Origin of the sequence: Pseudoalteromonas luteoviolacea CPMOR-1 (assembly GCF_001625685.1) — a bacterium.
Taxonomy (GTDB): Bacteria; Pseudomonadota; Gammaproteobacteria; order Enterobacterales; family Alteromonadaceae; genus Pseudoalteromonas; species Pseudoalteromonas luteoviolacea_K.
Genome location: NZ_AUYC01000020.1, coordinates 1 through 57,671, shown reverse-complemented (window position 1 = coordinate 57,671; position 57,671 = coordinate 1). Strand labels below are relative to the sequence as shown.

The window sequence follows — 57,671 nt, the reverse complement described above, 5'->3', positions numbered from 1 at the left end:
GTATTTTGTTGTAAAGTCGGTCGCGTAAAAAAGACTATGTGAACTTATATTTAAATTGCAAAACGCATTGGTCAGACATACCTTTTTTTGAGTTTCTTCATTAAAGACGCTGAAACTCATAGACTTTTTTTCATCCACAGTATGAAATGTAACACTCCAATCATCACCACCAAAGTAACATCCGTTTTGCCCCAGTAGGTCTGGCACCAAAACATCAACAGATTGTCCAAAGATATCTCTTATATTGTTTATCAATTGCTCGCTTTGGTCTGTGTCTTCAATGATAAAGCATGTTATCTTTTTCAAACTTTCGTTTTCTAACATGCGCTTTATCTTAGGCAACAAAGCTTGGATCGGGTTAACAACAATGGCTTCTTGATTTTTGGAGACAAACAACCAGCATTGCTTATTTTGATAACATAGGTGTGTCAAACCACATATATTCGAAGATTGATCATTTACTATTGAAGGTTTGATTGCACGGATCGCGTTGCAGGCTTTTTCAATAAAGGCAGTGCTGTCCGCAGGTCCAAAAGACAAACGAATTGCATTTGAACAACACCAATCGCTCAGTCCCATAGCGTCTAAAACAAAGCTATTATGTGCACCAGAACTGCAAGCAGAGCCCCCGCTTACCCTGATCCCCGCAGCATCCATTAAATCAATCACTTCTTTACCCGTGAAATCATCCACAGAAAAATTAAGTGTCGTCGGTACCGAGTTTTCAAAATGACCATGAAAAGTTACTTTTGAAAACGTCTCACGTAATGCATCAACCAGCATAGTACGGTGCTGCCGGAGCTTATAAATCGAATTGAAGACTTCATTTTGGTTCACAAGTAAAGAAAATAGACTATGCAGGCCAGCAATACCTGGTAAATTCTCTGTGCCAGATCGCATCCCAGACTCTTGGCCACCACCCGCGACAAATGGAGTATAAGGCTTTCCAGGCCTAATATACAAAAAGCCAATTCCCTTAGGAGCATACAACTTGTGACCTGAAAATGGTGCATAATCAATGGAAATCGTATCCATGCTTATCTCCATTTTCCCCAATGCTTGTACACAATCCACGAGCCAAGCGATATCAGGGTTATGAGTACGAATCACTTTTTCTAGTCCATATAGATCTTGTATGACTCCGGTTTCATTGTTCACTGCCATCGTGCATATCATCACAGCACTGGATATATTACGTGCAATGAAATCATGATCTAACATGCCTCGCTGGTCTACAGGGATCTCTACTAGCCTTGCATTGAAACCTAATAGGCTATTCCAATGTTTAATCGTGTTTGGAACTGCTTTATGCTCCGTTGCCCCATACAATATAATAGGCTCATGCAGATCTCTTGGTGCATATCTCAAATAATGACTGATAACTGACACTATAGCCGTTTGGATCCCTTCGGTTGCACCAGACGTAAAAAGCAACTCACCACCATGGGCGCCTATCGCCTTTTTCCCAAGTTGTCGAGTTTCTTCTAGCAAATCTTTAGCTTTAATCCCAGCCAAGTGAGCACTGGATGGATTGCCAAAATTAACAGCCATGGTTTCCATAACTTTTTCTAAGATAGGGCTGATTACTGGCGTAGTCGCATTTGCGTCAAGATAAATCTGTTCAGGGCTTTTGGGGTTCACGTACACAACTTATAACTATATGAACTAAGTTATTCCATTTTACACATAAACACTCTTTCAGTTAAAGATAATTAATTTCTCAAATACAAAAAAAGGAGCATAATTGCTCCTTTTTATCGCATTACCCTGTACCCTGTGCGCTAAATTGGGTTTGCCTCGCGTTGGCTAGTAGACCAAGCATTCCCTAACGCTTTGACTAAAGATGCGAGCGGGATTGCAAAGAATACTCCCCAAAACCCCCACAAACCGCCAAAAAATAAAACGGCAACAATAATATAGACAGGGTTTAAATCGACAGCTTCTGAAAATAACAGGGGTACTAATAAGTTACCATCCAACGCTTGAATTATCCCATAGACAATGAGTATGGTCCAAAACTCTGGTGCTAACCCAAACTGAAACAACGCCACTGCTGCAACAGGGATTGTCACCAGTGCCGCTCCGATAAACGGAATTAACACAGACAAGCCAACTAACGTGCCAAGTAGTGCTGCATAACGTAAATCTAGTACAGCAAAGGCAATAAAACTTGTACCACCAACAATGACTATCTCAATGACTTTGCCACGAATATAGTTCATAATTTGATGATCCATTTCTTCCCATACTTGCGTGATAAGTTTTCTGTCTTTAGGTATAAGCTGCTTAATACCAGTTGTTAGATTCGTCTTATCTTTGAGCATGAAAAATACCAGCAATGGGACGAGTATCAAATAAATTAACCATGCAACTAAGTCTTTAATTGATGTTAACGACACCGAAACAATCACTTCTCCCAATGCCAACACTTTACTCTCAACACCCGTTACGATGTTCTGTACTTGTTGCACCGAAATCAAATTGGGATAGTCATCAGGCAAGTGAAGTAAATAATCACGACCTTTTTCTATCATGCTCGGGGCTTCTTGTACTAGGTTACTCGCCTGCGACCATAGCACGGGCACAATCACAAGAAGTAGTGCCAAAACTACGCCAACGAAACCTAACATTACTATGCTAGTGGCCATTAATCGACTGGGTATGGCCTTTTGTAAGCGTGTCACAGGCCAGTCAAGTAGATAAGCTATCACTAAGGCAACTAAAACTGGAATGACAAATGAGCCAAAAAAGTACAGCATGGTCGCCATAAAAACGAGCATCAGTAACAGTGTGACCGAATCAGGATCCGTAAATTTCTCTTGGTACCAGGATTTTATTAACTCAAACATCCGTGACGTGAACCTCAATATAGTTAAAAGTGCCTTCATTTAAAAAGGCATGGTGATACGAATGACCACACAAATAGCGCTTTACATCTGACATATCTTGCGCATCCGAATACACAAACCTTATCCTGCCAACACACAAGCTTTTAAGCTGCCATTTAAATTGTACAAATAACTGCGGACATTGATAGTCTCGCAAGTCAATCACCTTTGGTTCTTCATTTTCAGTTTTCAACAAACTCACAAGCCTCCCCTTGTTAATTTTAGGTTAGGTGTAGGTAATGATAAAACACATACAATACAATTTAAAAACAATAGAAACCAATTATATACCCCATTCGCGTTCGCAATATCCACAACCCCGTTTATAAAGTACCCGCCTAGCAAATAGCAAGCGAAAAATCATCTATTTTGACAGCAAAGCGGTGTCTTTCAGTAGCTTGAACATTGCCAATGGTTTATTCTTATAAGAACAATAAGTTTTACGGGAAACCACATGCCAAAAGCAAATAACAAGGCACGTTTGCCGGCAAACCCCACACTAAAAGAAATCAATTGGTACAAAAAACAAATCAATTGGGGTGAGCTCCCGCCGTTTTACCACCTAGTCGCGTCTTCGGTCAGTGAAAGCGAGGGTATTTTTCAGCACGGCTTCGATAATGCGATCAAAAGATTATTGGACAAGCGCAATTGGAATTTACAGCTTTTGGACGGATATGAAGATGATAATGGTATCGTGCATTGTGACAGTGCGCCAAAAGTCTCTCTCCATCAAGCTTTTACAGAGCGAGGTTATGAACTCTGGGCATTTCCAATTGCCCGTAATGTCAAAGTGGATACATACCTTAAAGATAATAAATATTTAGAATTTAATGTATGGGACCCCCACACTATGAAAACGCTGATTAGATTCAGCCAAATGCATAAGTTTATTCGTTTTTACTTTGAGCGAGGAGACATTGCAGACAAAGCGTTAATCCTGCATGCACACAAGGTTGTTCATCAAACCATTTCTCTTTTGAAAAGAGAATTGAACGTTATCAATGTCGACGGGGTCTCAATAAAGGATTTTTATTTATTATGTGAAAAAGACGCCCGAGCTTGTGAAGATGAAATAAATCTAGCTAAAATCATGCTCGGTGACGATTATAAGAAGGACTAGAATGCGATTAAAACAAGCACTTGCTGCGACTTTATGCGCCCTAACAATGAGTTATTCTACCGCAAGTATCGCCTCAGATTTTAAACTTCCTGACCTCGGTACGTCTGCTGTTCAAGTTTTACCTATTGAGAAAGAGCAAGCCATAGGTGAAGTGATGATGATGCAGATCCGCGCAAGCTCTCCACTTGTTCAAGATCCGGTGCTCAATGAGTACCTGTCATCACTAGGCAACAAGTTGGTAGCCAGTGCGAACGACGTTAGGTTTCCTTTTAAGTTTTTCTGGCTCAACAACAAAGCGATTAACGCATTTGCATTTTATGGTGGCCATGTTGGGGTGCACACAGGGCTAATTGCACAATCAGACAATGAAAGCCAACTCGCATCTGTACTTGGTCACGAGATTGCTCACGTCACACAACGGCACTTGGCCCGAAGGATCCAGCAAGCAAAAGACAATAGCGCATTGACTATTGCGGGCTTAATCACCGGCATTCTTGCCACAGTTGTCGCCCCTGATGCCGGTATGGCAATTCTTGCAGCGAATAGTACCCAAGCGACTTTGAGTCAACTTACTCACAGTAGAAAGGCTGAACAAGAAGCTGATAGATTTGGCATGCAAACTCTACAAAAAGCGGGTTACGACCCATATGCTGCAAGTGAATTTTTGACTAAACTGGCAGCCCAAGTTCGTTTTAAAAATAAGCCCCCTGCTTTCTTACTTACGCACCCTTTACCTGATTCTCGAGTGTCAGACGTCAGGCTCAGGGCACAACAGTACCCTAAAAAGTATGTCCCAAGCAGTGCAGACTTTAATTACGCAAAAAGCCGTGTCATGGCCCGCTACCAGTTGGACAAAAAAGATGCTCAGGCCTACTTTGAGAATATTTTAAGAACCAGCTCTGACCTTGATAAAAGCCAGTATGAATACGGTCTCGCTATTTCTTTACTCGACCAAAAGAAGTACGACCAAGCGGATAAAATCATCGAGAAATTACTTAAGCAAAACCCTAACAACTTGTTTTATTTAGACGTATTTACCGATATCAAATTAGGACAAAAGCAATACGACAAAGCGATTTCCCTTCTAGAGCAAAAGCATCAGCTTCGTCCGAACAATCAAGTTATCACATTAAATTTGGCTAATACCGCCATTAAGGCGAAAAAGTACGACAAAGCTGAGCAACTCCTGAAAGTTTTCTTGTTAGAAAAACCTAATCATGTACTTGCTAAGCAATTGCTCACTGAAGCATATGAACTCAGTGAGAATAAAGCGGCTTACCATGAATCAAGAGCGAGTTTACTGTCTCACTATGGTGCTTTTATGAAAGCAGCTGACGAAGTTCAAAAAGCGCTCAACTTCATCGAAAAAGAAGATGAAATCAAAAAACTGCGTCTAAAAGCGCTCCTGGCTAAGTATCGAAATATGCAAAAAGAACTTGCCAAATTGTAAATTTATCAATGGCCTATCAAATCATTAATAACTAAACATTAAGTTAATGCAAAAGATAGGCACACTTACTTTGATAAGTTACAATCAACAAAAGTATAAGTTACCGTTTATAAGGTTCATTATGTCAGTCACTATTTATCATAACCCTCGCTGCTCAAAATCAAGACAAACTCTTGCTTTATTGGAAGAAAATGCCGTTCAACCCGATATCGTAGAGTATCTGAAAAACCCCATTGATGCTGCGACCCTTGATACGCTAATTACTCAGCTTGGTTTTGAGTCAGCCCATCAATTAGTAAGAAACAAAGAAGCTGTCTATAAAGAATTGGGCCTGAGTAAAGACAGTGATGAGCAAACATTGAGAAAAGCAATGATTGAAAACCCAAAATTGATTGAACGCCCAATTGTCGTCAATGGTACTAAAGCAGCACTAGGCCGCCCACCTGAGTCGGTTTTAGACATCATTTAAGATTATGCCAACTATTTTAGTTTTATACCATTCAAGTCATGGCTCAGTAGAGTCAATGGCCAATGAAATAGCCGAAACACTCAATGCGCACGGTGCAACTGTGCGGTTACGCACCTTTGTTCAAAAACACGCACATGACATTGTTGTAAGCAAACAAGACCTCATTGAGTGCGATGGCTTAGCATTTGGCACACCAACGCGTTTTGGCATGATGGCAGCTCAAGCAAAATCATTTTGGGAAACAACCAGTGATATTTGGCTCAAAGGGCAATTAATTGATAAGCCGGCATGTGTTTTTTCCTCCTCTAGCAGTATGCACGGAGGTAATGAAGCCACGTTACTCAATTTGTCCCTTCCATTATTACATCATGGCATGATGCTGATGGGCGTGCCTTATGATGTCCCCGAACTCTTATCGACTGAAAGCGGTGGCACACCTTATGGCGCCAGTCATGTTGCTGGGATGGATAACAACTCACAATTAACCGACACTGAAACTAAAATTTGTCGAGCAGTAGCAACTCGACTTTATACAGTTGCAAAGAAACTATTATGAGTGAGACCCCAAAACAACCGAAAACGAAGAAATTCCATCGATTAGCGCTCTTTGGCTACTTTGGTTTATTAATCTTAATGCCCGTGTGGCTTTTTCTTCTCTCTCCAAGAGAAGGACACAGTATAGGCTTTATGTTTGCAGTCTATATTCTTCCTCTGCTGTTGCCACTCAAGGGTATAATTCAAGACAAACCATATACCTTTGCATGGGCCAATTTCATTGTCTTAATCTACTTTATACATGGCTTTACGCTGCTTTGGATAGCGACAGATGAGCTACTTTGGGTTAGCTTAGAATTGATTTTTGCCACATCTATGTTCATTGGTTGTACTTATTATGCAAAACATAGAGGGCAAGAATTGGGGTTAAAAATTCGCAAACTCAAACATGACTTAGCCGATGAAAAGGAAGCTCATCAAGACAGTATTAAATAATTAAGCGTGTTTAAGTCACCATAAAAGCCACGCCGTATCGTGGCTTTTTTAATGTTAGAAGTTAAGCTCGACCCCCCGTGATCTTATTTGCTCTTCCCTCTTCTTTTGCCTTGTCAGCTCTTCGTCGCCTTGCTTCTTTAGGATCAGCAATCAATGGGCGATAGACCTCTATACGGTCACCCTCTTTAACAACTTGATGTAATTTTACTGTCCGATTCCAAATCCCTAAACTCAAATTTGTGGGATCAATCTCTGGACATTGCTCTAAGATCCCCGACTGCATCACAACATGTTCAGCAGATGTACCTTCAGCAACATCAACCGTTAAACATGTCGCTTTGTCTGGCAGAGCAAATACAACTTCAACCTTAATCATTTACCTAACCCCATATACCGATTTAGCGCGCTTGGTAAATGCCGTAACCATATTTTTTGCAACTTCGTTAAACACTTTACCAAAAGCAAGCTCAATGAGTTTACTAGCAAACTCGAACTCTAATTTTAAGTGTACTTTACAAGCCTGTTCATCCAGTTCAACAAACTCCCAATAGCCTTGTAATGATTTGAATGGACCATCAACGAGCTGCATTTTAACTCGATTGCCTTCAAATTGATTTTTAGTAGTAAACCACTTGGTCAAACCTGCTTTGGAAATTTCTAAACTAGCAGTCATTTCTTCCGTTGAACTACTCAACACCTTTGCACCAGAACAGTTCGGTAAAAAATCTGGGTAAGCATTTACATCATTGACCAAATCAAACATTTCTTGTGTGCTGTACATCACCAATGCACTTTTTTCTACTTGTGGCATACGATCTCCAAACTTGACTGTCCCAATTTTACCAAGCTTTTAAAGATTTATCTTGTTTGCAGCGCCACTGTGAGCGAAAATATGGCATAAAAATTAAATAACTCTGTTTTCCAATTCGATTTGTAGGTAGACTAAGCCATTATGGCAAAGAAAAAATCAAATAAATCAACAAGCAATACCATAGCGCTCAATAAAAAGGCGCGCCATGAGTATTTTTTACACGATAAGTTCGAAGCAGGTATGGAACTACAAGGTTGGGAAGTCAAAAGCATCCGAGCTGGTAAGGTTAATATCTCAGAAACTTATATCCATCTAAAAGACGGTGAAGCATTTTTACTTGGCAGTCAGATACAGCCTTTAAACAGTGCCTCAACTCACGTTATCTGTGATCCGCTTCGCTATCGCAAGTTACTGCTCAACAAACGAGAAATAGACAGGTTAATCGGTGCCACTGAGCGTGATGGCTTTTCTTTGGTTGCGACAGCAATGTACTGGAAGAAGTGCTGGGTCAAACTAGAGTTCCACCTTGCTAAAGGTAAAAAGATGCATGACAAGCGTGCTGATATTAAAGACAGAGATTGGTCTCGCGATAAAGAAAGACTTATGAAACACAAAGTTTAATGCTTTGAATATACAGCCTAATTATTTAGGCTGTATCAAGTCGGCAGTTTCATCTACATTAATACAAAATAGCACCAGTCTTCACATCCATAGTGAATATCGCTGTCGTTTCTGGAGCTTTAATCTTAGCTATATCTTTATCAACAAGCGTACTGCTTGGAACCTTAATTTTGCTACCCGTATCAGGGTTGACCACAATTAAAAAGCGCGATGCCTTCTTTGCAAACTCTTTTTCACCTTGGTTTTTAACAAAGTGGATGTCTCATGTCATACCGTCTTTGACACCCGCTGTTGCTGATACCCTAAAGTTATTAATTTCGTATTAAGAGTTACTTGCTAACAGCTCGTTATCTATGTCTTCGACCGTTTTGACAGACACTTTAATGAACTTTTTACTTTATTCATGGCAGTTATATCTTTGATATTATCTTATGCACCTGTCACTTTTTGCAGAATAGAAGCAGTTAGCCTTCGCTCTTTTATTTTAAATTTACACCCAACTGGCTATTCACTTCCTCGTCAGTAAAGTTTTTGAATGCTGTCTCTTTTATTTTATTAAACATAGTAAAATCCTTTTTATTAATAATCGTCAAATCAATCATCACGCTATCCGCTTCACCATCCAAGTCAGTGTCAGCGATTACGGCATCAATATCGCCGTCTACGTCAGCAACAACACCATCACTGATGCCATCTCCATTCACTTCGTAAATATATTTATTATGAAAGGCGAGATTAAGATAAGAGGAAAGAATTAAAAAACAAGTTATAACAAACAAAAAAAGCCCCGTAGGGCTTTTCATAATCGTCTAATTTAAAAATTAGCCTTTATACTTTTGAACAACCAATGTGGCGTTTGTGCCGCCGAAGCCAAAGCTGTTTGACATGACTGTGTTTAGTTCAACATCACGACGTTCTGTTACGATGTCTAAGCCTTTTGCTTCTTCATCCAGCTCATCAATGTTGATTGATGGCGTGATAAAGTTATTTTCAAGCATCAGTACTGAGTAAATAGCTTCGTGAACACCTGCTGCACCTAACGCGTGACCAGTCATTGCTTTAGTCGCACTGATTGCAGGTGAGTTATCGCCAAACAGTTCCTGAATTGCGCCCAGCTCTTTTACATCACCAACTGGTGTTGATGTGCCGTGCGTATTCAAATAATCAATGTCGCCCTCAACGGTTGCCATTGCTTGCTTCATACAACGAACTGCGCCTTCACCTGATGGCGCAACCATGTCGTAGCCATCTGAAGTCGCACCATAACCTACGATTTCACCATAAATATGTGCGCCACGAGCTAGAGCATGCTCAAGCTCTTCAATAACCATGATGCCGCCACCACCAGAAATAACAAAACCATCGCGATTTGCATCGTAAGTACGTGATGCTTTTTCTGGCTCTTCGTTATATTTGGTTGATAGTGCGCCCATCGCGTCGAATTCCATTGCAAGTGTCCAGTGAAGCTCTTCACCACCACCTGCAAAGATAACATCTTGCTTGCCAAGTTGGATTTGCTCAACTGCATGACCAACACAGTGTGCAGAAGTCGCACATGCTGAGCTGATTGAATAGTTCACACCTTTAATTTTGAAAGGTGTAGCAAGACACGCTGATGTTGTGCTTGCCATAGTACGCGGTACCATGTAAGGACCAACACGCTTCACGCCACGCTCACGTAAAATATCTGCGGCTTCTACTTGGTACTTTGAAGAACCACCACCAGAACCAACTACAAGGCCAGTACGTTCATTCGAAACTTGATCTTCTGATAAGCCTGAGTCTTCGATAGCTTGTGCCATCGCAATATATGAGTATGCTGCAGCATCACCCATAAAGCGGTGTGCTTTACGGTCTACTAACGCTTTTACGTCAATATCAATTTTACCTGACACATTACTGCGTAGATTCATGTCAGCAAATTCTTGGTTAAAAGCAATACCACTTTTACCCGCTTTCAAAGATTCTAATACTTCTTGCTTGTTGTTACCGATGCTTGAAACAACACCGATCCCCGTAATTACGGCTCTTCTCATGGGTAATTCCCTTAGAACTTAAAAAATTTAGGTGTATTCTACGCATAAAATACTGATCAAGTGGTCAGCTTTCCAGCGTACACACGTACTCTGAACTGATATTTGTAAAATTGCAACGGACTAATGCAAATAAAACCAGTAAAATACCTGTAATTTATGAGCATTATACCAACGTATTCCTATGATAAGTAACGCACAGATTCACTTTAATGATTCAGGCACGCCTGTAGCTGATAATTTTGACGATGTTTATTTCTCTAATGATGACGGCCTAGCCGAATCAAATTATGTGTTTTTCGAACAAAATGAGTTACCTGCACGATTTTCAAGCCACCCAAGAAAACACTTTGTCATTGCAGAAACTGGATTTGGTACAGGTCTAAATTTTCTAAATACTTGGTCGCAATTTAAACACTCTGAAAACTTAGCCATTGAACGACTTTATTTTATGTCATTCGAAAAGTATCCGATTAAGTTAAGTGATTTAAAACAAGCGCTCAAAGCATGGCCTGGGCTCAGTGAACTTTCTGAGCAACTATGCCAGCAATACCCTTTAGCACTTCAAGGCTGCCATAGATTAGAGTTTGATCAGGGGCGAGTTATTTTGGATTTGTGGTTTGGTGATGTACAAGACTCGATGCCGCAGATTGCATACCAAAGTAAAGGCGTGGTAGATGCCTGGTACCTAGATGGATTTGCTCCGAGTAAAAATCCAGATATGTGGCAGCAAACACTGTTTGATAGCATGGCGCACCTAAGTCAAGAGAATGCGACTTTCGCCACCTTCACAGCTGCGGGGTTTGTTAGAAGAGGCTTACAAGACGCTGGGTTTGAGTGTAAAAAAGTCAAAGGCTATGGCCGTAAACGTGAAATGGTTGTTGGCAAATTAAAAACAGTTACTGAACAGGCAACAACCCCTTTATATTATCAGCAACAAAAAGCTGAATTATCTAATGTTGCAATTATTGGTGGTGGTATCGCCAGCAGTTGCCTGCAATACCATTTGGCCAAGCGAGGTGTACAGAGTAGCTTATTTTGCGAGGACGATATGCTCGCACAAGGTGCATCCCACAATCTTCAAGGGGCGGTGTATCCCAACTTACAAAGTGAATATGGGATCCCATCAGAGTTTTATGCGCACAGCTTTTTGTACGCAAGGCGATTTTATGACCATCTTAGTCATTTAGGTTTTCAATTTTCCCATCAGTGGTGCGGCGTTTTACTTCAAAGCATTAATGACAACAAACAAATACAGCACAATAAAGTAGCGAGTAGTGAAATCTACCCAAAACAACTCATCAAAGCAGTAGACCAAGTTGAAGCGCAGTCTATTTCAAATATAGATACACCCTATGGTGGCCTGTTTATCGAGTTAGGCGGTTGGGTAAGCCCTCCTGAGCTAACCCAGGCTGTGTTTGATGCCGCTCAAACCGAGCAATCCAGTGATTGTCATTTTAACACACAGATAAAAGCCTTAAACAAACATGACGATGGCTGGTATTTAGACGCTGGCGAACAAACATTCGGGCCCTTTTCTGATGTATTTATTTGTGCAGGAGAGCATACCGATAGGTTTGAGCAAACCCAAGAGGTTGGGATCCACGGTGTACGAGGGCAAGTTTCTCATATTCGCGAAGGTGAAGCATCCTCCAAACTCTCGACTGTGCTTTGCCACAAAGGCTACTTTACCCCCAGTCAAAACGGTTTACATTGTATGGGGGCAACCTTTGAGAAACACAGCAAATCCAGAGCCGTTACCGTGCAAGATGACATTACTAATCGCCAGCAGCTTACAGGGTTTTATCAAGGTACTGACTTTGATAACAGTTTAGGGCAAGTGGAAAGTGCTAAAGCAGCGGTCAGATGTTGCTTTAACGATCACACCCCGATGATTGGGCAAGTACAAGATAAAGGCGACCTACTTCACGCATTTGATAATATCAAAAGAGGTAAGTTTTATGATTTTAAAGAACCGAACTTGCCTCATAAAGGCCTGCATATTGTGACGGGATTTGGCGCCAGAGGGCTCTGTACAGCACCGCTTGTTACAGAGCATTTAGTGGCAAGCCTATTTCAAGAACCTTTGCCATTTAGTGAGCGAGTGCATGAAGCGCTGCACCCAGCTCGTTTGATCATCAGAGACATGATCCGCAACAAAATATAAACCATCGATGGTGTAAGTTTCCAAGCCCTTTTTAGGGCTTGGAAATCTGAATTATCACTCGACGGTTAGCTTCACGTCCAATTGGCGTTGTATTAATGGCAACGTGACGCTTCTCACCAAATCCATCTGTCATAATTTTGTCAGCAGGCACACCTTTACTCGCCATATACTCTTTTATAGCCATCGCACGTTTCTTCGATAAATTTAAATTAACGTTTTTACCGCCATAACTGTCTGAATAGGCAGAGATATAAATAGAATCAATGTCAGGGTCATTATTTAGGTACTCCCCGATCATATCTAAGCGTTTTCGAGACGACTTGGTCAACTCACTTGAATTCTTACGATAGTTCATCACCACAAATGCAATATCTTCGAAACTGTATGGCAGCAGGTTATCTCGGCACTGTAAAAAGTCCCAATAAGATTTTTTAAAATTAACAGAGGATAAAGACACCGCAATTTGGTCGTGTTTATTATTCCAGTCTTGATAGTAAAAAGTAGGTTGATATCCTTTTTCAAGCTCTGTAAGCATTTCCCACGCCACGGGATTGGACAGCTCTCCGTCAAACTTTTTAAGCAAAGCCATCTTCCCCATTGAGCGAGCTGGGAGCCCCGCTCGCCAACTTGGCGGAACAGATTCTAGCCCAGCAAAGTCATAATCTTCAGGTCGAATAACCATATCGAGATTAAAGGTGAGATCTTTATTTTTACTCGCCGTCGCGCTAAAAACCGCTTCACCGTAGTACGGTACATCATGGGAAAGTGTGCAAGATAACCGTGTAGTTCTGTCCACCATCCACTTAGAGTTATCAACCGAGGCACTATATTGCCGCATCGCACTGTGTGCACTTGTCGCAAACACACATGTGATAACAGTCGCTAAGATATTGAAATGTAAGCTCACTTTGCTTCTCCAAGCCATTGCACAACTAAACAGGCTAATCTGTCAGTGCCTAAATCATATTTCAAAATACTAAGAAGCAATAAACATACCGCATTTCGAGACAATAAATCGACAGAAACTAAAAATATCTGCTTGTTCACCGGATCCTAATTAGCATCTTGCCTTATGATCAGTATAATAGGCGGCTAATTTTAGAAATCCAAGTTTATCATGGCAGAACAAGAGCAAACCCTATTCGCAAAACGCTTCAGAGGCTTTTTCCCCGTAGTAATTGATGTTGAAACAGCAGGCTTCAATAAAGAAACTGATGCCCTTTTAGAAATTGCCGTCAGTCTATTAAAAATGGACGACCAAGGTGAGCTCAGCATTGAAAAGACAATTCATTTCCATGTTGCACCATTTGAAGGCGCTAACATTGAACAATCTGCCATCGAGTTTAACGGCATAGATCCTTTTTCTGAACTGCGTGGAGCAGTAGAAGAAAGTGAAGCAATTAAAGAGATCTGTAAGGCAGTTAGAAAAGCGCAAAAAGATGCAGGATGTCAGCGTTCTGTCATCGTTGCCCACAATGCGGCCTTTGACCATGGTTTTTTAAATGCCGCCATTGAGCGTAATAATATAAAACGTACGCCGTTCCATCCATTCGTGAGTTTTGATACCACGTCATTATCGGGGCTTGCTTTAGGTCAGACTGTGCTTGCGAAGGCATGCCGCGCAGCTGGCATTGAGTTTGATAACGCGCAGGCACATTCCGCGCTGTACGATACCGAGCGCACTGCTGAGCTATTTTGCTATATTGTTAACAAGTGGCAAGCCCTTGGCGGATGGCCACTTCCTCAGTGCGAAGAACAAGAGAACACTGAAAAAGACTAAATTCAGGGTTGCATCAGGCATTAAAAAAGCAGCCTTAGCTGCTTTTTTAATTTACAAATTCCTGAGTAATTTTCCCAGCGTCTAATTTGACAGAATGAGGTGGGTAAATTCTGGAAAAAGAACGACTATCTTTTGCAATAGTCAATTCGATACCCGGATGCATTAACTCATTCACTTTAACTCGACTTAACTTAACCAATCGCATCAATTTTTGGGCGACCAGCTTGCAGTTGCGAATATTTCGTTTGTAATGCGCATCTAAGCGCTGTTCTGTGGTTGCAAGCTTTTTCAAATAGTTGTCCCGCTTATCTGATGCAGGTGTCTTCTTAGCTTTAATCTGCGCTCGCTTCACAGCTAAAATTTTGTCCGATAACAACTTATCGAGCTCTTTAAACTCCTTTTCTTTTTTCTTCAAATCATACCAATCTTGCGCCAATACAATGCGCGTGCGAGTGCCTGATGGCGCGCCGACTTCACCAGCTTCAATGCGCATAGCATTATAGACATTGCCGCCGATCAGCTTTCCTCTTGGTGTATCGCCCTTGCCTACGCGTATTAAACGCTTTGATTTTAAATCGCAATGTAAGGCTTGACGCTCAATAAATAAATCTTGTTCTGATTCAATGTGGCAATATTGACCGTAACCAACAGAGATCGTTCTTTTTGCTTTTATAACACAAGAAAAATCCTCTCCCTCTAGACGCTTTCTACCTATTGCGCCTAGCATCACGGTAACCGCACTTTCACTTTCTAAATGGGCTGATTCCACAAAGCCAATCACAGTTATATCTCCAGTGGCTTTGATCTTCATACCATCTTTGACATCTCCACTGACCACAACACTGCCATCAAACTCAATATGCCCAGTTGTGACGTCAACATTGTCATAACACAAAACATCATCCACGCGCATGCCGCGAGGGACTGCGACAGGTACACCTTTTGCGTCGGCTATCAATAAATTTGGGTCATCTGGGCTGATTTTAGTGCCTTCTGATACCTGTAAAGTAAAGTCTTTACCCGGCTTAGGCTCTAAAATATCACCAAACACTGAGAACCCTTTCTCTCCAGGCGTCGGAGGTACCCGTTTCATCAAAGGGCTACCAGGTTTGACAGTGATGATTGCGCCTAAGTCACGCATATCAACTTTTCCACCTGACTTTTGCTGTGGACTGAGCACACGATCTTGTGCAGTCATACATAGCCTCACAAACCGCGCATCTGTGCCATCTTTTGCTCTGACACCATGAGCGACGATACCGGAATACACACTACCAGGCGATTGCTCAAACTGCTGCCCTAAGAATGTATCTAGTGCCCTTTCGTTGATCCCCTTAACCACACCAGCATTGGTCAATGCGTCTCTGGCTTCATCTATCGTGATGAGCTTACCGCCCCTTGCAGTCGTCAAACGCGCTTCTGCTAGCATGTTATTTTCTTCTACATGCACGACGATAGAAGCATCGACAGCTCTTGCAACGATAAGAACATCTTTCTCTCTGTCATCTGAGGGAGCAAACAACTGACCTATATTGGCGTGAATGACATCAAAGTCGGCATACGAGGATTGTTCTAGCAGCTCAACTAGCTGTGCAGCACTCGCGGGAAACCCCGAATGCGCAGGATGTTCCTTCATAGAAACATACCCAGACTCCTCATCAAAACTAAACAACGACATCACTTCCTTCCTAAATACTCTTGCATATTTTACTTTTTTTTATGCAACTTCCACCATTTCAGCATATCGCCCTAACAATGTTAAGTTAAAATTGGCCACTTTTAAGGCAAATTATGAATGATTGTAAACGCACTAAATGCTGAAATAGCACAAGTTGCTATTATTACTAAATTTATCGGAAAAATGCGTGATTTCTTTAGTAAAATTCACAATATGAGACTTTATTATTAGCTTATTTCTATCTTATATCTTATATATAGAGCTGACGTTTTAATGCCTTTATCGTTCCTCACTCTTGAAAACACCGTAAATTAATTTTGTAACATTTTCCGATTAGCAAAATCTATCTTGAAATTTTATGCATGTATTAAGCCATGAATAAATTGCAATGAACTGTTCAGAACACTGACCTGTTTATTGCCTTATATGCAACCTGTTCAAAAAGACTAAGCAAAAGTTACCAACAAATTATGGAGGAAGTAAGAAGTTATTTGTACATAACATCTTCTTATCAGGACTTGTTCGTAATCTGCTATCAGTTTTTAGTTGATGTCATATTTGCTCAACACAGTATGGCTAATGTTATCGTTGAGGCGTTCGTCTTAATAAGATTAGTTAGAGAGAGTGCCATACAGATGATGTTGAATCACTGTGGGTAAGAAAATATGATCAAACAACACCTGAAACTGATAACGCAAGGTCAAGATTTTGGCTATATTACCATTAGCAAAGAAACTTCCGGCTTATTTTATGGTAATAGTCCGATCGAACATGCGACAGAATTTGAGCTTATCCCCTGTCGCAAAGATTGTAGCGCTTTTTATTACAAAATTGCTAACAGCCAAAAAAGCTACATGGATTTATCCTTTGCATCAAATGTCGTCAAGATCACACAAGCCAATAATCCTGAAAGTGAGAAGGTTTGTGCGTGGAAAATACATAAAGACAACTTATATGCACTTAGCCATGATCAAAGCCCGTACAATATTTTGAGCCGTTCAGCTTTCAAACTTAACTCGAGGATTCTGTACGCAGCGCCATCTAGTAGCCGAGATTTTAGTCAATTGGAAGTGGCACTATGCAAAGTGCCTTATCACTCTTACATTCAATGATGTGACAGCTTCGAAAAATAATTTTGAGTCGTTAACATGAGTTTATAATAAACTTTATATCGTAAAGTTAGCCATGTGCTCATTGATGTTTTCTAGCGAGCACATACCCATTATTCGATTGCTAGGCGTTTTATTAAACATAACAAATACACCTCATACTTAAACTTCAATAAGCCACATAACGATGCAATAGCGTCACTCAAAAAGCCCTGAACAACTTCTTTGTGCTTTTATTTGTGATAACTTTGCAATCAACTGCTCACTCATTGCTAGCTGCGCGAAATTACCTGTACTTACTCGTTTAACGCCAAGTTGTGTCAACACGTCTATGTCCGGCAAAGATGGGATGGCCATCACGTTAATCGGTAACGATGTCACTTCAACAATTTTAGTTATATCTTGTTCATGTGAGATACATGGGAAAAATAGCCCATCCGCACCGGCGGCTTGATAACTACTCGCTCTGATAAGCGCTTCATCTATCGCATTTTCTAGGCCCAGTAAAAAAGCATCGCACCGAACATTAATAAAGATAGATACATCACGGGAGGAAAGTTCAGCACGTACCTCCCGTAGCAAGGTGACAAACTCATCTTTATTACACAATATTCGTGATTCTCTTACTCGGCTATCTTCTATATTAATCCCAACTACCCCCAACTCAGCCAACTGCTGAATATGATGAGCAATAATATGTGGATCTGTACTATAGCCAGACTCAATATCGACACTTAAAGGTAAGTTACTAGATGCTGCAATCCTTTTAACAACAAATAATAACTCTTCAAAAGGTATTTGTTCACCATCCTCGTAACCAAGTACCGCAGCCAATGCTGCACTAGAGGTGCCAATAGCTTGATAGCCAGCTTGCTCAGCACATTTTGCGCTTGTTACATCCCAAACGTTTGCCAATAAAAGAGGCATCTTCTGTTGATGAAGCTGCTTAAATTCAATCATCATTTTATCCTTGTCTTCAATTTATTAATTTTATTGATGTGTGTTCAATGACTGTATTTTTGCAATCTCGTTTTAAAAAGGCCAACGATGAAAATCGACTTTTATTATAAGCACAGCTTATAATACAGTAATAAATTCAATAACTATCAACATCACGTGTTTAAAAATATCAACCTGCTAGTCACACTTGAATGTGCATCACGACACAATAGCTACAGCCTAGCTGCACAAGAGTTGTGTATTTCTCAGGCTGCTGTAAGCCAACAAATTCGTCAACTTGAAGCCATGCTCAATACCCGCTTGTTTGTTCGCAAAGGAAAAAAGATGCTACTGACCCAGCAAGGAGCTGTCCTGTTCGAACACGCTCAAAAAGGATTGTTGATATTAAATAAAGGCATAAATCATGTACAAAGAGAGGGTATTGATGGGGAACTAACTATCACCTCTACACAGGCTTTTATTTCCCTTTGGCTAATGCCAAGGTTGCAGGATTTTACAAATCGTTACCCGAATATTCAAATCAACGTCTCTTCATCAGCAAATTTTGTGGATTTGAAACAGGCGCATATAGACTTAGCAATTCGATTTGGTACCACAGTTGAACAACACACACCAGATAATTTTATTTGTGAATATTTTGGCGAGTCACCTGTTTACCCCATCTGTTCGAGTAGCTTGGCAAAACAACTAAATTTAAACGACCCTGCCAATTTATTATCTCATCACATAGTGACTTTAACTCATAAAGGTCCCTACGATTGGCCTAGTTGGTTTAACGCAGCCGGAGTAAAAGGGGTTGAAAGTCATACGCTTTGGACAAAAGTAATCTCGACTGATATGGCAATTAGTGCCGTTTCTAGTGGTCACGGTGTTACGCTGGCAGCCCCATACTTATGTCAACAACAGCTCAACAATGGCGCGCTTGTGATCCCCTATAAACTGCCACACCCAAACAAAGTTAAGAGATATTTTGTTTTCGAGGCAAACTCTCCAAGACTGGCAAGGCTTAAAATATTTACCGACTGGCTTAATAATGAAATGAAGCACAGCTAAATCAATGTGCTATCTGCTCGTTACTTATGACAGGTGACTCACAAGCACAATTAAAACTATAAACATGTGCCGCTTTTCGCGCCCTTTAAGTCAATTGCAATGCTTGGGTTTTCTATTTGGTAATAAAGTGAGAGGATTTGCCATTTATTCTCCACTTTATAGAGTTGAATGCTATTCACCCCCGTAAAGTCGGGCTCTTTTTGGCCCTTAATAAAGCGAGTCTCTGCCAAACTATATACATGAGCAAATCGGTCATACACCTGTACTTTACGCAGCACTTCACATTCGTAAAACCCCTTTTCAGGCACTTTATCTAACAAAGTAATAAACTCAGCGCCCGAAACCGCCGTCAACTTAGGCTCTGAATTAGTTTGATGAACCCCAAATATTTTGGCTTGTGTATGAAATAGCTCTTTTAATTTAGCAATATCGGGCTTTTCTTGTGGCGCATGCGAAAGCGCTTTAAATAATGATCCAACGGCTTCTTCTGGCGTGCTATGTGCGAATGCACCGCATGATAGCGCTGATAGAAGTAACAGAAAGTTAAATCGCATATTATTTCCTATTTTATTATTATTGGACTTTAATATTTACCACCTTTTGTGCGTATTGTTCAACATATTGAGCGCTACTTAATCGGTGACTTATCATAACAGTTATAACAACCTCTATTGCTAACAATAAAAAATTGCACTCATCATGGGTTAACACAACAGGAGTAAGTCCATCCAATGTCTGATTTCAAATAATAAGTCGGTTAAGGTCAATAAAAGGCTATCAAATTAAAAGTCTGATAGCCTAAAAAGGAGCTAACTAATTATGCTCACACCAGATATAGATATAAGACTGCACAAGCTACTTTTTATATTTTAAGTGCTCATCAAAAAAGGCCAGCATCGCTTTTAAAGTCTGAATACGATGAGGTTGATAACTCAAATGATGATCGCCATCTTCTAGCTCAATATACGTAACATCTTTATCTCGTAATTTTTTAACCAGTTTTTTGCTGTGACTTACAGGGACAGTGACATCTTCTGTGCCGTGAATAAGCAAAATCGGTTTGGAAATAAATTCTGACAAACTGACAGGCGACACCTTTTCCAATAGGGACCGGTCTCCTCCTAATTGCTTTCTTACTACGTCTTTATTGGTAAAGTAACGAGCTCTGGAGTACATTGACTCCAAATCAGTCACTCCAGCAAAACTCGCGGCACATTTAAAGGTTTCTGGATGTTTAATAACAGCCATTATTGCCGCATACCCACCGTAGCTACTACCAGCGATACACATTTTATTTTTCTCTGTATACCCCTGCGCCACTAACCATTTCGCAGCATCATCTAAATCGTCCTGCATAGCCTTGCCCCAACCGCCTATTGCAGCTTGAGCAAATTCGAACCCATAGCCATACGAGCCTCGAAAGTTTGGTTGGAACACGATGTAACCGTTATGTGCGAAAAACTCTGACCAGTAGTCAAAACCCTGATAATCTCGAGCATAGGGACCGCCATGCGGCAACACAATTGCAGGGTATTTTAGGCCCGGTTCATACCCTTGAGGTAATGTAATATAACCCTCGATTTTTACCTTATCCCTAGCAGAATACTCAACCCACTGCTTACCAAGATAATTACTCTCATCAATTTTCGGATACCTTTTCGCAAGATACTGAATCGAATTTTTTTTCGTGTCTCCTAACAAATAACTTCCCGGGTCCTTATCAGATTCACTATACACAATATACCGGCCACCCGTTTTATCCATATCGGTAATAATATTAGTTGCGTCAGGTAAAACTTGTGAAATAGAGCTTTGCAATGTCTTTAAGTCACTATCCCAATATTGAATGGAGTTGTCAGCATGAGCATGAGAAAAACCGGCAACAGCTCCCGTTATAGGTGAATAAACAAGCGTTCCATCAACATCATAATTTGGATCATGAAATACAAGTTCTCTAGTCAACTCAGGATCCTTAAGGTCGACTTTAAAAATAGAGTCTTTATCATTATGAACTGCTTTAACATATAAAATGGAAGGATCACTATCAAAGCCAAGCACTGATACTTTATTTTTAGAAAAAACTTCGTAATCAAAAATGGTTTTCCATTTTGAGGTTTTGTTATCTAACAAACGATAAAAAATACGTGTCTCGTCCCTGTGATAAGATATTCGAACATTACCCTGTCTATCAGCTATCCAACCATCTACATGCGCTTTGTATCTAACAATGCGTTTAAGTTTGCGCTTTTTAACATTCAGCTTATATACACCAGGTCGATTCGGCTGCTTTAAATCGATGGACAGCAAAACATGTTCCGGATCGTCGGGCAGCATATCGATAACATGGTCTTTAAATTGAGCGTTATGTTGACCTCTTTTCGGACGCACAACCAACTTTGCGCCTTTACTTATATTGTTTAAATCAAAACTGAGTAGCTCTGTACGTGTATACCTGACGACACTCTCTCTTTTTGTATATGATATCCCAAACAACAAAGTGTCGTTATTTAACCAGTCAAACCAGTTTAGCTTAGCATTTAAATTATCAGTTCTTGTTATTGCTGTGACTTTACCGGTAGTGATATCACGAACAGCTAAAATTAACTCCCCTTTATTATTTATAACATAAGCGTACTTGGAACCATTTGGAGAGAGATTAAATTGACTGACATTCGGGAGACTTGCATAGGCCTCTACAGGCAATTTTTCTTGTGTACTTCCATGAACATAAAATTGAAAAGTTGACAGCCATAACGCCGTCAATAACCATAATGCTGAAGGCATTATAAACCCTATAATTGTAAATTTTAGAAATGGTATCAAATATTGTATCAATAATATCCATTATTTTCCTTCAGTAGAGTATTAAATTGTCTGAATTAAAATCTAACGCACCTATCTCATTTATACACGGAATAAACATTGTTAAATTTAGACTGTACTGTATACACCTAGCTCTGAATATAAACTCTCAACATTAACCATTCAAAAAAAGACAAGCCTGTTAATTTTTCGATACTAAAAACTAAAATAGTGTATATTAAGGCAATAATCCCAATCGCTTTAATGACATATTACCAATCAAATCAAAATCGACCCAAAAAACCCAAGCTACTGTTTTATAAAAAAAAACAAAAAAAACCACATAAAAAAGGTACAAAAACCATACTTATTGATGATATTTTGCTGTTATGATTGACTTTCAACCACACATCACAATAATTCGATTCCCTGAAATAATCACACTTAGAGTTTTGAACATCAATGTTTAGTTTTGGCAAAGAAAGAAAAGCACTGCAGCAATCGCTTGAGCATGTCACGAACGAAAAAAAAGCGTTGGAGCAAACGCTAGCATCTGTAGGCCGCTCTACTGCCATTATTGAGTTCACCCCTGAAGGAAAAATCATTACCGCAAATGATAATTTCCTCAAAGTAATGGAATACGAATTAGATGAATTAATTGGTAAACATCACCGTATTTTTTGTGATAAGCAATATACTGGTTCCTCAGATTACCAACGTCTTTGGCAAAACCTGAATCAGGGCGAGTTTTTCTCAGGCACTATTGAGCGTTTTACTCGCTCTGGTAAACAGCTTTGGCTAGAGGCAAGCTATAACCCAGTTTTTAGCATCGATGGCAACCTTGTCAAAATCATCAAATTTGCCTCTGATGTCACTAAACGCGAACATACCGCAGTATCTCAACAAAACCTGATTGACGCACTATACCGTTCCATGGCGGTTATTGAATTTGATGTATCAGGCAACGTCCTGACGGCTAATAATAATTTTTTAGCAGCAACGGGTTATCGTTTAGAGGAGATACAAGGCCAACACCATCGTCTATTTTGTCCTGAACATATTGTCCAGTCTCACGACTATAGTGCACTTTGGAACCAGTTAGCTGCTGGACATTATTTTAGTGGTCAAGTAGAGAGAAAAAGCAAATTGGGTAGCGAATTATGGCTTGAAGCCAGCTACAACCCGGTTATAGATAAAAACGGAAAAGTCATTAAAGTGACTAAATTTGCCTCTGATATCACAGAGCGTATTGTGGCTACTCGTCAAACTCAAGAAGATGTCGGTCATGCATCTAGCCTTGCTGATAAAGCGGCCCAAAATGGCTCTGAGTCTGTTACAGGCGCCATTGACCTCATGCACATCCTGAGCAACGACATGAACACTGCTTTAACGAAAATAGAAGCGCTGAATAAGCAATCAGATCAAATCGATAATATCGTCTCTACTATCAGCGCAATTGCAGAACAAACTAATTTACTGGCACTCAATGCAGCCATTGAAGCAGCGCGTGCAGGGGAACAAGGGCGAGGATTTGCGGTCGTTGCCGACGAAGTTCGCCAGCTTGCAGCCAGAACAAGTAGCTCTACAACTGAAATCGCAGATGTAGTTAAAACAAACCTTACACATTCAGCAGAGGCATCCGAATCTATGAGACAAAGTGCTGAACAGGTAGCCTCAGGTGTAGCCCTCATTGAAGACCTTAATACCACTATTAATGAAATTAACCAACAAGTAGATAGTATTGTGAATACTGTCGCTAGGCTTAATTAGGTATACGTATTTTAATTACAGCGAACAAACTAATTTATCTAATATCTTAGATATAACACAGCGTTATTAATGCTTGTTAGAGTAATAACCAAAGCCTTGCTACTTTTCTGCTGCTTTATTAGTGAAGGTAAAGAGCAAAAAAAGTAGCAAGTGCGCTCTTACAAAAGCAATCTATGATACGCAGTAAGCACTATTTTTGTGACAACCTAAATCACTAACTAAGCTTACACCCATTATCATACAGATAGTTCAATTAACTTTTCTACGCTAAAAAATTCTTTACTATCAGAATAAGCTCTTGCTTGGCATCAAAATTTTCGTTACACAAAACCCAACCATCAGTTCCCATAACCTCTAACTTCGTTATTTGTATACTTTCATTATAATCATAAAATCCAGATACTTTAAAAATGCCATAAGGAGTGTTAAGCCTGCTTATTGTAAAAGTCTTCATATTTACACCGCTTTATAGCAATTAATGTAAATCTTGATATTTAATTTTAGTTAAAAATAACGAAATTAATTCTAAACCCTAAGTATCTTACATCTTAGTGCGGGCAATAGAAGGTCGACTATATCCATACTCAAAGCCACTCGTTCCACAGTGATTTGCATCGACCGCAACACTAACAGATTGATCCGCTGCTTTTGCGGCTAGTAGCATTGAGTAGATATAATCTACATTAGCGTTATTAGGATCAACAATAAAACTACTCCCACTTGTTCTAGTACAAGATTTGGGGTTTGTGAAAACAGTCGTCCCAGACGCTGTTTTAAACGATACTAATAAATAACCTTCTTTATAACCAGCATTTAACTCAGCAACTTTAACATCTACGAGCCATTTATCAGCGCTGTGTGCTTGAGAAATAGAAAAAAATATGAAAAAACAAATATAAAAGAGAAAAAACGAGTCATTATAAAATCCAAAATTTGAAATCACATCACATCGATTACAATACTAAAAACCCAACTTGTTGCTAAAATAAAAGTACAAGATCAAAAAACATAACAGTGCAATAATATAAATTATTTCAGGTTAATAAAAATAAATTGGTAAGGGGCAATAAGGCCAGCACATACTGACCTATAAATCACGGATAATAATTATGCACAAGTATTCGTTGTACAGTTTGTGTCGTTAGGATCATTTGACAAACAGCCTGTTGATGTTGGTCGATCGCATTCATTATAGTATGAAATCCATCTTCCACCGCCTGCAATACCGCGTGTTGCTTGAGTCGGTAAAGCAGTTTTGTCGTTTTAAAGGGTCTTTAGCTTTGATTTTTTAAAATTAAGTTTCATTATAATTCCTTTAACTCTTACTTTTTTAATATTTTAGTTTTAATTAGCAATAAAACCGCCTCTACAACATTGAATTAAGTTACAAATAAATACATATAATTTGAAATACTAAATTCAACAAAACAACTCTGTCACAACCAAAAACACATGTAAAGCCCAACCTAATAAAAAATTAATATATTATAGGAATTAATTTATTCTCTCTGCTTATAAAATCAGAGAGAATAAATATAAGTACTGTACTTTTAAATTCTTGCTTTAGCTCTTATCTCTACTTCTTCTGGCACTAAAAACACCCCTGAAATCGCTTTTAAGTTCGCCTTTTTTCCCTCAGGTATTGAAAAGGTAAACTTATGGGCCAACTGCGCAAACAAAGTATGGATAATATACTTTCCAAAATGCTCCCCTAAACAACGTCGCTGGCCTAACCCAAATGGAAATGCCTTACCTTGCTGCTTTTTACTCAACTCACCGTTATCATCTAAAAAGCGTTCAGGTACAAACTCATCTGGGTTTTCCCACAATGTTTCATCACGCGTAATACTGTAGTTATTAATCACTAACGGTGTACCTTCAGGAATAAAATAACCATCCAACAAAGTATCCTTGCTGGTTGCATAATTGGCAGCCGGCATTGATGTGATAGAACAATGGCGCAGAACTTCAGCAATAAAAGCTTGTGTATAAGGTAAATCTGCTTTGTGCTTATTTAATGGCACCTCATCACGCCCTACTACTTCATCTAGTTCTTTTTGTACCCGCGCTTGATATTCCGGATATGCAGCCAAATAAAGTAGTGCCCAACGCATCGCAAACGCGCCTACACCGCCACCAGCGCCAGCAACCTGAGTCAATGAACCAACAACAATTTCCTTTTCACCAATATTAAGGCCTGCCTTAGTTTCATCATCAACACTGGCATTTGCTGCAAATAAGTAATCACATAAATCGCGATATTCTCCTGCTACATAATCCTCTTTGCGTCGATTGACATTGAATGAGACATACTGATCAAGCCCATTCAGATTAGAGCTAAACTTTTCAATTGCATCACCGTATTGATCGTAATACTGTTCTTGCAAGTCCTGTGGCATCAGCTCATGACGAGTACTATTGATAAAGCCATTAGGCAACCAACTCAAACTTTTCTCATCAAATATGTTTACTTCAAACTCACCAAAACGGTCATCAAACATCACTTTGTGTAAGAAGCTGGCAAGTTTTAACGACACTTCTCTATTTGGGTCAAACGCAATATCTCCTTGTGCTTTCCAGACTTCTGCAATGTCATTGATCTCCGTGGTCATCCAAGTTTCAATCTGATCCCAACGCGTAGAGAAATATTCGCGCATGGCATTTGCAAATACTTTCCTATGCACTTGCCATTGCTCACCCGCCTCTAATTCTAGGAAATGTTTTTGTGGGGCGATTTGCAGTATTTCGTAATCTGCACGCACGTTAAACACATCGTTCTGTGCCACTAGCGCCTCCCGGATATATTGATAGCCATTGAGCGCCACTATAGGCCCTTTGGCTGTTTCCACAGAATAAATGTCGCCGTATTTTTTAGATAAGGATTCAATAATAAGGTGAAAGTCCTCCCCCCAGAAAAACGTCTGTCCATCCTCACTATTAAACGTGATATGAGGAATTGTTGGCGTTAACTCATCTATATTTAATTTGCTTTGTGGTAAAGCTTCTGCTGTATCGGTGTTTTTCATTGGTCAAATCCCACTGACTAAAGTTGATAGTTCTGCTGACGCAAATTGGTTGTCGAACTGCTCTGATTGCATATACCAAGCAAGGGGAAACTTCTCAGTAATGCGAAAGATTTTCTTGCCTTGCGAATACACTAAATACGTGCGATACAAGACAAGATCATGAGGTTCAATAGCAAAGTGCTGAGACAGCTCGTTTGCGTATTCAAAGCCCCAAGAAAGTAGCGTTTTATATGTTTCAATTTGAAACTTTTCCCATGCCTTACCGATGGGAATGCGTGTTTGGGTTAATGCACGAGAAAAGTTCACATTCATATTGCCGTGATAAACCAATGAGTCTGCATACAAATAAGGCAAGCCCGTTTTTCCCCCATTAAGGGTGATCACCCTTCTTTGGCAATGCATTTCTTCCTCATGAGGTAATACCGCGATATCCGCCTCTAGCAACTTATCAACAACAATCTTCTCCCCAACGATGCTCTCTAATAACTGGGTTACCGTGCCATCTGTGCCTAGGATAATTCTTTGCAGATAACTCAGGTTGTTTATGTTGTAGGCTTGTGTATTTAGACGCTCATCTAAATTGCATAAGCACTCGTCTGACAATCGGATCATGTCCTTCCCTCGCACTGATTACTTACTGATCTCACGTAACCCGTCTAAACGCAGACGAGAAAGGAGCTTTTGTGCACCAAGCGCCAATTCAAAGTGAACGATCCTTGGCCAAGAACTAATATTGGGGAAACTCAACAAAAACTCTCTAGCCGTGTGCGTCATATTATTAGGCCCATCTAAACGGTATTGGGCTGCAAATTGCGGGTTATGCAGCAATTTCACTCGAAGCAATGGATCTTTAAATAAACTTGGGATCTGTGGCATGCACCCCACCAGCTTTGCCATTGAATCCATGTAGTGACAGTAATTCACAAGTGATGCGACATGCGGGGTTATCTTGTATTCCTTTTGCCAATGTTTAGTGTCATGCTTCACGACATCGTGCATTTCAGATAGCGTCGGCAATTTTGCCTCGCCTTTAGCCAACTTTGATAAATACCGACACTGCATCTCCGCGATGACGGGTATGCCACCTTGTTGAGGCCTAACAAAACCAATGAATGACAACGAATGGCCCATTTCAGGTATAAACATCTGTTTATATAAATCGCGCATATTGGAAATGCTGACATCTAAAAATGGAAAACTCAGTTGATAGCCAGTACAAAATACAACTGCATCAATTTCTTCACGAGAACCGTCTTTAAACACCACCGCATCTTTCTCAAACCGCTCAATGCCACCAATGTTTGGGGTAACCTTACCATCGGCTATCGGGCGGAAAAGTCTCTCATTTTTAGTGACTGCTTGATAATGAGAAGGCCCAGATTTTTTTAGCCATTCACCCCGAATGCGAACATGATCGTTACGGCTATTGACGTATTTATTAAAAATTCCTTTGGTGATCCCACCGTGATATTTATGCGGCAGCTTATTCACAATACGCGACGTTAACCAAGACGTATCAATGGTGAAATAAGGATCTTCTTGAAACGCCATATAGCGTGGAGCCACCGCTGGGTATCGACGCAGTGACAAAATACACTTACGTGCCACCTGTGAAATTTCCGAGGTGATATCCGCCGAACTTTCACCTAATCCGACACATAAAACACGTTTACCAGCGTATTTATGCTTATCGCGATAATCATTAGAGTGCTCAACCTCTCCTTGATACATATCCAAGCCAGGCAGCTCTGGGAGCTTAGGCTTTTGGAAATGCCCAGAGCATACTGCAACCATATCAAATTCTTTCGTTTGCTCTTCATCGCCCCTTTTATAAGTGACCAGCCATTTTTCACCCTGTTTTTGAACACTGCATACTTCATGGTCATAGTGAATATGCTTTGCAATATCAAAGCGTGCGATGTATTCACCTAAGTAGTTGATATATTCTTTCTTAGACCAAAACTTTAGTTTTTGATGATTGGGTACATAATCAGAGTACGCCATAAAATAATTCGAGATAGTGAGGTGTAAGTCGTCGTAGATTTTCTTATCTGCGAATACCCCACCAAAACTTTCTGCTTTTTCAAAGCAAGTTACTTGATGACCGCCATCGGTTAACTGTTTGACGGCGGCAATACCAGATAAACCAGCACCTATCACTGCTATGGTTTTATTCATAATTCTCTCCGTGTATAGCAAGAAGTTGCATTGCGTTGCCATAATGACTGAGGCCAAGTGCCTGAGCTGTTTGCAACTTCGAGGTTAATGTTTACTTTGCTGTAAACTGGTTACGCACCACTTTGTGCCGTATGACTGGCTTGATGTGGGCGGGTTTCTGATAAGCTTCGACGCGATAATTTGCCATTACGATTGCGCGGAAGCGCTTCCCAATACACGATTTGCTCGGGCAACATATATTTTGGCAATCGTTTGGCACAATGCATTTTTAACGTCAGCAATGACGGTGGCTTAATCCCAGCGGTAGCCACGTGCGCAACGAGGTTTTTCTGCTCATCTAACACCACTAAGCACTCTTTGATTTCTTGGTGTTGATAAAGCGCTCGTTCCACTTCGCCAAGATGCACTCGGTACCCCTTTACTTTCACCATATGATCTTGGCGACCAACATACATAAGCTCACCCAGTTCATTGATGTAACCAATATCCCCGGTGTTGTATGCCTTTTCTTGACGTAAGTCTTTACCCCAGTAACCATCAAATACAGTGGGACCAATCACAGTGATAAACCCCTGCTGCCCTAGTGCTACATCATGACCATCTTGGTCGCAGATTTTGATGCGCGCCCCACTTGCCGCGTATCCAATCGGTAGCTCATCTGGCACAACGTCTGGTACTTTGTAATAACTGCAGACATTCGTTTCTGTGGGGCCATAAAAGTTGAATAAATCACTCAGAGGAAACTGGGCACGTAACGTTTTAAGAGACTTCAACTCAAACGCCTCACCCGCAAAGATAATGGTATGAAGCTGCTTACATTTTTGCCCAAACTGTGCATCAGCATTCATCATCATGGTCAAAGCAGTTGGTACTGAATACCAAATAGTGATTTGACGCTCAGCAATAAAATTAACCAGTTTCTGAGGGACGTAACTATCTAGCTCGGATACAAGATGCACACTGGCGCCACTTGCCAAAGCCACATAAATGTCCAAGACCGATAAATCAAAATGCCAAGGTGCATGGTTCGAAAATCTATCCGAGGCGACGGGTTTTATTTTCTCGATAACCCATTTTACAAATGCGAGGGCATTGGTATGGCTGATCCGAACGCCTTTTGGCACGCCCGTCGACCCAGAGGTATACAACATATACGCTAATTCATCTCCAGCGGGCGCGACATCACTTTTCAATCTTGATGGCTGACACGCCAGCACATCACACCAGTGACTTACTTGATTGATCTCACTCGCCTGTGCCGCTTGAGCACTCAGCTCACCCTCACTATCAAGAACAATAAAATGGCAACCCTCGGCGCGCGTCTCACGGTACTGCGCCAATTTGGCCTGAGTCGTGAACAGAGCTTTCATGGCACAATCGCTGCGGATAATGTCAACTCGAACCATCGGGTTCATGGGATCAATTGGCACATAGACGGCGCCAAGTTTGGACACTGCCAACATCGCAGCCAATGCACGACATGACTTGTCCGCCCAGATCCCCACCCTATCCCCTGATCTGATGCCTTTGCTTTGCAACAGTACGGCTATTTGTGTCACCGCAAGAGATAAATCGCCATAGCTATATGACTCTTTATTGTCAGCAACGGCCAATGCACTATCGCCACCAACGCATAGTCCTTTGAGTAAAACATCACTGAGTATGTTCATAGCAGGCCCAACCTATTGCAGATAAGTTCACGTTGAATGTCAGAGGTGCCAGAAAACAGAACTGATCCAAGTGCGTCACGAATGCTTGAATCCACGCCGCTTTCTTGCAAATACCCCAGCGCACCATGCACACGGATAGAATCTATTCCAGATTGCACAAAGGCTTCACTGATGGCTAATTTACTTGATGCCACTGCTTTGGTGTTGTCAACATTCTGTGACTTTTGCCAAGCAGCAAAGTACAACAGTAGTCTGGCGCTTTGTAGGCGCACTTCCATATCTGCAATACGATGTGAAACAGCTTGAAATTTGCTGATTGTTTTGTCGCCTTGCTTACGGGTATTGGCATAATCAATACAGCGCTCAAGGTCTCTTTGCATCACGCCAATGAACAGGGCAAATAAACAGCAGCGTTCCCAATCCATGGAGGCAGCAAAAATACGTGCGCCTTGCCCTTCACTTCCAAGTACGTAGTCTTTATGCACTTTGACTTCGTCGAAGAATACTTGATTAAGTTGCGCTGAGTTTAGGCCCAATTTTTTATAGCTGTTACCAACATCAATACCGGGTAAGTCTGCTGGTACAACAAACGCGGTTTGACCAAGATAACCAAACTTCTCGTTTGTTGTCGCATAAAGTACAAAGTAGTCTGCGACACTGCCGTTTGTGACATATGATTTAGCGCCTTTGATAACGTAATAATCACCGTCACGCCAAGCTTTGGTTGTCAACTTACCAATATCAGAGCCAGCTTCAGCTTCCGATATCGCGTTTGCCGCAATCTTCTCACCACTGGCAAGCAATGGTAATAACTTTTGCTTTAATTGCTCACTACCATGCTCATAAATGGGCATCGCACAGGCAAAGGTATGTGCGGCACCGGCAAATAAAATACCCGTGTCCGTACATCCTTGACCTAAACCTTCTAAGACTTTGACAGTTGTTAAAATATCAAAGCCACTACCAGCTGGTGAGTATTTAGCATCTATTGGTAATCCAAAATAACCAAATTCGCCAAGAGCACGCCACGCTTCCTTCGGAAACTCACCTTGCGACAACTTAGAAAAATCTAAGTCCTTGGCAAAGCTCAGTGCATGCTCAAATAACTCGAGCTGATCCTCATTCCACTCAAAGTTCATAATCAATCCTTCCCTTAGAAGGAAAAGCGCAATGCTTTTCCTAACCGACCATTTGCTTGCGGTCGTACTCTTCGATGGCATTTCTAAAAATGGTTGGTGCCTTCCAGCCTTCACAATCAAAGCAACAGCCACCAAGCAAACGGATCACTTCATCGCGCAAGTCCGGATTTTGCATCTGGTAGCCAAAAAAGATTGGATAAATCCAGAAGTAACGGATCAGGTCAGCTGCGATTTGCTGTCCACCATTACTCCAGTCTCGATAAGCATAAAATGGGGTTTTCCAATCATTGCCGTCAATCGCTTGCTTAATCGCATCCGCTGCGCGGATCCCCTCTTTCATGGCAAATGACACGCCATACGAAAAGATAGGGTCTAAAAAGCGATGCGCATCCCCAATACACAACCAACCATCACCCACAAAAGGTTCAATTCGGTAAGAGAAGTCAGCCATCGATTGTGACTCACCAACACGCTCAGCATTTTGGAAGCGGCGTCGGATCTCAGGGCTGATATTTTCCATCCCCCACGCAATGGCATCGTCTGGGTTTTTACACTCTTTGTAATAGAGATCTTTGGGGATCACTATCCCTAAACTGTCTGTATCTGGTGAGATTGGGATGATCCATGACCAGTGATACTGCTTCGAGTATAAAATAGTGGTGTTTGTCGAAAATGGCGGTAAATCACGCTCAACCCCCTTGTAATGAGCAAAAGAAGCAATCTGCTGTGAGAAGAACTCAATTTCACGTTTACCAGCAATGCCTTTTCTCGATAAAAAGGTATTTTGACCACTGGCATCCACCAGTACTTTGGAGCGCACTTGATGTTCCATACCATCGGCTTTGTAAATGGCACCAACGACTTTACCTTCATGTTTAATAACATCTTTTACTAAGCCTTGTTGATATTCCACACCATGCTCAAGGGCTTTACGCTTTAACATGTTGTCAAAGTCACTGCGTCTCACCTGCCATGTAGGCGCAAGAATAGGAATGAAAAACTCATTTTTAGATAGAGAGCCAATCACATTTACGCCAGGTTTATCAGGAAACCCTGCCGCATTCATTTCATCTGCAAGGCCCAAGTCCCTTATGATCTGACCCGCATTACCGGTTAGTGATTCACCGATGTGAAAACGTGGAAACTCATCTTTTTCGATACATAATACGGATAAACCCTTTTTACGACACTCAATACCACAAAGACTGCCTGCTGGACCGCTACCAATAATGACTACGTCGTAACTTTTAAATGCGCTCATGCCATATCCACCTTAGTTAAGAAATCTTCAACAACCCAAACAAACTCTTCAGGGCGCTCAGATGCTGAGAAGTGACCACATCTAGACAGTCGTGTAACCGTGGCATTCTCAAGTTGCTCGGCCGCTTTTTCACTCCATTCAGGCGGAATGATTTGGTCATGATTACCCGCAACAAACAGTGTTGGTACCGTGACATTATCAAAGGTCGACGCCATCGACTTTTTGGCATAATCATCTAAAAAGGTGTGGTACGCAGGACGTGACAAAACATCATTCAATAGATCTTCAAGCGCAGGCGTCATCTTCGGTGGATGATAATAAGCAGCCGCTAAGAACTGCTCAGGATTGGCGGACATTTTTTTCAGATCTCCCCACCAGCTATCGACATCTTCGACTAAACCAAAACCAGTACAAACCAACGCTTTTACTTTGTCTGGATAACGTCTGGCAATTTCAGTCGCGATCATGCTGCCTGCTGAATTTGCAACTAGCACCCACTCTTGCTCTTCCAATGTTTCCAAATACTGTAATGTGTATTCAACGTGGTCCACATAAGAGGGCGCATCGTTGGTACTTTCGCTTAAACCAAACCCAGCTAAATCCAACGCAACCGCATTATGACGCCCTTGTACAGAGCGCAGTGTGGATGACCAAGAAGTAGAAGGGTTACCAAGTGCTGGCAATAAAATCCAAAGAGGGCCATCCCCTTTAACACGCAAAGTATGCTGCTTGAAGCCGCTACCCGCTGGAACGAGTTCACTCTTGATACCGTAGCTTTCTTGTAATTTAACCAAACGATCTAGTTCAGAGGTGGCTTCTTGTGCTTGCGCTTTATCCTCTGAACTTAACGCTGTGATTAATGCACATAAGGTTTCTATGTTTTCAAAATGAACAGGCGTAATGTCATGCTCAGGAATTTTCGCACCGTAGCGCTGATCAACATGTGCCAGTAATCTGACCATAGATAGTGAGTTTAAAATCCCAAGCTCCAAAAGCGGTGTATGTTGATCCAGATCGGGCGCCGCCCCTTCTAATAAATCTTGATTTATAAATTCAATAAGTTCTTCAATCATCCTAGTTTCCTATCTAGTCTGGCAATATTGTTGACCTGCAACAAACACTCAAAACACCTCAATGTTTATCCGTATCCTCAGGCTCGTTTTCTGTAGGCACTTGACTCTATCGGCCTTGAACGGGTGCTGTATGCCCTGCTCGTTCGTCTGTAAAAACTTTATCGCTATCATGGTTTTTCGAACATAGCTCCTGTGGACTATCCCTTTGGTCCGAACGGACTATAGGCACAGTGGTGTAAAAAAATTACCTTGTTGGGACTATCACTAAGAAGGAAGCAAGGGTATATGAAACAGGGTAATAACCATTTGGTTAAACCAGTCAATCGAGAGTCGACGCCGCATTTGGAGCCAATTTATCAAGCCATAGAGAACAACCTAGGATTTATTCCAAACGGGATCCTTACCATGGCGAAAAACCCCATGCTTGCGCAGGCGTTTGGCCAGCTATTTGGCTGCCTGAGCAAGTTTGAACACATTGATAATGAACTCAAATGGGCCATCGCAACCATCAGTAGTAATGCCGCAGGCTGTCAGTACTGCCAAGGACACTTTTCGCATATTGCCAGCCGAGTCAATGTCAACAAAGCGAAGGTCTTGGCAGCCTTTGAATTTGAAACCAATGTGCTTTATGACCAAGCCGAGCGTGCTGCGCTGCGATTTGCTTTTGCTTGTAGTACTTCACCTGCACATTTGGAAAAGTCGCATTATGAAGAACTCGGTCAGTATTACTCTGAACAGGCAGTCATTGAGATCGCTGCTGTTGTGGCTATCTGCGGCTTCTTAAATCGCTGGAATACAGCGATGGACAGTCAATTAGAGGCAGACCCCGCTGCCATTCTTGATGAGATCAATCAAATCACTAAATTCACCGTATAAGGACAACATGATGCCTGAGATTACATTTGTAGATTTTGCAGGAAACGAAACCAAGGTCGATGTACCAAATGGCACATCTTTGATGCAAGCTGCCATGGAAAATATGGTCGAGGGCATTGAAGCTGAGTGTGGAGGTTCTGGTAGCTGTGCCACTTGCCACTGCTATTTAACAACTGATTGGCAAGGAAAAATTGCCGAACCAGACAGTAGTGAGAGTGACATGTTAGAGATGGTCTCTGAGCCCACCGATTTGAGCAGACTAAGCTGCCAAGTACTGGTCTCTGATGAGCATCATGGTTTGCAAGTACATTTGCCAGAATCACAATATTAAGGAGTTTGATATGCAAAGGTGTGTCATTATCGGCGGTGGTCATGCAGGGGCACAAGCATGCACCAGTTTACGCAAAGAAGGCTGGACGGGGCAAATCGTACTGCTGACCGATGAAGACAGCCTGCCCTATCACCGCCCCCCCTTGTCGAAAACGTACTTACAAAACCAAGTGACTGCGGAAAAACTACTGATCCGCCCTCAAGGCGCGTATCAGAAAGACGACATAGAAATCAGGTTAAAAACTCGAGTAAAGCGTATCGAGCCTACGCAGCAAAGTATCGAATTGCATAATGGTGAACATCTCAGCTATGACAAGCTGCTCATTTGCACCGGCAGTCGCGCAAGGACAGCGGACTGTATGGGGGCGCAGTTAAACAATATTTTTTACATAAAAACCTTAAAAGATATCGAAAAACTCTCCCTTGCCATTGATGTAAATAATAGTAAGAAGCGTATCGTGATGGTCGGCGGTGGCTACATTGGCTTAGAAACCGCCGCTGTACTTAAAAAAATGGGCCATGACGTCACCATCATTGAGCGCGAGTCTCGGCTACTTGCCCGTGTCACGGCAAAGCGAATTTCCGCATTTTATCACAATCTACATAAAAGCAATGGCATTAAGATTTTTACACAGACGAATGTGGTGGCATTTCAAGGCAAGGACGCTGTCAGCACCGTACTGTGTGAGGACAAGGTTATTCCCGCAGACATCGTAGTTGTCGGCATAGGTGCTCAAACCAACACCGAGCTTGCACAAGAAGCTGGATTATTAGTCGAACATGGCGGCATTGTGATTAACGAGCTTTGCCAAACTACTGACATGAACATTTATGCCGCGGGCGATTGCACCATAGGCATCGAACACCACAGTGGCCTTGCAACACGCATTGAATCTGTACCTAATGCTCTGGAGCAGGCGAAAACAGCCGCCGCGACCATCTGTGGCAAATACAAACCCGTCACAGCAGTACCTTGGTTTTGGTCAGATCAATTCGATTGCAAAATACAAATTGCAGGTCTAAATCAAGGCTACGATGAAACCGTTTTACGCCAAAAAGACGATAAAGCCTTATCTCTTTGGTATCTAAAGCAAGGCAAAATTATTGCAGCTGATTGTATCAACTGCGCAAAAGAATTTATGGCAGCCAAAAAAATCATTGCTAACAAGCTCGATGTACCAAAAGCGCTGTTAAGTAACACAGATATTGACCTATTTAAAGCGTTAGCCCAATTAAGCTGACTTGACAAACCGACTCACATAAAACGGCGCACACCCCAAGCGTGAAAGCCCAAAAGAGCCCTAATCGGGCTCTTTTTTTATTTGCTTGCTTGCGTGACTTTGGGCCGCTTTTTCACACTATATGCTTTGGGGTTAAATGGGTGGAGTAATTCGGCTGCGAAAGACTTTCCGAAACTGTCTTTCACCCCCAACGGTTCATCACATGGTCCGGGTACTCGATACGTGCCAAAAGCCCGGTCAAAAATAGAAAACACGGTAGCAAAATTGGTGTGGTAGGCGTTTGGATTTGCGGCGTGATGCCAGCGATGCATCGCAGGAGACACAAATACCCTACTCCACTTTCCGTATGTCCAAGGTAAATCTGCATGAATAAAGTAACCGTAATAGTTTCTGACCATATTATTGGCCACAACGGCATACGGTGGGATCCCCATTAAAATCAAAAACGAAGTGTCTATTATCATGGTAGTGAAAAAGTTCACTGGATGAAAACGCTGTAATGTCAGCCAAGTCATATGCTCGTCAGTATGATGAACTCGGTGCGAAGGCCACAGAATTCTTGAGTGCTCAAACCGATGTCGCCAATAGCCAATAAAATCTCCCAGAAATATCGCAGCAAATATCACCACAGGCTCTGGTAAAGCATACCAAAAAGATCTATCAATGAGACCTATCGGGTATGAATAAAAAAATGCATACAACCCGCCAGCAACAGGCATCAACAACAGTAAATTTAATCCCATCCAACCGAGATTGAATGCACCCGAAGCCATAGCAGAGCGAGCTTGATTAAGCACTTCCTTTCCTTTTACCAACACAGCGAGTAGCACAAAAAGCAACCCGATTAATAATAAATTAGAAAAAGCGATCACGACCTGTTTTGCTGCAACTTCTAAAAAATCCAGCATTACGTTAATTTACCTAGAAGGATGACAATGCCTATTTTGTAACAATGACAAGCCAAAAGAACAAGTTAGTTTGATATAAACGTGCACACTGCCTGTTTAAACGGTATGCACGTCCAGGTTTACGAATGGATGGGGCTGTGAACTGTATGCGGTTTTGCTACACCAAAATCTTCTAAAATGCTGTATAAACAAGGCAAGACGAGTAGTACCAAGCAAGTCGAAGTGACAATACCAAATACAATACTGGTTGCCAGTGGTATTAATATTTGCGCTTGCAAGCTTGTCTCAAAGAGTAAAGGCGTCATGCCCGCAACCGTTGTCACAGAAGTTAACACCACCGCACGAAATCTATCATGACTAGCCATCGCTGAGGCCTCATGTACGCTCATCCCCTGCTTCACTCGGCTCTTTACAAACTGAACCAACAAAATGGAGTCATTAACCACAATGCCTGCTAGAGAAATAAACCCCATCAAAGAAGGCATTGAGAAGTTTATCCCCATGACAAAATGTCCCCAAATTACCCCAATCATAGCAAGTGGAATTGAAACCATTACAATGACAGGCTCAATATAGCTATGAAATTGCAGCGCTAAAAGCAAGAAAATCCCGATCATGCCTAATAGCATCGCTCTGCGCATTGAAGCTTGGGTGATCCCTGCATTTTTGACCTCACCCTCAATGCTGTAGACAAGCGAAGGATAACGAGCCTGCAAGTCTTGCAGAAATGCTTTTTTTAAATCTCCCACCACTGCTGACGCAGTATTCAACTCACTATCTACATCAGCATACACGGATACACTGGTCAAGCTATCAAACCGATTAATCACCGCAAATCCGCGTGTTTGCTCAATATTCACCAGCGCAGAAAGTGGAATAGCGACACGGGAAACAGGGTGAATGATTGGGAAATTATCAAAATCACTATAATCATTCATACTGTCTTCGCTAAGCTTTACTGTCACCTCATAGTCTTCAAGGCCAATGTGGGTTTCCAGTAGTTTGGTGCCTTGAAAAGCAGGCCTTAACTGGTTGGCAATGATCATTGAGTTAATCCCCAAATCTAATGTACCTGGCTTCAGCGTTAGCGTGTATTCAGGTTTGCCCGGACGTAAATTATCCGTAATATTTTGCACACCTTGATAACCCTTTAACCAAGTTTTTAATTCGTATGCGGCATGGGCCAAATCGATGGTGTTATCTGACATTAAACGAATATCAATCGCGCGCCCTTGTGGTCCAAGTTTGGGCTCTTTAAATGAGAGGGTCAGTGCCTCTGGCAAAGTGCCAAGTTCAGTCCGCCAAAGATCCGAAAAAGCCTGAATGGTGGTATGACGCTGCTCGGCACTGAGCAAATCAACAGAGATGTAAGCAAGATTGGCCCCCTGATCTTGATAGTCTGGATTTTCTCCATACGTGATGGTCATCGCTCTGACTAGCCCCGAGCCTTCATCTTGACTAAGTTTTGCATTGGTACGCGCGAGGGCAGCTTCAATCTTGCCCATGGTTTGCTTTGTGACTTCAAAAGGCGTGCCATTTGGCATCAAAAGTCTTCCCTGTAACACATCCCCATCAATATCAGGAAAGGCGGTAAATTTTAATGTCCCAGAGATCAACATACTTAACGAAAATAAGAAACACGCAATCACTGCGCCTATTACTAAATATCGGTACTTAATAAGACGATGATTTAAGACCAAAATGGCATCATTCCAGCGGCGAAATTTTGCTTCAAAACGACTGCGAATATCCGCAACTTTCGAGGATATAGGGTTGTCCCTGCGTTTAGATTGCAATGCATGAGATAAATGATTAGGTAAAATTAAAAAGGCTTCAATCAAAGAAACAGTGATCACTGAAATTAATACGATGGGGATCACTTTGAGGATCTGACCTAAATTCCCTTCAATGAACACAAGACCAATGAAAATACATAACGTCGTTACAAAAGAAGACAACACGCCTGGCAGTACCACAAGCGTGCCTTTTAGTACCGCCTCCTGAACGGCAAGACCTTGCTCGATTTTAGTACCAATAGATTCGGCAATCACAATGGCATCATCCATCAAAATCCCAAGCGCCAGTAATAGTGCAACCATAGACAGCATGTTGATAGACACACCAAAATGCAGCATTAAAAAGAAGCTCGCTAAAAATGACACTGGCAACCCCATCACGACCCAAAAGGCATATTTAAACGAGAAAAATAGCCACATCACGCCAAAAACCAATAATAAGCCTTGCCAAGCATTGCTGATCAACAGCGATATTCTATCTTTTACCAAACTGGTATTATCGCTGGTTAAGGTAAGCACCACACTTTCGGGTAAGCTGGCTTTGATCTGTAATAGTGCGCTTTCAGTGGCTTTGAGTACTCGTAAACTGTCATCCACAGAGTTCTTTTTCACGGTCAAAATTGCAGCTTGTCGACCATCGTAGTAAATTCGCTTTTCCTCTTTTTCAAACGTATTGTGTACCTGACCTAAATCAGCCACGGTTACATCATTCCCCTGCGTGCCAGATGCAACAACCAAAGTACTCAGTGACTCAATATCTTTACGTTCGTCCATCAAACGAATTTGTGTGTCCGCATTTTCAGTATTGAGTGTACCTAACGGCAGCTCAATATTCTGGCTAGACACACGCCTACCCAATTCTTCCATACTCAACCCATATTGACGTAGGGTGTCCTGTGACGCACTGACTCTTAACTGATGTTTAGAAAAATCATTAATTTCAATTATGGGAATATTTGGGTCACGCAGTAGACGTTGCTTTACTTGCTCAGCCAATGCTTTTAATTCAACACGCGTCAAATCATCATATTTTGACGTCAGTGCAATACTGACAACTTCCTGCGTTCTGCCACGTTCTTGAATGGTCCATTGCTCGACCTGCTCTGGGAAATCGTCGATGGTGTCTATGGCATTTTTTACGTCCGTAGTAAATTGCTCAAAGTCGCCCTGCTCAAACATTTTTACCGTCATTTGGCCAAGATTTTGCCGAGCGACACAATGACGCTCCTCTAAAAAACTGATCCCATCTAGTGCTCTCTCAAGACTTAGGCAGATTTTTTGCTCAACATTTTCTGCCGTTGCCCCTGGATATGGCACCATAATATCAATCTGATAACTTTCAATTTGTGGTAACGTTTCTCGCTTAATTTGTGGCAAGCTAAATAGCCCAATTGCCAAAAATAGCATCATTAAAATATTGGCAGCTGTCGGGTGAGCAATGAAAAAACGTATCATATCAGTGCCGCTCCGTTGCTGTCGCATCACTGAGCAATGCTGTAGGGGTGAGGTTTAATTGAGTCCCCGAAATTGCGGGAAACAAATCTGTGGTGATAAGCTTAGCGCCGACAAGTGATGGCTTATTTAATAAAAAGCTATCTCCTTGCTTTATTGCACCATGTAGAGGAAGTTTAGTTAACTTGTCTTCTTTATCCGCCAATAACGCATGACCATCTCGAACAAAATGGCGAGGGATCACCACAAATGTTTGTTCGCTGGCAGACAAAGTTACTTTCGCTCGCATGCCAGCAAGTAGCGGAGGCTTTTCACCCAGTGAAATTTGCTGATAACTATCGGCAATAGATACCACAACACCCACAGTTTGACTTTGTGGGTCTATTTCATCACTGAGCCGCTCTATTGACGCAGGCCAGTAAACCCCCGGCTGGGACAATATCTCTATCTTTGCTTCGAGACCTTGCGCTTTCAAGTAAGCCGCCATCCCATCATCTGAGATATTTTGTAAGTTGGGCGTTTGCTTAAAAAAGCCAGAAAACTGGTTGAATATTTGATAAGTGTATTGCGCGTTTATCAGTACTTTTTCTATGTCGCTGGCACTGAATAAATTCGCCCCTTTGGTAACTAACTGACCTCGCTCAATATGAACCTGATGAATACGGCCATTGAATGGCAAGTGCACTTTAGTACGGTTAATATCAAGTTTGGCTTTATGAACATCAGCAGCGGCTTTTTTGACTTGCGCCTGCAATGCTTTCACTTCAAGAGGTAATAAACGCGCTTGATTTAAATTCCGCTGTAAATCTTGTTGCTGCACCAAGACGTTTTGTTGACCCTTATCGAGCTCATTTTGAGATACACTTGCACTAGAGAATAAACGCTTTAACCTAGTAAATTCTGCTTCAGCAATCTTTAGCTTATGCTGACTCAACTTAATATCTAGTTGGTTATTTTTTATCGCTGTTTGCTTAACTGCAAGTTCCACCTCAGCGCTGGCTAAACTTGCCTCGGATTTAGCCAGTTGTAATTGATAGTCACTGTCATCAATCTCTAACAATAGTGTACCTTGCTTGAAAATTTCGCCTTTTTTAAGCGCTGGATGTACATAAGTCACAGCACCTGACACTTGCGCAAGGCTATTGAGCTGAATATTAGGCGTCACCTTCCCATATCCAACTACTTCAGGCCTCACTGATTGCATCGTTAACGCTTGAAACTGAGCCCTCTGTCCTATTTGCTCAGCATTATCATGTTTAGTTGATGACGCTAGTTTGACAACTAGAATTACAAGCACTACCCCCACTAAAATGGCGATAGGCAGGTTTTTTTTTGCGCTAAGATCCCACCTCATTGATGTCACTCTCCTTAAGTCCGTATATGAAATGCTGGTATAAATCCTTTGCCCATGCTTCACCTTGGATCTCATTATCATCAATTTGCCACGCTTGCTGACGCAAGGTTTTTAAAATATAGGGAGAAACAACAAGTGTTATGAGCTGAAAAGCCGCTAACTTTGCTTTTTTATGATCGTCTGTGCCTGTTTCTTTTTGGATAAGAGGCGGTAAAAACTGTGAGACACGAGCAGGAAACGAAGCCATAAATGCGTGTGCCAAAGGCGTTGTTTTATTCAGTACTTCTTCACTCAACAAATGCACAATACCAGGGTGAGTTTGCAAAATTTCACCAAAGCGAAGTATAAATTGATAAACTGGTTGCGATTGCTCTGTTAAACCTTCGAACTGTGAAAACTGTTCATCTGCAATGGCCTGAATTAATTCAACAAATAAATTTTCTTTGCTGCCAAAATAGTATTTGATCATCGCCGAATTAATGCTTGCTTCTGCAGCAATGTCCCGAATGGTGATTTGACTATATGACTTGGTATTGAGCAGTTGCTTCGCTGACAATATCAGCTTAGCCCTCTGCTCAGCTTGCTTTAACTCACAAACTGGGCGACCCCGTGTCGCTTTTTTATTAGTATCTGATTCCATCTTGTTTTCTTATTTTTTTAATCGACTGGTTAATTAAATAAAAAGTCAGGCCCACAGTCAAACAAATGTTCAAACTTTGATCACATTAATACATTACCCGACCAAAGCTCATAACTTGTAAAAGACACTTCCAAAACAATAAGCAATAACAAGAAACTAACTAGTTGCCCTACCTTCACTTTAGAGCAGACATAAGCACCGAGCGGCGCACCCACGACTACGATTGGTATTGCCGCTAGCAAATAACTTTCAATTTTTGGCGTAATCGCCCCCAAGTACCATGCATTCATTGCACTACCAATAAGTGAAGTGAATGCCATGACCACAACTGATGTTGCCGTTGCTTTTTTAATATCCGCATTGTAGGCAATCACAAGCAGCGCAAATAACGCAATATCAGAACCTGAGCCCACAAGACCACTTGCAATCCCCCCAATAAATGCGACCGCCATAAAACGGAGCGTACTGGGCTGAATTTGTTGTGCACTCTGCTGATGATGAGCCTTTCTCCACCAGCGAAGCAGCATCGTCATTGCAAAGCACAATAGCAAAAAGCTAAAAATGGATTTAACCAATAGCCGGGGTGCTATTGGAGCAACGTACATTAAGCTCAATACCACCCCCAATGCGGACATAGGCAGTGCCATGAGCACTAAATTAGTATAAATAGGTATGCGGCGGCACAAAATGGTGATGGTTGCCGCTGTCATGCCAAAGCTTTGAATCGCTAGAGAGAATACTTTCGCAGTGCTGGGCTCAATATTTAACACTTTAGTCATCACCGGGAATGCCACAGCGCCTCCCCCTAAAGCAGTTCCACCGGCCACAAAAGAGCCTAATGCCATCGTTGCTGCAATTTCTATTTCTTGAAGTACTTGTAGCATCGCACTCGAAAGTCCTTGCATCCAAATCAATGTGACGTATATCAGCAATGTAAAATACAGTGGCCAAGTTGATGGCTGTCTTAATTTATCAATCATAGTAATTTTTGTGTCCCTGCAATCTTGACTCGCAGTTTATCAAAGTGGAATTAGCGCTGCGAATAGTCTGATTGGACCATACTCGACTGAGAGTAGCTCTACGCCATATTGATGCTTTTCCGGTTTTTTAAATAACAAATAAAAAACTTTTCATTTACGTCTAGTGGATTGATTTAGATCAACTTGACAAATAACAGAAGTTAGTAAATCTCACTAAAAAAAATAAAAAATCTATATTATCATAAACTTAAAAGATAACTTTTCTTTTAAAAAACGCATAAAAAAAAGACACATAAATAAATTTATAGAGGTGCCACGAAGTGTAAAACACATTTTTTTAATTTTTTACACTTATTTACCACACAATTCGTTCACTTTTCGTTGATATCAATTAGCCGTTCATGTTTAATTAATCAGGCGATTAATTAAATAGGCACCGTCACATGAAAATTAGACTTGCTGGCTAACTGACTAAGTTGATACGCCTATCGAAGTCGTATTTGTAAAGGAGAATGCATATGTTTTTGGGCTGCACAAAAGAGCTTTCGAGCGTACTTAAAGCAATCGAGTTGCTAAAAACGTCAATCATTGAACGTTCATTGGATGAAATAATTTTTCAAGAAGCGATGTCGTTTGCTGAATCGGACGGGCTATATTTAGCCCTGATTGATAAATCCAGCTTAGAAGTAAAATCAGAGTTTTCACGCTCATTTCCACAAGAATTCAAAGAAGATTTGCTTAGCGTTGCTAAGGTGAAAAAGTTTAAAAACATAAATTTATTAAAGACTTTATGCAAAGAGCGTAATCCTCTATCCGATATTACTCTCTATGATTTGGATAATCCAAATTCAAATTTCCTCACACTGGTTGCATTTAATAACAAACGTTCTAATCGTACGGCACCGGCATCTTATTTAATTGAACTCGTACTCCCTTATTTGCATAAGGCACAAATTTCTCGATATCAATCAGATAAGACAACACGTTCACCGATCCAGTCACTCACCAATAGAGAAAAAGAGGTCTTAGATTGGATCTCATCAGGTAAAACAAATGGAGAAATAGGCATGATTTTAGGGATCAGCCAATACACGGTCAAAAACCACGTTGCCAAAATCTTAGAAAAACTCAATGCACCAAATCGCTCAGCAGCTATGGCCTTAACCAAGGAGCTTGGATTCAGTTAATTTTAATCTGAATTGGTTAAAGCATATAAATATATTCATTTAAACTGCAATCATTTAATGCACTTGGGGGCCTTGCCCTCAAGGTATTTTAAATTTGAATGTTGTAAGACTCCGACCAAACCCTAAGAGATTCAAGAATTTCCAATGCAGAGCGTCCAAACTCAGTCAGCTCATAGGTTACAGCAACCGGCCTATGACTGATCACCTTGCGGATCACCATGCCTTCTTGTTCAAGCTCTTTTAACCTTTGATCTACCATCTTTTTTGTTGCCCCACCCAACATTCTTGTTAAATCATTGAACCTGACAGGTTCATCTTTTAGGTGGTAAATAATCGAACCTTTCCATTTACCACCAATCAAGCGCATTCCCTTTTCTATTGCACAGGGTTCATCACACATATTCAGAACTTTTTTTCGCCCTTTAGCATCTGTTTTTATTGAGCTTTTCATTTTATTCACCATGAAAAAAACTAGGTTACTAAAAGTATACTAGTTGTTATTTAATTGCAGGTACCTACACTATACCTAAAACACATTGAACAATAAACCTACAGGTGGAGAGTGAGTAATGAGCAATATATTAATCATCAACGGACATCAGTATTACCCTTTCTCAGAGGGCAAGCTAAATGCAACACTCGTTGATACTGCAAGTACACTGTTTCAGAACAAAGGACATCAAACTAGGATCGTTACAATGGAAGATGAAATCAATATTGATCAACAGCTTGCCCACCACCAATGGGCTGACTTTATATTATTCCAATCCCCCATTAATTGGATGGGCGTCTCTTGGTCATTTAAAAAGTACATGGATGAGGTGTATACCGCAGGTATGGCGGGGGCGTTGTGTCATGGTGATGGTCGAAGTGCCCAAAACCCGACCAAAAACTATGGAAAAGGCGGTGCACTGTTAGGTAAAAAGTACATGATATCCGTGACCTTTAATGCGCCCAAACAGGCTTTTGATGACAAAAATGAGTTCTTTGATGGCAAATCGGTCGATGATCTACTATTCCCAATGCATATGAATTTTAAGTTTTTCAACATGACGGCTTTGCCTACTTTTGCTTGCTTTGATGTCATGAAAAACGCCGATGTTGAAAGTGATTTAGCTCGATTTTCAGCCCATATTGACCAATATTTTTAAAGGAGCGTTACCATGTCTCAAGACTATACAAATAAGCTGCATGCTGGCAGCACTTTTCCTACGCAAACAGTCACATTAAAAAGTGGTAAAGAGGTTGCTCTAGGAGAACCAAGAACTGGTTTTGACTGGCAATTGATCGTTGTTTATCGTGGAAAACACTGTCCATTGTGTACTAAATATCTCAACCAGCTACAAAACTACATTGAACGTCTTGCAAAGATCGGCGTGGACGTTCTTGCTATCTCCGGCGATAACAAAGAGCAACTGGTAACGCATGCATCTCAGCTAAATACCGAGTTTGATATTGCATATGGTATGACACTTGAACAAATGAAGGAGTTAGGTTTGTATATTTCGGATCCCCGCTCAGATCAAGAAACAGACCACCCATTCTCAGAGCCTGGGCTCTTTGTTGTAAATGAGCAAGGTAAGATACAAGTGATAGATATTTCAAATAACCCATTTGTAAGACCTGAATTAGAGGCACTCGTCAATGGCTTAACTTGGATTAAAGATCCTGATAATAACTACCCAATACGTGGCATGCATCGCTAAGCACCTAATGTAAAAAGCAGTACTAACGAATAGGTAAGTACTGCTAAATAGCTAATTCCAGCTTATATTGACACTGACAATATCACACTATTTTGCGAGCCTGCGCTGCGTTTGTGTGGATCATAAAATATGTCTACAACTGAAAACCCAGCTTTTTTCATCATACCCGCAGAAGCCAAGTTCTCTTCATGCCTCTCAATTAAAACGGATTCAACCCCTTTGGCTTTAGCCAAATCAATGCTATTGATTAACAACTGTGTTGCGATGCCTTTTCCACTATAGCTTGAAGATACGACAACATCTCCTATAAATGCCATCTTATCCAAGCTACAATATTGACTCAGGTAGTCTGGGCTTACACGGCCATTTATCAAAACAGCAAAACCAACAATTTGCTCGCCGTCTAGCGCTACAAGGGCCTCTGCATTTTGCTGTTCGATTAATACAAACTCCTCTTCCACCCCTTCTTGCGTTAGATAGTTCCACTCATTTGGCCCATATTTCCACAGCAAAGACTTTAGAATAGGTAACTCTGTTACTTCAGCTATTTTATATTGAATCACTCTCTAGACAGTCCTTTAGAAAATTTCGTTTTTATTTATTATATGAAGTTTTAGCTTTATTTTTAAAAACAACGCGCTTTATATTACTCTATAATAAAACGTTAGTTAATGGGCTTTTTGACACAAAAAAGCGCCACTTTAAAAAATGACGCTTTCGGTCAAAAATTTTAAGTTTTAGTCAAAATATGGATGAAAATACCGTAAGCGAATTTTATCTTCTTCTGTACAAGTTTTCGTGTCTTGATACATACAAAATGTTATTCCGTCTACAGAATTACTCTGTGGAACTATTTCGATCACGTAATCATAGCCATCATCTAATGTTATATATATCTTCCCGTTTTTAAGTGAGTATTCGAATTGACCTCGGTTGGGGATATACAAATAACGGCCATTGGCGTTATAACCTCCAGACCAGACTTCGTTATTGCTATCTAACAAACTAAAATTGATATGAAACTCAGCAAAACCGTCTTCGAAAGCTATATCCTGTTTGCGCATTAAAAATAATTCATACGAATTAAATTGATCCTCTCTTATAAAATACAGATGTTCTCCATCACGTGCCACTGGCGTATAAGAATAAGCTTGATATATCGAACACTGAGAAAAATCAGTACACCACTTAACATAACGACCTTGATTATGGTCATAATATAAACTCTGTTTAAATTGACCATTTTCAAAGTATCCTTGTGATTCTGAAGTTTTTACACCTAGGTGTATTGTCATATCTTCATAAATTTCCATTGCACCATAGAATGTATCCAATTCTTTACTTTGTGACTTCAGCCAACGACCAACATAATCCTCTGGCTTGAAATCAATTTGTTGTGACTTAATCATCAAGCCTGTTTGCCTCAATTGAGTGGGTCGAAATGGATAAATAGATCCAAGTTCCCAAATAAATTGAAATCCTACGAGATCGTCACGCGTTAATGTGAAACGCTCTACACTGGTATCAGAAAATGTAAGGTTGAGTACATTGCCACCTTGTATTTCCCAAGTAAACTCTACAGAAGTTTCATCATTAAATAGTGTCTTCGTTCCCACTCCATCTGCAAATTGATAGGTGTAGGTTGAACTATTTAACGTGACAACCCAATCACCGTATAGTGTCTCTTCTGATACCTGCATACCATGAAAAGCATCAACACGAGTCGTCATCTGTTCAGAAACCAATGTATCCACTACTTCCCCTAAATTATAGACATCGACTGTCGTGATAATAGCGAATTTATCTCCACGCTCTTCTACCTCAACTTTGCTGATATTTTCAAAGTAATCGTCTACAAATGAAATAAGAGGTCTAGCAGTGAGCACAATTTTGCTACCCGAAACTTCAATATCCATAAATGATTCCGTGTCAATTGGGTGATCAAGTGCGACATATTCATCCCAACGCTGCTCGATTGCGTAGTATTCAGAATTATGTGATTCTGATACTAAAAAATAACTGGTTGCTTTTGGCATCTCTTCATATTTTGTATACCAAAGCAGCTTGTCGCTTTCATGGCATCCCATTGACACTTGGTATACGCACACTTCTATAAAGTTGTCTGCTTCGTGCAATAATGAAACACGCATCAGTGTATCACCAATACTGTATTCGATATTGCCATCCACGATAGCCATCGGGTAAACCACGTCATCAAAAGAAATAGTACTACTGCCTGTAATTCTATCTTGTCTAACGTTAATTTGAGGGTTTTGTCCAAGTGCTGACTCTACATAAAATCGAGATGAATTTGAAAACATCAAAGAATTAAACTCATCGTATTCATTATCTGGAGCATAAATGTAGTGGAGTATTCCCTCACCAGAAATAGACTCATATTCAGTATCAGGCTCGTTAACGACCCTTCTATATACAATATAGTGATTATCCTCGATGGCTAAAAACTCATACTCCATGTAACCGTTCAGCGTGCAGTACTGTGAAAGTTCGTAGCAAGTATGGTAGCCATTAATTGTATCGCTAAAATGTTGTCTATAAAAACGGTTGTTTTCTAACTTTCCATGAAAATATGGAGTGCGCTCTGAAATACCAACTTTGACATCTAAATTTTCGGATATTCTAAGGTGGTGTAAACTCTGATCACGACCAATAAACCCTGACCAACTACCAGAGATTTGCTCTTGTGTTACCGTCAAGTTTGCTTGTTTTGCCACCATAATACCTGACAGTGAATTTGTGCTTTTAACTGTCTCATCTTCAAGGTGCCTTTCTTGAGCAACAAAATAAAACCCTGAGATACTTGATTTTGTAAGCCAAAACTCTATCTGTCTGTCTATTTGTTCACTGGTGTAGTTAATAACAAATGAATCATCTTCTAGTTGCCAAGTTGCTTGCAAAGCTTGATTATCAAATGTAGCTGTACCGTCATCGTTTAATGTTAAGCGTTCAACAGCACGATCACTGTTAGTGAAATCATTGTCGCGAAATTCAATTAGCCAAGTTTTGTCTATTAGCTCTTCAACGGTGACAGAGTGCACTGACCCTTTATCACTGAGTTTATATACACTCACAGTATTGAAGTCAGCATCTGAGTTATGCTCATCATTGATAAACTCTTTTGCGTGTGTATTCAGCTCGACGATACTTGAACTCTGGTTGGTATGTAATATATCTAACGTCAACTTTGACGATTTACGTACGATATGTTCAATTATTGGGTTACCAAACTCATCTAAAACATACCACCCCTTTTCATCAACCTTTTGTCTACTTGAACGATAAAATATTGCGGGCTCAGCAAGTTCCAAAACAAACTGGTCATTCAACATACTTACTTGGCTCACTGCTACCGTATTCTCAGTGACAAACTCTCCTTGACCACTCTCATTGAGTAATAAGTGAAAAGCGGGCTGATTGTAGTACTTAGGTTGATGCAGGATAAATTCACCCTGTAAAGACGTCTGTTGCTTCGCGACCAAATTGTCGTCTTCTAAAATCTGGTTTTTAACTTTCTCAAAGTGCGCTTTATCCTTAGCTCTGACCATGTTTTCAAAATAATTTGATTTTTCTTCATTGCTGGCCAACTCCAATGTCGAGGCAATACCATCAGGCAGACTGTAGCCCTCTGAATCCACGATCACTTTGATAATAGTCGCTAAATTCAGTAAAGACTCTCCATCTATAGACTGTAACGCATTACGAAGGGTTTCATCGTCTGTTATTTTTTTAAGCCCTCGCTGCAGAAGCGCGTATTCCGCAGTTGTTACATTAGTAACATTCACTGAGAAGTTCTCACTGTTTGTTAATATACCATCTTCGCCAGCTTGGGCTTGAAGTGCCTCAAAGGTACCAAGCTGAGAAACAAACTCGATATCTGGCTGTGCGCTAGACCCTAAAGCAACCACCTTAAGCATTTCATTTATTTCACTTTCATCAATCTCAAGGGCTGCGGTGTACTCCCCAAATTCATTTGCTTCAACTTCAACACGAGAGTCACCTACACGCAAACTAACTTGAGCATGCGGGACAGGACTGTCCGTTACAACGCCTTTTACAGAAAGGCTCTTAGTTATTCTTTTGAATGTAACAGAGTGAACCTGCTCAACTTTTTGCTCTAAGTCATCGACAACAGAAACGGTAAAGTTAACACTATAGTCTTGAGTTATATCAGGAACTGTCAAGCTCACGCTATGATCACTCGAGTTACTCATAGCTAGGTCCAAGCTCGAGTCATGTGACCAATTAACAGACTTAATTTTCCCCTCACCTTCAAAACCCATAGCTAAACTGAAGTCAGTTTTCTCTTCAACATCTGATGGCCCCGAAATTGTTATTGTAAGTGGTTGGGGTTCAGGTTGTGGTTCAGGCTGTGGTTCAGGCTGTGGTTCAGGTTGCGGATCTGGCGTCAAAACCGGCTCTGGTGTCGTCGGTATTTGGTCAACCACGGCTGCTGGAGTGTTCGGCTGCGTTTCATTTTTTGAGCTTGACCCACCGCACCCCATCAATATTATGGAGGCTACAGTCGAAGCCCAAATCGGCATTTTATAATATTTATTTGTGTACATATTTAGCTCAAAAAGATAATTTTCCTATAAAATTATTGTCTAGTTCTCATTATTGCTACAGGCGCAAGATACTACAAACGGAACATTAAAACAAAATTAAAGGAACATTTGAGTAACCTAAAAACCAAATACAAAACATGGGAAATCAATATGTAAAATTCACTCTCAACGACTTACATACACAACACATTGTTTATCATGGAAATCTAAAAATCTTAAGTCTCCAACGAATTTGCCACACCTTTAGTTCATTTCTTGTCTAAATATGTGTAGCCACAACATTAAGGTTATTCTTCTGCGGTACACAATCGAACACTTTTCAAACAAAAAAGATGACTTAGCTCATAGTAAATACAAAGAAAGAGTCATGAACAAGCAACAATTGGATGTATTAGCAAGCGTGAAAAAGATGGCAAGTGCTTTTCATCAAGGCGACTTAGAGAAGATGATGTCACTATATGAAATGTAAGCTACAGAGGCTTTTTAACCAAACCGCTGGATGCAGTGTCATAAAACTATCTTTGAGTGTTTTAAGGAAGCATCAGCGACAAGGCCTGTATTTGCATATCTAGAAAAGCATCAAGTCATCATTGCGGAGACTTAGAACACATACTGCGTTATTGGGTGATGAAAGCACGCTTCATTATGGAAAAGTCATACAAGAGTGTGAATTACCTCGTTTTGATACACGAGCTTAGAATTCCATGCACCATGGTAATGTTATTATGGTTAAAACTACAAGCTAGGCAAGTGTATATTTTAAGAGAAATTTTCGAAAACAGCTATAAAGAGCCAGAACGGACGTCGCAGAGTTTACACGTCAAAGCTACGGGCTTATTACTGAACAAGCCTCTTGCAACTGCAGTAAAAAGCGAGTTGGAACCCGCCAAAGAGCTAGGGTTACTCCCGGTAAACTGAAATTTACGAGCGCCAATCAAATCGATTTTTTAGGAATTAAACAACATTTTTCACAAACAATAAATTCACGGAAAACAATGCTTGTTCAGCGGTCAATTCGAGCATTTGACAGTCCAGAATCACTGAGCCAAGTACTCCATGTAACTTTTAAGCAAGCACAATCCTACTACCATAAATCCCTGAATTTATAAGAAGTAACCGGTGCGCTCATTAACTTGCGCACACCGAACTATACAGCAAATAGGCCCCCAAACGCCTTAAATTCTTATAACATCACTATCTTGATCAAAAATGGTAAGGTTAAGCTCTTGGACCAACTTATCTAGCTTTGGGTGATTCCCTTTGTTTAAAATTGTTTTGTATATCCAAGTATAATATGGGTTGCTTTCAAGTAACGCCCTTGCATCACTTTCACCAATCAATGACGCCATTGCACGATATTCGAGGTAGCATACAACTAAGTGTGTAAGCGTACCACCTTCATCTCCACTGCCTAATGGTCTTTTATACTCTACTTTTGGAAACTCTCTTTTTATTGCACCGCGGAACTCTTCAATCGAACCTTTACCATTTAATACCACATGCCAGTGAAATTGTTCATGTAGAAAGGTAGACAGCACTCTATTTTCACTTTCCAAATAGGCTTTTGCAGTATTCATCGTTAATACAGGGTGACTATGTGGAACTCTTGCCTTCTCGTTTACTACTGCCTTACTTGTATAAATCCATTGTTCAATATCATATTTATCAATTAACTTTTTTAAGGTATTTTCTATTTTCAGTTCTTTATCTGTAGCAGCTGCCGTCTTTATGGATATAGCTGCATTTGATAGAAATGGAACCGTGACAAGTAATGCGAAAAAAATGTTTTTAATCATTGCATGTTCTTATTATTATTGAATTGATACTAAATATACGTCATGAATTATAAATATAAAATGAACGATAGCATATATCAAAATCATCACTGCAGCGTTTAAATTACAATACACCACGGCTTCTTTGCTTTGTTATCACAATGGCAATCAGTAAAAATGCAACACCAATCACACCATTGGTATAAAAGTCTAGGGATAAGCCTGCTTCAAAGCTCTTTACACATGCAACAATCAACATAAGTAGCCAACAACTGACGGGGATGAGTAATAAAAGTCCGATATGACGAGTGACACGTTCCATTAAAAAAGCCATCGCATTAAAAACAAATGATATCACCATGCTTATCATAAATGCGCCAATCAATATTGCAAACCCGGAAGTTGGTCTACCAGTAATTCCCTCTCCAAACAAAGATAAGACAAAAATCCACATTGCAGCTAATACAAGTGATGCCAAAGATATGACTGCAAAACATGCCCCACCGATGGCAAGCTTCCTTGCTTGACTCACCGCCCTTGGATACAATTTTAAAATTCCAAAGGTACAAGACCCTAATGCGATAATGGCCGGAACTGCTGCCCACAGTAAAGACATCTGATAGCCCGAAAAGTGCCTCACCCATAAACAAACTGTATTGATTAACATGCAGCAGCCTGCTATCAAAAACAACCGTGTATCCCAACAGATTGTGCAATGTTCTGTGTTATGTGTATTCATCATTTTTCTCCACTGATATTTAGTTCGTCCTCATCACAGTGACTAGTACTCGATTCGTGACAGCCTGTGATTTGATGAGCTCAGTATCTGAGAAAAAATAACTAAATGCGTTCAAATGGGCCCGTTCGGTCTTTTTATTACAAATATTTTCAGTTACTTATGAAGGAAGAAATTAACTAACTTGAAAACAACCAGTTATCGATACGCACAAAGGGCCGGTATAAATTGCAAAAATGGCTTAGATTTCACAGTTGATAAATACATTTTTAAGGCTGAGAAATGCACTGTCTGATTAACCAACTCTCGACTAGGTCAGCAGACTTTGAAAGAGGCAATACCCCTGTCACTATCAAATCGCAGGCCTGACGAACTTGTTCAACCACGTTTGAATAAATAACGCGTAAATGATTGTCATAAGCACAAAGGTATTTTGATATGGCATTGAGTGAATCAATATGCCGCGTATTGATATTTCTGGCAATCACACGTGACAAACAAACTTCTAAAGGCACATCGAGTAAAATGACATAGTCAATATACTTTGCTATCTCATCTCTACACCGACCAAAAGGCTCTTCTATAAAGACATAAGGTGCATTACATGACAGTATGATCGTCTCAAGTGCCCCGATAAAAGCGGGGGCTTTAATCTCATTGAGATTGACACCTGCTTTCAACCACGCCTTCATATCCTTAGGGTAAGTGTGCGCGTTTGTATAATCATCAAAAAGTAAATATGGGCAGCTTAACTTTTCGGAGACTATTTTTATGAGGGATGTTTTACCGCAGCCTGATGCTCCACTTATCGCGATAACCTGTGTTTTTGCCATCTAAAAACCCATTTAGAACATTATTAATTTGCAAAAAACTTAAAACGCCATGTGAGCCCAATCATGATTATGCCAGCAAAGTAACCTTGATAGAAATAGCATCTAAATAAAACGACACACCGATGGCAAAAAGCGCCTTAGCTCCGGTACTTCAATGCCACGAGCTGACTGTGACTGTTGCCGTAAACAAAGATATCGATTTTATCTTTCGTAAAAGCATATATTTTCAGCGATATAGGAGGTATGCATATACCTCCTCTCAAAAGGCCATATAGTTTTATTTAATATAAGTCGACGCATTAATAAATGCGCTCAACCTCAGTGACAAATAAAATTAAAGCAATTCGGCTTTATCAAGTTGTTATCACAAGCAATCCAAAATTTGATTTGTCATTTTTTAAGCTGCTTTTTAACTTCTGATTGCATTACTTACTTAGCCCTTTTTAATGCCTCTAAATCATTGCCAACTATGGCATCTAGATGTTCAGTCACCTTCTCTATTGGCCAATTCCACCACCCAATATCTTGAAGCATATCGACTGTGTCTTGCTCAAAGCGCATTTTAATGACTTTGGCAGGGTTGCCCCCAACAATACTGTATGGAGGAATATCGTGGGTAACCACTGACTTGCTAGCAATGATGGCCCCATTACCGATTTTAACCCCCGGCATAATGGTAGACTCATACCCGATCCAGACATCATGCCCTATTTCTGTGTCGCCTTTATAGGGCAATTCACCTTCTTTAGGCATCACTTTTTCCCACCCATTACCAAATATTTGAAAAGGATAAGTCGAGAAGCCCGACATTTTATGATTCGCACCATTCATAATAAATTTAACGCCGGTGGCAATCGCACAGTACTTACCAATTTTTAGTTTATCTCCGATAAAATCAAAATGATAAAGCACATTTTTCTCAAAATTCTCGGGACCCGCAGGGTCATCATAATAGGTGAAGTCCCCCACACTGATATTGTCTGATGTAATAAAGTTTTTTAAAAAGCCGACTTGAGGAAAACCTGCCAACGGGTGCTTATTATTCGGGTTTGGTCCTGTCAAAACATTTCCTTAATGTGTTTTTATAAATCAAAGTTCAAATATTTAAACGGTACATGATCAACCAACCACACATTATTCTGCGTTTTATAGAATTGTGCGCCTTGCACATGCATCGTTTTAGCATCAATGCCAAGCAAGACTGGTTTTCCGTAGCGACCTCCCACTTTTAATGCCGTGTCTGTAGACTGTGTTAAATGGACATGATGGCGTTGACCTTTTACCAAGCCGATACCTTTTATTGACTCGATAAATCGACTAGCCGTCCCATGAAACAAAATATTAGGTGGTATCGCAGCTTCTAACGCCAGGTCAACCTCTATTGAGTGCCCTTGGTTAGCGCGGATCATTGTGCCGTCTTCACTAATGACAAAGCGTTGCTTATCGTTAGAGTCCACTATCGATTGAATAAGCTCCAAAGACAGTGAATGCTCATGCGAATTATTGATTAAATCATTGATACAGGCCCAACCCTGACTATTTAATTGAAGATTTGCCAGTTCAGGCTTATGTCGTAGAACTAAACTGAGGTATTTAGATATTTTTTTATTATTCATCAGTGCTTAATTTAGCCCAATTACGAGGATAAATTAAGCACTATTTTATAAAATATTAATTGAAAATTACCTCAGTAATAACTTAGTTGTAGATATCGAATCATTGGGGGAGCCGACATAAACGATTTAAGCTGCTGTAAGACGCCATGTTATTAATGAATTGCATGTATTTTTGATGATGAGAGATGCTGTGCCAGTCTTCGTCGAACATCATCACCGCGCTGTGCTCATCAAAACTGCTGATTACTCGGCCCCCAAAAAAGCACCTTACAATAGGCACATTGGCTGATAAAAACGCGTCTAAATCACCTATTTTACCCTTTGCCAAGTTACACTCTATCATGACTTTTACAGACATACTCGCTCCGACTTATAAAAGTGGCAGCGAATATATCTATGACGAACTTAATGTGTTGTGGTCAACTAATTCCGGACAATGATTTAAGTTGTTCTTCCATAACCAAAAAACAGGACAGGCACTTTTATTTTAAAGCTAAATTTATGTCTGTCCCATTTCATTTTCTATCATTGTCGTATTTTAACTATTCCACACTAGCTGTTTAGAAGTATAAGCAGGCAACACATGGCTTAAACAAAATGCTAATTACTTAATCGAACCATCAATGAAGGAATAGTCGTGTTGTAGCTAGTACAGTTATAACCATCGGGAAAGCGCAGCGTAACAGGCTTACCTTGTGCATGTGCAGACATCAACACGGATAGTTTCATGTTCGTAGCTAGATAATCATCATTTACACCTTTTTCATTTGTTCCAAATTTCCCAACTAAGTGCCAACTTGCCCCCTCTAAATTTACCAAAACTTTTGTATCTTCTACCTGAATATTAATAACTTTACGCGGTTCGCAATCTTCTGCCGAGAACGAACTAGCAGAGAACATCGCTAATAAAGAAAGTAAACAGCTTTTAAATTTCATACTTTTCCTTTTAATAATTTAGTTAGCCTTATTTAACAAACAATATTAAAACAAAAAAATAACACTCGAAATTAGCAAAAAAGCAGGACACAAAAAAACAGGACAGGCACATTTTAAAATCTAAACGATTTTTCAAGACCCCCTCCTGAACAAAGGTTTATTCACTAAAAATATCAAGAAGCATCTTTAAATAAGTGCAAACTTAAAATAGGGCAAACTTAAAATAGGAGTATTTTAATTTTATCAAGCGCAGAGTGTGAAGGTAAAAAATCTAAGACTAATTTTGACTAACCTACTCCCTTATACCAATTCATGTCGTTTTTAGCTGCATGTGCTCTTAATACTGTTTGTGAGCCAACAAAGTTACCGTAGTAACTACCATAATTTTTCACCTTATCTATCCAAGTCGCTTCCTCGATGCACAGTGATACAAGAATACAGGGCATACTCTTTGGTATGTACACCCTATTTTTGAGATGAACATGACGACCCGTCCAATCAACTAGCTCAAGATAATCTAATAATGAAAAGGGCAATGTTTTTTCATGCTCCCTTGCTCCAAATGCTTTAAGTGATTTGGGTTGCTCAGCTTGGCGCTTGGCTTCATTTAGATTTAATTTTTTTGCGTTTGATTTGGTGTTTTTAAAGTACTTTATGCGCTCTTGGATCGA

General features: G+C 40.6%; 53 protein-coding genes and 1 pseudogene (1 of these 54 running past the window's edge). 17 read left to right on the top strand and 37 right to left on the bottom strand.

Features of this window, described 5'->3' with window-relative positions:
* From N473_RS07420 to N473_RS07410, 3 genes are all read right to left on the bottom strand, one after another.
* Window positions 1–1,641 carry the 5' portion of an aminotransferase class V-fold PLP-dependent enzyme gene (locus N473_RS07420; RefSeq protein WP_063367363.1) on the bottom strand. 387 nt of this gene lie to the left of the window's left edge, so 1,641 of the gene's 2,028 nt are visible here — the first part of the coding sequence; the start codon lies at window positions 1,639–1,641; the stop codon falls past the left edge of the window.
* A 140-nt stretch (window positions 1,642–1,781) separates the two neighbouring features.
* A complete protein-coding gene (locus N473_RS07415) occupies window positions 1,782–2,849 on the bottom strand; it encodes an AI-2E family transporter (RefSeq protein WP_063367362.1) in 1,068 nt (355 codons plus the stop codon).
* On the bottom strand, window positions 2,842–3,090 hold the full coding sequence (locus N473_RS07410; RefSeq protein ID WP_063367361.1) for a hypothetical protein: 249 nt from the start codon (window positions 3,088–3,090) through the stop codon (window positions 2,842–2,844). Before N473_RS07410 ends, N473_RS07415 begins: the two co-directional genes overlap by 8 nt.
* A gap of 252 nt (window positions 3,091–3,342) precedes the next feature.
* Between N473_RS07410 and N473_RS07405 the strand changes: the two genes are divergently transcribed.
* The 5 genes from N473_RS07405 to N473_RS07385 all read left to right on the top strand — a co-directional run bounded on the left by N473_RS07405 (window position 3,343) and on the right by N473_RS07385 (window position 6,917).
* Entirely contained in the window at window positions 3,343–4,008 is a 666-nt protein-coding gene (locus N473_RS07405) for a hypothetical protein (RefSeq protein WP_039609107.1), read from the top strand.
* A 1-nt stretch (window position 4,009) separates the two neighbouring features.
* Entirely contained in the window at window positions 4,010–5,458 is a 1,449-nt protein-coding gene (locus tag N473_RS07400) for a M48 family metalloprotease (RefSeq protein ID WP_063367360.1), read from the top strand.
* A gap of 121 nt (window positions 5,459–5,579) precedes the next feature.
* Window positions 5,580–5,927: an arsenate reductase (glutaredoxin) gene (gene arsC, locus N473_RS07395; RefSeq protein ID WP_063367359.1), complete on the top strand. Its 348-nt coding sequence runs from the start codon at window positions 5,580–5,582 to the stop codon at window positions 5,925–5,927.
* A gap of 1 nt (window position 5,928) precedes the next feature.
* A complete protein-coding gene (gene wrbA / locus N473_RS07390; protein WP_155735553.1) occupies window positions 5,929–6,483 on the top strand; it encodes an NAD(P)H:quinone oxidoreductase in 555 nt (184 codons plus the stop codon).
* A complete protein-coding gene (locus N473_RS07385) occupies window positions 6,480–6,917 on the top strand; it encodes a DUF2069 domain-containing protein (protein WP_063367357.1) in 438 nt (145 codons plus the stop codon). Before wrbA ends, N473_RS07385 begins: the two co-directional genes overlap by 4 nt.
* 61 nt (window positions 6,918–6,978) lie before the next feature.
* On the opposite strand, the gene N473_RS07380 is transcribed toward N473_RS07385, so the two are convergent.
* Entirely contained in the window at window positions 6,979–7,293 is a 315-nt protein-coding gene (locus tag N473_RS07380; RefSeq protein ID WP_063367356.1) for an RnfH family protein, read from the bottom strand.
* Window positions 7,294–7,728, bottom strand: coding sequence for a type II toxin-antitoxin system RatA family toxin (locus N473_RS07375; RefSeq protein WP_039609113.1), 435 nt, complete (start codon window positions 7,726–7,728; stop codon window positions 7,294–7,296).
* Between the two features lie 141 nt (window positions 7,729–7,869).
* Here N473_RS07375 and smpB point away from each other — a divergent pair, with 141 nt between their 5' ends.
* Window positions 7,870–8,349 (top strand): SsrA-binding protein SmpB, encoded by a 480-nt coding sequence (gene smpB, locus N473_RS07370; RefSeq protein WP_023401520.1) that lies wholly within the window; start codon window positions 7,870–7,872, stop codon window positions 8,347–8,349.
* Between the two features lie 479 nt (window positions 8,350–8,828).
* On the opposite strand, the gene N473_RS07365 is transcribed toward smpB, so the two are convergent.
* Both N473_RS07365 and fabB read right to left on the bottom strand, forming a co-directional pair.
* Window positions 8,829–9,152: a hypothetical protein gene (locus tag N473_RS07365; RefSeq protein WP_063367355.1), complete on the bottom strand. Its 324-nt coding sequence runs from the start codon at window positions 9,150–9,152 to the stop codon at window positions 8,829–8,831.
* A gap of 18 nt (window positions 9,153–9,170) precedes the next feature.
* Window positions 9,171–10,385 (bottom strand): beta-ketoacyl-ACP synthase I, encoded by a 1,215-nt coding sequence (gene fabB, locus N473_RS07360; protein ID WP_063367354.1) that lies wholly within the window; start codon window positions 10,383–10,385, stop codon window positions 9,171–9,173.
* 181 nt (window positions 10,386–10,566) lie between these two features.
* Between fabB and mnmC the strand changes: the two genes are divergently transcribed.
* Window positions 10,567–12,549 carry a bifunctional tRNA (5-methylaminomethyl-2-thiouridine)(34)-methyltransferase MnmD/FAD-dependent 5-carboxymethylaminomethyl-2-thiouridine(34) oxidoreductase MnmC gene (gene mnmC / locus N473_RS07355; protein WP_063367353.1) on the top strand — a complete coding sequence of 661 codons (1,983 nt, stop codon included), beginning with the start codon at window positions 10,567–10,569 and terminating at the stop codon, window positions 12,547–12,549.
* 31 nt (window positions 12,550–12,580) lie between these two features.
* Here the strand turns inward: mnmC and N473_RS07350 are convergent, their stop codons facing one another.
* The gene (locus tag N473_RS07350; RefSeq protein WP_063367352.1) at window positions 12,581–13,456 is read right to left on the bottom strand and encodes a flagellar protein MotY; all 876 of its coding nucleotides are present in this window, start codon (window positions 13,454–13,456) and stop codon (window positions 12,581–12,583) included.
* A gap of 210 nt (window positions 13,457–13,666) precedes the next feature.
* Here N473_RS07350 and rnt point away from each other — a divergent pair, with 210 nt between their 5' ends.
* A complete protein-coding gene (gene rnt / locus N473_RS07345; protein ID WP_063367351.1) occupies window positions 13,667–14,329 on the top strand; it encodes a ribonuclease T in 663 nt (220 codons plus the stop codon).
* A gap of 46 nt (window positions 14,330–14,375) precedes the next feature.
* Here the strand turns inward: rnt and N473_RS07340 are convergent, their stop codons facing one another.
* Window positions 14,376–16,007 carry a DUF342 domain-containing protein gene (locus N473_RS07340; RefSeq protein ID WP_063367350.1) on the bottom strand — a complete coding sequence of 544 codons (1,632 nt, stop codon included), beginning with the start codon at window positions 16,005–16,007 and terminating at the stop codon, window positions 14,376–14,378.
* A gap of 665 nt (window positions 16,008–16,672) precedes the next feature.
* On the opposite strand from N473_RS07340, the gene N473_RS07335 reads away from it, so the two are divergent.
* A complete protein-coding gene (locus N473_RS07335; protein ID WP_063367349.1) occupies window positions 16,673–17,119 on the top strand; it encodes a hypothetical protein in 447 nt (148 codons plus the stop codon).
* A 195-nt stretch (window positions 17,120–17,314) separates the two neighbouring features.
* Here the strand turns inward: N473_RS07335 and N473_RS07330 are convergent, their stop codons facing one another.
* Window positions 17,315–18,079 (bottom strand): isocitrate lyase/PEP mutase family protein, encoded by a 765-nt coding sequence (locus tag N473_RS07330; protein WP_231099536.1) that lies wholly within the window; start codon window positions 18,077–18,079, stop codon window positions 17,315–17,317.
* 153 nt (window positions 18,080–18,232) lie between these two features.
* Here N473_RS07330 and N473_RS07325 point away from each other — a divergent pair, with 153 nt between their 5' ends.
* Window positions 18,233–19,129 carry a LysR substrate-binding domain-containing protein gene (locus N473_RS07325; RefSeq protein WP_063367347.1) on the top strand — a complete coding sequence of 299 codons (897 nt, stop codon included), beginning with the start codon at window positions 18,233–18,235 and terminating at the stop codon, window positions 19,127–19,129.
* 56 nt (window positions 19,130–19,185) lie between these two features.
* Here N473_RS07325 and N473_RS07320 read toward each other — a convergent pair whose 3' ends face one another.
* On the bottom strand, window positions 19,186–19,683 hold the full coding sequence (locus tag N473_RS07320; protein ID WP_063367346.1) for a hypothetical protein: 498 nt from the start codon (window positions 19,681–19,683) through the stop codon (window positions 19,186–19,188).
* A 301-nt stretch (window positions 19,684–19,984) separates the two neighbouring features.
* The gene (locus N473_RS07315; RefSeq protein ID WP_081221008.1) at window positions 19,985–21,913 is read right to left on the bottom strand and encodes an alpha/beta hydrolase family protein; all 1,929 of its coding nucleotides are present in this window, start codon (window positions 21,911–21,913) and stop codon (window positions 19,985–19,987) included.
* Between the two features lie 480 nt (window positions 21,914–22,393).
* Here N473_RS07315 and N473_RS26855 point away from each other — a divergent pair, with 480 nt between their 5' ends.
* Window positions 22,394–23,701 carry a PAS domain-containing methyl-accepting chemotaxis protein gene (locus N473_RS26855; RefSeq protein ID WP_063367345.1) on the top strand — a complete coding sequence of 436 codons (1,308 nt, stop codon included), beginning with the start codon at window positions 22,394–22,396 and terminating at the stop codon, window positions 23,699–23,701.
* 262 nt (window positions 23,702–23,963) lie between these two features.
* Here the strand turns inward: N473_RS26855 and N473_RS07305 are convergent, their stop codons facing one another.
* From N473_RS07305 to N473_RS07265, 9 genes are all read right to left on the bottom strand, one after another.
* Window positions 23,964–24,155, bottom strand: coding sequence for a hypothetical protein (locus tag N473_RS07305; RefSeq protein ID WP_063367344.1), 192 nt, complete (start codon window positions 24,153–24,155; stop codon window positions 23,964–23,966).
* An 87-nt stretch (window positions 24,156–24,242) separates the two neighbouring features.
* Entirely contained in the window at window positions 24,243–24,644 is a 402-nt protein-coding gene (locus N473_RS07300; RefSeq protein ID WP_063367343.1) for a hypothetical protein, read from the bottom strand.
* Window positions 24,645–25,251: 607 nt separating this feature from the next.
* Complete coding sequence (locus N473_RS07295; protein ID WP_063367342.1) at window positions 25,252–26,727, bottom strand: cytochrome P450; 1,476 nt, start codon at window positions 26,725–26,727, stop codon at window positions 25,252–25,254.
* A 3-nt stretch (window positions 26,728–26,730) separates the two neighbouring features.
* The gene (locus N473_RS07290) at window positions 26,731–27,339 is read right to left on the bottom strand and encodes a chorismate--pyruvate lyase family protein (RefSeq protein WP_063367341.1); all 609 of its coding nucleotides are present in this window, start codon (window positions 27,337–27,339) and stop codon (window positions 26,731–26,733) included.
* 18 nt (window positions 27,340–27,357) lie between these two features.
* Window positions 27,358–28,905, bottom strand: a complete 1,548-nt coding sequence (locus tag N473_RS07285) for an NAD(P)-binding domain-containing protein (protein WP_063367340.1) — start codon at window positions 28,903–28,905, stop codon at window positions 27,358–27,360.
* A gap of 110 nt (window positions 28,906–29,015) precedes the next feature.
* Window positions 29,016–30,575, bottom strand: coding sequence for an amino acid adenylation domain-containing protein (locus N473_RS07280; RefSeq protein WP_063367339.1), 1,560 nt, complete (start codon window positions 30,573–30,575; stop codon window positions 29,016–29,018).
* On the bottom strand, window positions 30,572–31,714 hold the full coding sequence (locus N473_RS07275; RefSeq protein ID WP_063367338.1) for an acyl-CoA dehydrogenase family protein: 1,143 nt from the start codon (window positions 31,712–31,714) through the stop codon (window positions 30,572–30,574). Before N473_RS07275 ends, N473_RS07280 begins: the two co-directional genes overlap by 4 nt.
* A 40-nt stretch (window positions 31,715–31,754) precedes the next feature.
* Window positions 31,755–32,975: an NAD(P)/FAD-dependent oxidoreductase gene (locus tag N473_RS07270; RefSeq protein ID WP_063367337.1), complete on the bottom strand. Its 1,221-nt coding sequence runs from the start codon at window positions 32,973–32,975 to the stop codon at window positions 31,755–31,757.
* Entirely contained in the window at window positions 32,972–34,048 is a 1,077-nt protein-coding gene (locus tag N473_RS07265) for an alpha/beta fold hydrolase (protein ID WP_063367336.1), read from the bottom strand. The genes N473_RS07270 and N473_RS07265 overlap by 4 nt, the downstream gene beginning before the upstream one ends.
* A gap of 285 nt (window positions 34,049–34,333) precedes the next feature.
* Between N473_RS07265 and N473_RS07260 the strand changes: the two genes are divergently transcribed.
* From N473_RS07260 to N473_RS07250, 3 genes are read left to right on the top strand one after another with little or no spacing between them, the layout of a single operon-like run.
* Window positions 34,334–34,924, top strand: coding sequence for a carboxymuconolactone decarboxylase family protein (locus N473_RS07260; RefSeq protein WP_063367335.1), 591 nt, complete (start codon window positions 34,334–34,336; stop codon window positions 34,922–34,924).
* A 7-nt stretch (window positions 34,925–34,931) separates the two neighbouring features.
* Entirely contained in the window at window positions 34,932–35,255 is a 324-nt protein-coding gene (locus N473_RS07255; protein ID WP_231099535.1) for a 2Fe-2S iron-sulfur cluster-binding protein, read from the top strand.
* A gap of 10 nt (window positions 35,256–35,265) precedes the next feature.
* Window positions 35,266–36,495: an NAD(P)/FAD-dependent oxidoreductase gene (locus tag N473_RS07250; RefSeq protein WP_063367334.1), complete on the top strand. Its 1,230-nt coding sequence runs from the start codon at window positions 35,266–35,268 to the stop codon at window positions 36,493–36,495.
* 77 nt (window positions 36,496–36,572) lie between these two features.
* On the opposite strand, the gene N473_RS07245 is transcribed toward N473_RS07250, so the two are convergent.
* The 5 genes from N473_RS07245 to N473_RS07225 all read right to left on the bottom strand — a co-directional run bounded on the left by N473_RS07245 (window position 36,573) and on the right by N473_RS07225 (window position 43,625).
* Window positions 36,573–37,403, bottom strand: a complete 831-nt coding sequence (locus tag N473_RS07245; protein WP_063367333.1) for a sterol desaturase family protein — start codon at window positions 37,401–37,403, stop codon at window positions 36,573–36,575.
* A 119-nt stretch (window positions 37,404–37,522) separates the two neighbouring features.
* Window positions 37,523–40,654, bottom strand: coding sequence for an efflux RND transporter permease subunit (locus N473_RS07240; protein WP_063367332.1), 3,132 nt, complete (start codon window positions 40,652–40,654; stop codon window positions 37,523–37,525).
* Window position 40,655: 1 nt separating this feature from the next.
* Complete coding sequence (locus N473_RS07235) at window positions 40,656–42,005, bottom strand: efflux RND transporter periplasmic adaptor subunit (protein WP_063367331.1); 1,350 nt, start codon at window positions 42,003–42,005, stop codon at window positions 40,656–40,658.
* On the bottom strand, window positions 41,989–42,645 hold the full coding sequence (locus tag N473_RS07230; protein WP_063367330.1) for a TetR/AcrR family transcriptional regulator: 657 nt from the start codon (window positions 42,643–42,645) through the stop codon (window positions 41,989–41,991). The genes N473_RS07235 and N473_RS07230 overlap by 17 nt, the downstream gene beginning before the upstream one ends.
* Before the next feature lie 80 nt (window positions 42,646–42,725).
* Window positions 42,726–43,625: a sulfite exporter TauE/SafE family protein gene (locus N473_RS07225; protein WP_063367329.1), complete on the bottom strand. Its 900-nt coding sequence runs from the start codon at window positions 43,623–43,625 to the stop codon at window positions 42,726–42,728.
* Window positions 43,626–44,143: 518 nt separating this feature from the next.
* Between N473_RS07225 and N473_RS07220 the strand changes: the two genes are divergently transcribed.
* Complete coding sequence (locus N473_RS07220) at window positions 44,144–44,812, top strand: response regulator transcription factor (protein WP_063367328.1); 669 nt, start codon at window positions 44,144–44,146, stop codon at window positions 44,810–44,812.
* A gap of 88 nt (window positions 44,813–44,900) precedes the next feature.
* Here the strand turns inward: N473_RS07220 and N473_RS07215 are convergent, their stop codons facing one another.
* Window positions 44,901–45,263 carry a winged helix-turn-helix transcriptional regulator gene (locus N473_RS07215; protein ID WP_063367327.1) on the bottom strand — a complete coding sequence of 121 codons (363 nt, stop codon included), beginning with the start codon at window positions 45,261–45,263 and terminating at the stop codon, window positions 44,901–44,903.
* A 118-nt stretch (window positions 45,264–45,381) separates the two neighbouring features.
* Here N473_RS07215 and N473_RS07210 point away from each other — a divergent pair, with 118 nt between their 5' ends.
* Window positions 45,382–45,963 carry an NAD(P)H-dependent oxidoreductase gene (locus N473_RS07210; protein WP_063367326.1) on the top strand — a complete coding sequence of 194 codons (582 nt, stop codon included), beginning with the start codon at window positions 45,382–45,384 and terminating at the stop codon, window positions 45,961–45,963.
* A gap of 12 nt (window positions 45,964–45,975) precedes the next feature.
* Window positions 45,976–46,518: a redoxin domain-containing protein gene (locus N473_RS07205; RefSeq protein WP_063367325.1), complete on the top strand. Its 543-nt coding sequence runs from the start codon at window positions 45,976–45,978 to the stop codon at window positions 46,516–46,518.
* A gap of 62 nt (window positions 46,519–46,580) precedes the next feature.
* Here the strand turns inward: N473_RS07205 and N473_RS07200 are convergent, their stop codons facing one another.
* The 10 genes and pseudogenes from N473_RS07200 to N473_RS26475 all read right to left on the bottom strand — a co-directional run.
* On the bottom strand, window positions 46,581–47,081 hold the full coding sequence (locus tag N473_RS07200; RefSeq protein ID WP_063367324.1) for a GNAT family N-acetyltransferase: 501 nt from the start codon (window positions 47,079–47,081) through the stop codon (window positions 46,581–46,583).
* Between the two features lie 174 nt (window positions 47,082–47,255).
* Window positions 47,256–51,104 (bottom strand): hypothetical protein, encoded by a 3,849-nt coding sequence (locus tag N473_RS07195; protein WP_063367323.1) that lies wholly within the window; start codon window positions 51,102–51,104, stop codon window positions 47,256–47,258.
* A gap of 1,175 nt (window positions 51,105–52,279) precedes the next feature.
* Window positions 52,280–52,900 (bottom strand): hypothetical protein, encoded by a 621-nt coding sequence (locus tag N473_RS07185; protein ID WP_063367321.1) that lies wholly within the window; start codon window positions 52,898–52,900, stop codon window positions 52,280–52,282.
* A 103-nt stretch (window positions 52,901–53,003) separates the two neighbouring features.
* Complete coding sequence (locus N473_RS07180) at window positions 53,004–53,621, bottom strand: hypothetical protein (protein ID WP_063367320.1); 618 nt, start codon at window positions 53,619–53,621, stop codon at window positions 53,004–53,006.
* Window positions 53,622–53,884: 263 nt separating this feature from the next.
* On the bottom strand, window positions 53,885–54,448 hold the full coding sequence (locus N473_RS07175; RefSeq protein ID WP_063367319.1) for an AAA family ATPase: 564 nt from the start codon (window positions 54,446–54,448) through the stop codon (window positions 53,885–53,887).
* A gap of 429 nt (window positions 54,449–54,877) precedes the next feature.
* Window positions 54,878–55,510: a Vat family streptogramin A O-acetyltransferase gene (locus tag N473_RS07170; RefSeq protein WP_081221002.1), complete on the bottom strand. Its 633-nt coding sequence runs from the start codon at window positions 55,508–55,510 to the stop codon at window positions 54,878–54,880.
* 20 nt (window positions 55,511–55,530) lie between these two features.
* Entirely contained in the window at window positions 55,531–56,064 is a 534-nt protein-coding gene (locus tag N473_RS07165) for an RNA 2'-phosphotransferase (protein ID WP_063367318.1), read from the bottom strand.
* A gap of 100 nt (window positions 56,065–56,164) precedes the next feature.
* Complete coding sequence (locus tag N473_RS07160) at window positions 56,165–56,422, bottom strand: hypothetical protein (RefSeq protein WP_081221000.1); 258 nt, start codon at window positions 56,420–56,422, stop codon at window positions 56,165–56,167.
* Window positions 56,423–56,664: 242 nt separating this feature from the next.
* A complete protein-coding gene (locus N473_RS07155; protein WP_063367317.1) occupies window positions 56,665–57,000 on the bottom strand; it encodes a hypothetical protein in 336 nt (111 codons plus the stop codon).
* Between the two features lie 287 nt (window positions 57,001–57,287).
* Window positions 57,288–57,671: pseudogene (locus tag N473_RS26475) on the bottom strand (alpha-amylase family glycosyl hydrolase); the annotation flags it as partial.

Bases quoted from the DNA above. Each gene is read 5' to 3' on its own strand.
- N473_RS07415 (WP_063367362.1), bottom strand. From the start codon at position 2,849: ATGTTTGAGTTAATAAAATCCTGGTACCAAGAGAAATTTACGGATCCT.
- N473_RS07405 (WP_039609107.1), top strand. From the start codon at position 3,343: ATGCCAAAAGCAAATAACAAGGCACGTTTGCCGGCAAACCCCACACTA.
- N473_RS07400 (WP_063367360.1), top strand. From the start codon at position 4,010: ATGCGATTAAAACAAGCACTTGCTGCGACTTTATGCGCCCTAACAATG.
- arsC (WP_063367359.1), top strand. From the start codon at position 5,580: ATGTCAGTCACTATTTATCATAACCCTCGCTGCTCAAAATCAAGACAA.
- N473_RS07385 (WP_063367357.1), top strand. From the start codon at position 6,480: ATGAGTGAGACCCCAAAACAACCGAAAACGAAGAAATTCCATCGATTA.
- N473_RS07380 (WP_063367356.1), bottom strand. From the start codon at position 7,293: ATGATTAAGGTTGAAGTTGTATTTGCTCTGCCAGACAAAGCGACATGT.
- N473_RS07375 (WP_039609113.1), bottom strand. From the start codon at position 7,728: ATGCCACAAGTAGAAAAAAGTGCATTGGTGATGTACAGCACACAAGAA.
- smpB (WP_023401520.1), top strand. From the start codon at position 7,870: ATGGCAAAGAAAAAATCAAATAAATCAACAAGCAATACCATAGCGCTC.
- N473_RS07365 (WP_063367355.1), bottom strand. From the start codon at position 9,152: ATGAAAAGCCCTACGGGGCTTTTTTTGTTTGTTATAACTTGTTTTTTA.
- fabB (WP_063367354.1), bottom strand. From the start codon at position 10,385: ATGAGAAGAGCCGTAATTACGGGGATCGGTGTTGTTTCAAGCATCGGT.
- mnmC (WP_063367353.1), top strand. From the start codon at position 10,567: ATGATAAGTAACGCACAGATTCACTTTAATGATTCAGGCACGCCTGTA.
- rnt (WP_063367351.1), top strand. From the start codon at position 13,667: ATGGCAGAACAAGAGCAAACCCTATTCGCAAAACGCTTCAGAGGCTTT.
- N473_RS07340 (WP_063367350.1), bottom strand. From the start codon at position 16,007: ATGTCGTTGTTTAGTTTTGATGAGGAGTCTGGGTATGTTTCTATGAAG.
- N473_RS07335 (WP_063367349.1), top strand. From the start codon at position 16,673: ATGATCAAACAACACCTGAAACTGATAACGCAAGGTCAAGATTTTGGC.
- N473_RS07330 (WP_231099536.1), bottom strand. From the start codon at position 18,079: ATGATGATTGAATTTAAGCAGCTTCATCAACAGAAGATGCCTCTTTTA.
- N473_RS07320 (WP_063367346.1), bottom strand. From the start codon at position 19,683: ATGCGATTTAACTTTCTGTTACTTCTATCAGCGCTATCATGCGGTGCA.
- N473_RS07315 (WP_081221008.1), bottom strand. From the start codon at position 21,913: ATGCCTTCAGCATTATGGTTATTGACGGCGTTATGGCTGTCAACTTTT.
- N473_RS26855 (WP_063367345.1), top strand. From the start codon at position 22,394: ATGTTTAGTTTTGGCAAAGAAAGAAAAGCACTGCAGCAATCGCTTGAG.
- N473_RS07305 (WP_063367344.1), bottom strand. From the start codon at position 24,155: ATGAAGACTTTTACAATAAGCAGGCTTAACACTCCTTATGGCATTTTT.
- N473_RS07295 (WP_063367342.1), bottom strand. From the start codon at position 26,727: ATGAAAAACACCGATACAGCAGAAGCTTTACCACAAAGCAAATTAAAT.
- N473_RS07290 (WP_063367341.1), bottom strand. From the start codon at position 27,339: ATGATCCGATTGTCAGACGAGTGCTTATGCAATTTAGATGAGCGTCTA.
- N473_RS07285 (WP_063367340.1), bottom strand. From the start codon at position 28,905: ATGAATAAAACCATAGCAGTGATAGGTGCTGGTTTATCTGGTATTGCC.
- N473_RS07280 (WP_063367339.1), bottom strand. From the start codon at position 30,575: ATGAACATACTCAGTGATGTTTTACTCAAAGGACTATGCGTTGGTGGC.
- N473_RS07275 (WP_063367338.1), bottom strand. From the start codon at position 31,714: ATGAACTTTGAGTGGAATGAGGATCAGCTCGAGTTATTTGAGCATGCA.
- N473_RS07270 (WP_063367337.1), bottom strand. From the start codon at position 32,975: ATGAGCGCATTTAAAAGTTACGACGTAGTCATTATTGGTAGCGGTCCA.
- N473_RS07265 (WP_063367336.1), bottom strand. From the start codon at position 34,048: ATGATTGAAGAACTTATTGAATTTATAAATCAAGATTTATTAGAAGGG.
- N473_RS07260 (WP_063367335.1), top strand. From the start codon at position 34,334: ATGAAACAGGGTAATAACCATTTGGTTAAACCAGTCAATCGAGAGTCG.
- N473_RS07255 (WP_231099535.1), top strand. From the start codon at position 34,932: ATGATGCCTGAGATTACATTTGTAGATTTTGCAGGAAACGAAACCAAG.
- N473_RS07250 (WP_063367334.1), top strand. From the start codon at position 35,266: ATGCAAAGGTGTGTCATTATCGGCGGTGGTCATGCAGGGGCACAAGCA.
- N473_RS07245 (WP_063367333.1), bottom strand. From the start codon at position 37,403: ATGCTGGATTTTTTAGAAGTTGCAGCAAAACAGGTCGTGATCGCTTTT.
- N473_RS07240 (WP_063367332.1), bottom strand. From the start codon at position 40,654: ATGATACGTTTTTTCATTGCTCACCCGACAGCTGCCAATATTTTAATG.
- N473_RS07235 (WP_063367331.1), bottom strand. From the start codon at position 42,005: ATGAGGTGGGATCTTAGCGCAAAAAAAAACCTGCCTATCGCCATTTTA.
- N473_RS07230 (WP_063367330.1), bottom strand. From the start codon at position 42,645: ATGGAATCAGATACTAATAAAAAAGCGACACGGGGTCGCCCAGTTTGT.
- N473_RS07225 (WP_063367329.1), bottom strand. From the start codon at position 43,625: ATGATTGATAAATTAAGACAGCCATCAACTTGGCCACTGTATTTTACA.
- N473_RS07220 (WP_063367328.1), top strand. From the start codon at position 44,144: ATGTTTTTGGGCTGCACAAAAGAGCTTTCGAGCGTACTTAAAGCAATC.
- N473_RS07215 (WP_063367327.1), bottom strand. From the start codon at position 45,263: ATGAAAAGCTCAATAAAAACAGATGCTAAAGGGCGAAAAAAAGTTCTG.
- N473_RS07210 (WP_063367326.1), top strand. From the start codon at position 45,382: ATGAGCAATATATTAATCATCAACGGACATCAGTATTACCCTTTCTCA.
- N473_RS07205 (WP_063367325.1), top strand. From the start codon at position 45,976: ATGTCTCAAGACTATACAAATAAGCTGCATGCTGGCAGCACTTTTCCT.
- N473_RS07195 (WP_063367323.1), bottom strand. From the start codon at position 51,104: ATGTACACAAATAAATATTATAAAATGCCGATTTGGGCTTCGACTGTA.
- N473_RS07185 (WP_063367321.1), bottom strand. From the start codon at position 52,900: ATGATTAAAAACATTTTTTTCGCATTACTTGTCACGGTTCCATTTCTA.
- N473_RS07180 (WP_063367320.1), bottom strand. From the start codon at position 53,621: ATGATGAATACACATAACACAGAACATTGCACAATCTGTTGGGATACA.
- N473_RS07175 (WP_063367319.1), bottom strand. From the start codon at position 54,448: ATGGCAAAAACACAGGTTATCGCGATAAGTGGAGCATCAGGCTGCGGT.
- N473_RS07165 (WP_063367318.1), bottom strand. From the start codon at position 56,064: ATGAATAATAAAAAAATATCTAAATACCTCAGTTTAGTTCTACGACAT.
- N473_RS07160 (WP_081221000.1), bottom strand. From the start codon at position 56,422: ATGTCTGTAAAAGTCATGATAGAGTGTAACTTGGCAAAGGGTAAAATA.
- N473_RS07155 (WP_063367317.1), bottom strand. From the start codon at position 57,000: ATGAAATTTAAAAGCTGTTTACTTTCTTTATTAGCGATGTTCTCTGCT.